The sequence below is a fragment of the Rhizobium ecuadorense genome, assembly GCF_001187535.1.
Taxonomy (GTDB): domain Bacteria; phylum Pseudomonadota; class Alphaproteobacteria; order Rhizobiales; family Rhizobiaceae; genus Rhizobium; species Rhizobium ecuadorense.
Genome location: NZ_LFIO01001790.1, coordinates 170036 through 226759, shown reverse-complemented (window position 1 = coordinate 226759; position 56724 = coordinate 170036). Strand labels below are relative to the sequence as shown.

General features: G+C 62.6%; 50 protein-coding genes (2 of these 50 only partly in view). 30 read left to right on the top strand and 20 right to left on the bottom strand.

Translation table 11 applies throughout. From position 1 onward, the window contains the following. The 3 genes from AF337_RS37110 to coxB form a co-directional block, all read right to left on the bottom strand. On the bottom strand, positions 1-948 hold the 5' portion of the coding sequence (locus AF337_RS37110) for a heme o synthase (protein WP_049736052.1). The gene continues 3 nt to the left of window position 1, outside the view; only the first 948 of its 951 coding nucleotides appear in the window; its start codon is at positions 946-948; the stop codon falls past the left edge of the window. A gap of 66 nt (positions 949-1014) precedes the next feature. After that, the gene (gene ctaD, locus AF337_RS37105) at positions 1015-2727 is read right to left on the bottom strand and encodes a cytochrome c oxidase subunit I (protein WP_049736034.1); all 1713 of its coding nucleotides are present in this window, start codon (positions 2725-2727) and stop codon (positions 1015-1017) included. Between the two features lie 17 nt (positions 2728-2744). Then, positions 2745-3629, bottom strand: a complete 885-nt coding sequence (coxB, locus tag AF337_RS37100; protein ID WP_049736033.1) for a cytochrome c oxidase subunit II — start codon at positions 3627-3629, stop codon at positions 2745-2747. A 317-nt stretch (positions 3630-3946) separates the two neighbouring features. On the opposite strand from coxB, the gene AF337_RS37095 reads away from it, so the two are divergent. The 3 genes from AF337_RS37095 (at position 3947) to AF337_RS37085 (ending at position 6857) form a co-directional block, all read left to right on the top strand. After that, positions 3947-4618 carry an invasion associated locus B family protein gene (locus AF337_RS37095; protein WP_184345065.1) on the top strand — a complete coding sequence of 224 codons (672 nt, stop codon included), beginning with the start codon at positions 3947-3949 and terminating at the stop codon, positions 4616-4618. A 314-nt stretch (positions 4619-4932) separates the two neighbouring features. Then, positions 4933-6348, top strand: a complete 1416-nt coding sequence (gene tldD / locus AF337_RS37090; RefSeq protein WP_049736031.1) for a metalloprotease TldD — start codon at positions 4933-4935, stop codon at positions 6346-6348. A 17-nt stretch (positions 6349-6365) separates the two neighbouring features. Further along, on the top strand, positions 6366-6857 hold the full coding sequence (locus AF337_RS37085; protein WP_049736030.1) for a GNAT family N-acetyltransferase: 492 nt from the start codon (positions 6366-6368) through the stop codon (positions 6855-6857). A gap of 19 nt (positions 6858-6876) precedes the next feature. Here the strand turns inward: AF337_RS37085 and AF337_RS37080 are convergent, their stop codons facing one another. Next, complete coding sequence (locus AF337_RS37080; RefSeq protein ID WP_049736029.1) at positions 6877-7194, bottom strand: nucleoside triphosphate pyrophosphohydrolase family protein; 318 nt, start codon at positions 7192-7194, stop codon at positions 6877-6879. A 128-nt stretch (positions 7195-7322) separates the two neighbouring features. Next, positions 7323-8606: a D-alanyl-D-alanine carboxypeptidase family protein gene (locus tag AF337_RS37075; RefSeq protein WP_049736028.1), complete on the bottom strand. Its 1284-nt coding sequence runs from the start codon at positions 8604-8606 to the stop codon at positions 7323-7325. A gap of 217 nt (positions 8607-8823) precedes the next feature. On the opposite strand from AF337_RS37075, the gene AF337_RS37070 reads away from it, so the two are divergent. Further along, complete coding sequence (locus AF337_RS37070; protein ID WP_049736027.1) at positions 8824-9861, top strand: polysaccharide deacetylase family protein; 1038 nt, start codon at positions 8824-8826, stop codon at positions 9859-9861. Positions 9862-9867: 6 nt separating this feature from the next. On the opposite strand, the gene pdxH is transcribed toward AF337_RS37070, so the two are convergent. Further along, a complete protein-coding gene (gene pdxH / locus AF337_RS37065) occupies positions 9868-10488 on the bottom strand; it encodes a pyridoxamine 5'-phosphate oxidase (RefSeq protein ID WP_003584693.1) in 621 nt (206 codons plus the stop codon). A 65-nt stretch (positions 10489-10553) separates the two neighbouring features. On the opposite strand from pdxH, the gene AF337_RS37060 reads away from it, so the two are divergent. The 4 genes from AF337_RS37060 (at position 10554) to AF337_RS37045 (ending at position 14045) form a co-directional block, all read left to right on the top strand. Beyond that, complete coding sequence (locus AF337_RS37060; RefSeq protein WP_049736026.1) at positions 10554-11012, top strand: RT0821/Lpp0805 family surface protein; 459 nt, start codon at positions 10554-10556, stop codon at positions 11010-11012. Positions 11013-11301: 289 nt separating this feature from the next. Continuing rightward, a complete protein-coding gene (locus tag AF337_RS37055) occupies positions 11302-12492 on the top strand; it encodes a J domain-containing protein (protein WP_049736025.1) in 1191 nt (396 codons plus the stop codon). 122 nt (positions 12493-12614) lie between these two features. After that, positions 12615-13433: an enoyl-ACP reductase FabI gene (gene fabI, locus AF337_RS37050; protein WP_049736024.1), complete on the top strand. Its 819-nt coding sequence runs from the start codon at positions 12615-12617 to the stop codon at positions 13431-13433. A gap of 21 nt (positions 13434-13454) precedes the next feature. Beyond that, the gene (locus tag AF337_RS37045) at positions 13455-14045 is read left to right on the top strand and encodes a histidine phosphatase family protein (protein ID WP_049736023.1); all 591 of its coding nucleotides are present in this window, start codon (positions 13455-13457) and stop codon (positions 14043-14045) included. A 244-nt stretch (positions 14046-14289) separates the two neighbouring features. Here AF337_RS37045 and AF337_RS37040 read toward each other — a convergent pair whose 3' ends face one another. Continuing rightward, entirely contained in the window at positions 14290-14550 is a 261-nt protein-coding gene (locus tag AF337_RS37040; RefSeq protein ID WP_049736051.1) for a DUF1344 domain-containing protein, read from the bottom strand. Between the two features lie 242 nt (positions 14551-14792). On the opposite strand from AF337_RS37040, the gene AF337_RS37035 reads away from it, so the two are divergent. From AF337_RS37035 to ribB, 3 genes are all read left to right on the top strand, one after another. Further along, a complete protein-coding gene (locus tag AF337_RS37035) occupies positions 14793-17966 on the top strand; it encodes a bifunctional diguanylate cyclase/phosphodiesterase (protein WP_049736022.1) in 3174 nt (1057 codons plus the stop codon). A gap of 151 nt (positions 17967-18117) precedes the next feature. Next, on the top strand, positions 18118-19215 hold the full coding sequence (aroC, locus tag AF337_RS37030; RefSeq protein WP_049736050.1) for a chorismate synthase: 1098 nt from the start codon (positions 18118-18120) through the stop codon (positions 19213-19215). A gap of 9 nt (positions 19216-19224) precedes the next feature. Continuing rightward, the gene (gene ribB, locus AF337_RS37025) at positions 19225-20328 is read left to right on the top strand and encodes a 3,4-dihydroxy-2-butanone-4-phosphate synthase (protein ID WP_049736021.1); all 1104 of its coding nucleotides are present in this window, start codon (positions 19225-19227) and stop codon (positions 20326-20328) included. Between the two features lie 211 nt (positions 20329-20539). Here ribB and AF337_RS37020 read toward each other — a convergent pair whose 3' ends face one another. Further along, a complete protein-coding gene (locus AF337_RS37020) occupies positions 20540-21730 on the bottom strand; it encodes a winged helix-turn-helix domain-containing protein (protein ID WP_049736020.1) in 1191 nt (396 codons plus the stop codon). A gap of 295 nt (positions 21731-22025) precedes the next feature. Between AF337_RS37020 and AF337_RS37015 the strand changes: the two genes are divergently transcribed. The 3 genes from AF337_RS37015 to AF337_RS37005 are packed head-to-tail and all read left to right on the top strand — an operon-like array spanning position 22026 to position 23896. Next, entirely contained in the window at positions 22026-22700 is a 675-nt protein-coding gene (locus tag AF337_RS37015; protein ID WP_049736019.1) for an energy-coupling factor ABC transporter ATP-binding protein, read from the top strand. Continuing rightward, positions 22700-23308 carry an energy-coupling factor transporter transmembrane component T family protein gene (locus AF337_RS37010; RefSeq protein WP_049736018.1) on the top strand — a complete coding sequence of 203 codons (609 nt, stop codon included), beginning with the start codon at positions 22700-22702 and terminating at the stop codon, positions 23306-23308. Before AF337_RS37015 ends, AF337_RS37010 begins: the two co-directional genes overlap by 1 nt. 24 nt (positions 23309-23332) lie before the next feature. Further along, positions 23333-23896, top strand: a complete 564-nt coding sequence (locus AF337_RS37005; RefSeq protein ID WP_049736017.1) for a biotin transporter BioY — start codon at positions 23333-23335, stop codon at positions 23894-23896. 585 nt (positions 23897-24481) lie between these two features. Here AF337_RS37005 and AF337_RS37000 read toward each other — a convergent pair. Further along, positions 24482-25375 (bottom strand): LysR substrate-binding domain-containing protein, encoded by an 894-nt coding sequence (locus AF337_RS37000; protein ID WP_049736016.1) that lies wholly within the window; start codon positions 25373-25375, stop codon positions 24482-24484. A gap of 216 nt (positions 25376-25591) precedes the next feature. On the opposite strand from AF337_RS37000, the gene AF337_RS36995 reads away from it, so the two are divergent. Both AF337_RS36995 and AF337_RS36990 read left to right on the top strand, forming a co-directional pair. Further along, the gene (locus AF337_RS36995) at positions 25592-25978 is read left to right on the top strand and encodes an ectoine synthase (RefSeq protein WP_049736015.1); all 387 of its coding nucleotides are present in this window, start codon (positions 25592-25594) and stop codon (positions 25976-25978) included. Between the two features lie 179 nt (positions 25979-26157). After that, positions 26158-26772, top strand: coding sequence for a 2'-5' RNA ligase family protein (locus AF337_RS36990; protein ID WP_049736014.1), 615 nt, complete (start codon positions 26158-26160; stop codon positions 26770-26772). A 41-nt stretch (positions 26773-26813) separates the two neighbouring features. Here AF337_RS36990 and AF337_RS36985 read toward each other — a convergent pair whose 3' ends face one another. Continuing rightward, on the bottom strand, positions 26814-27917 hold the full coding sequence (locus AF337_RS36985; RefSeq protein WP_049736013.1) for a helix-turn-helix transcriptional regulator: 1104 nt from the start codon (positions 27915-27917) through the stop codon (positions 26814-26816). 125 nt (positions 27918-28042) lie between these two features. Then, entirely contained in the window at positions 28043-28444 is a 402-nt protein-coding gene (locus AF337_RS36980) for an acyl-CoA thioesterase (protein ID WP_049736012.1), read from the bottom strand. 189 nt (positions 28445-28633) lie between these two features. On the opposite strand from AF337_RS36980, the gene AF337_RS36975 reads away from it, so the two are divergent. The 4 genes from AF337_RS36975 to AF337_RS36960 all read left to right on the top strand — a co-directional run bounded on the left by AF337_RS36975 (position 28634) and on the right by AF337_RS36960 (position 31681). Further along, positions 28634-29569 (top strand): histone deacetylase family protein, encoded by a 936-nt coding sequence (locus tag AF337_RS36975; protein WP_049736011.1) that lies wholly within the window; start codon positions 28634-28636, stop codon positions 29567-29569. Between the two features lie 2 nt (positions 29570-29571). After that, on the top strand, positions 29572-29823 hold the full coding sequence (locus AF337_RS36970; protein WP_047613900.1) for an exodeoxyribonuclease VII small subunit: 252 nt from the start codon (positions 29572-29574) through the stop codon (positions 29821-29823). Between the two features lie 82 nt (positions 29824-29905). Next, positions 29906-30673: an SDR family NAD(P)-dependent oxidoreductase gene (locus AF337_RS36965; protein ID WP_049736010.1), complete on the top strand. Its 768-nt coding sequence runs from the start codon at positions 29906-29908 to the stop codon at positions 30671-30673. An 84-nt stretch (positions 30674-30757) separates the two neighbouring features. Continuing rightward, positions 30758-31681 (top strand): pirin family protein, encoded by a 924-nt coding sequence (locus AF337_RS36960; protein ID WP_049736009.1) that lies wholly within the window; start codon positions 30758-30760, stop codon positions 31679-31681. 40 nt (positions 31682-31721) lie between these two features. Here AF337_RS36960 and AF337_RS36955 read toward each other — a convergent pair whose 3' ends face one another. Beyond that, the gene (locus tag AF337_RS36955) at positions 31722-33698 is read right to left on the bottom strand and encodes a phospholipase D-like domain-containing protein (RefSeq protein ID WP_049736008.1); all 1977 of its coding nucleotides are present in this window, start codon (positions 33696-33698) and stop codon (positions 31722-31724) included. Between the two features lie 288 nt (positions 33699-33986). On the opposite strand from AF337_RS36955, the gene dxs reads away from it, so the two are divergent. After that, positions 33987-35903, top strand: a complete 1917-nt coding sequence (gene dxs, locus AF337_RS36950) for a 1-deoxy-D-xylulose-5-phosphate synthase (protein ID WP_049736007.1) — start codon at positions 33987-33989, stop codon at positions 35901-35903. A 309-nt stretch (positions 35904-36212) separates the two neighbouring features. Here the strand turns inward: dxs and AF337_RS36945 are convergent, their stop codons facing one another. Both AF337_RS36945 and AF337_RS36940 read right to left on the bottom strand, forming a co-directional pair. Next, positions 36213-38159, bottom strand: a complete 1947-nt coding sequence (locus AF337_RS36945) for a methyl-accepting chemotaxis protein (protein ID WP_049736006.1) — start codon at positions 38157-38159, stop codon at positions 36213-36215. A gap of 233 nt (positions 38160-38392) precedes the next feature. Beyond that, complete coding sequence (locus tag AF337_RS36940) at positions 38393-39385, bottom strand: DUF4424 domain-containing protein (RefSeq protein WP_049736005.1); 993 nt, start codon at positions 39383-39385, stop codon at positions 38393-38395. Positions 39386-39478: 93 nt separating this feature from the next. Between AF337_RS36940 and AF337_RS36935 the strand changes: the two genes are divergently transcribed. Both AF337_RS36935 and AF337_RS36930 read left to right on the top strand, forming a co-directional pair. Continuing rightward, positions 39479-40264 carry a TlyA family RNA methyltransferase gene (locus AF337_RS36935; RefSeq protein ID WP_406550040.1) on the top strand — a complete coding sequence of 262 codons (786 nt, stop codon included), beginning with the start codon at positions 39479-39481 and terminating at the stop codon, positions 40262-40264. Further along, positions 40261-41511, top strand: a complete 1251-nt coding sequence (locus AF337_RS36930) for a class I SAM-dependent RNA methyltransferase (protein ID WP_049736004.1) — start codon at positions 40261-40263, stop codon at positions 41509-41511. The genes AF337_RS36935 and AF337_RS36930 overlap by 4 nt, the downstream gene beginning before the upstream one ends. Before the next feature lie 63 nt (positions 41512-41574). Here the strand turns inward: AF337_RS36930 and AF337_RS36925 are convergent, their stop codons facing one another. After that, the gene (locus AF337_RS36925) at positions 41575-42024 is read right to left on the bottom strand and encodes a winged helix-turn-helix transcriptional regulator (RefSeq protein ID WP_049736003.1); all 450 of its coding nucleotides are present in this window, start codon (positions 42022-42024) and stop codon (positions 41575-41577) included. Between the two features lie 84 nt (positions 42025-42108). On the opposite strand from AF337_RS36925, the gene AF337_RS36920 reads away from it, so the two are divergent. Together AF337_RS36920 and AF337_RS36915 are read left to right on the top strand one after the other, a co-directional pair. Continuing rightward, on the top strand, positions 42109-42927 hold the full coding sequence (locus AF337_RS36920) for an oxidoreductase (RefSeq protein ID WP_049736002.1): 819 nt from the start codon (positions 42109-42111) through the stop codon (positions 42925-42927). Between the two features lie 82 nt (positions 42928-43009). Next, entirely contained in the window at positions 43010-44014 is a 1005-nt protein-coding gene (locus tag AF337_RS36915) for an MBL fold metallo-hydrolase (RefSeq protein ID WP_049736001.1), read from the top strand. 28 nt (positions 44015-44042) lie between these two features. On the opposite strand, the gene AF337_RS36910 is transcribed toward AF337_RS36915, so the two are convergent. Together AF337_RS36910 and AF337_RS36905 are read right to left on the bottom strand one after the other, a co-directional pair. Then, entirely contained in the window at positions 44043-44798 is a 756-nt protein-coding gene (locus AF337_RS36910) for a crotonase/enoyl-CoA hydratase family protein (RefSeq protein WP_049736000.1), read from the bottom strand. A 29-nt stretch (positions 44799-44827) separates the two neighbouring features. Further along, entirely contained in the window at positions 44828-46606 is a 1779-nt protein-coding gene (locus AF337_RS36905) for an acyl-CoA dehydrogenase family protein (protein ID WP_049735999.1), read from the bottom strand. A 230-nt stretch (positions 46607-46836) separates the two neighbouring features. On the opposite strand from AF337_RS36905, the gene AF337_RS36900 reads away from it, so the two are divergent. Both AF337_RS36900 and AF337_RS36895 read left to right on the top strand, forming a co-directional pair. Beyond that, a complete protein-coding gene (locus tag AF337_RS36900; RefSeq protein WP_049735998.1) occupies positions 46837-47832 on the top strand; it encodes a transporter in 996 nt (331 codons plus the stop codon). A gap of 245 nt (positions 47833-48077) precedes the next feature. Further along, a complete protein-coding gene (locus AF337_RS36895) occupies positions 48078-48341 on the top strand; it encodes a DUF982 domain-containing protein (protein ID WP_049735997.1) in 264 nt (87 codons plus the stop codon). Between the two features lie 292 nt (positions 48342-48633). Here the strand turns inward: AF337_RS36895 and AF337_RS36890 are convergent, their stop codons facing one another. Then, positions 48634-49104, bottom strand: a complete 471-nt coding sequence (locus AF337_RS36890) for a BA14K family protein (protein ID WP_049735996.1) — start codon at positions 49102-49104, stop codon at positions 48634-48636. Positions 49105-49273: 169 nt separating this feature from the next. After that, a complete protein-coding gene (locus AF337_RS36885; protein ID WP_049736048.1) occupies positions 49274-50518 on the bottom strand; it encodes an aromatic ring-hydroxylating oxygenase subunit alpha in 1245 nt (414 codons plus the stop codon). Between the two features lie 409 nt (positions 50519-50927). Between AF337_RS36885 and AF337_RS36880 the strand changes: the two genes are divergently transcribed. The 3 genes from AF337_RS36880 (at position 50928) to AF337_RS36870 (ending at position 54070) form a co-directional block, all read left to right on the top strand. Beyond that, the gene (locus AF337_RS36880) at positions 50928-51536 is read left to right on the top strand and encodes a DUF6656 family protein (RefSeq protein ID WP_049735995.1); all 609 of its coding nucleotides are present in this window, start codon (positions 50928-50930) and stop codon (positions 51534-51536) included. A gap of 88 nt (positions 51537-51624) precedes the next feature. Next, positions 51625-52599, top strand: a complete 975-nt coding sequence (locus AF337_RS36875) for an L-threonylcarbamoyladenylate synthase (protein ID WP_049735994.1) — start codon at positions 51625-51627, stop codon at positions 52597-52599. Between the two features lie 34 nt (positions 52600-52633). Beyond that, entirely contained in the window at positions 52634-54070 is a 1437-nt protein-coding gene (locus tag AF337_RS36870) for an FAD-binding oxidoreductase (protein WP_049735993.1), read from the top strand. Between the two features lie 213 nt (positions 54071-54283). On the opposite strand, the gene AF337_RS36865 is transcribed toward AF337_RS36870, so the two are convergent. After that, positions 54284-56724, bottom strand: the 3' portion of a protein-coding gene (locus AF337_RS36865) for a DUF1217 domain-containing protein (RefSeq protein ID WP_049735992.1). It continues 892 nt past the right edge of the window; 2441 of the gene's 3333 nt are visible here — the last part of the coding sequence; its start codon lies beyond the right edge, outside the window; its stop codon occupies positions 54284-54286.

Here is a 56724-nt window from a genome sequence, read left to right as displayed (position 1 = left end):
GAACCAGCCTCCAGCGTGCGAAACGAAGATCGAGGCCAACCGGTCGATCATCAGGGCGGAGAACACGGCAAAGAGGTAGAAGATCGAGAAGGCGAACAGCTTCTTTGCCGGGATCATCTTCAGATCGCCGTCGGGCATGCGCCAGACGGCGATGGAACAGTAGATGAAGATCGCGCCAAGCGCAGCGGCGACGAGGCCGTAGGCGAAGCTGGCGAAGCCGAGGTAGGAGGGCAAGACCGCGCAGATCGCAGTCAGGACCGCATAGGCGACGATCTGATGCTTGGTCACCCGCTCGCCGGAAACGTTCGGCAGCATCGGCACGCCGACGGCCTCGTAGTCGCGCATCTTGAACAGCGCCAGCGCCCAGAAATGCGCCGGCGTCCAAAGGAAGATGATCAGGAAAAGCACGGTGCTTTCGATCGTCACGCTGTTGGTCACGCAGGCCCAGCCGATCATCGGCGGGAAGGCGCCGGCGGCGCCGCCGATGACGATGTTCTGCGGCGTCGAGCGCTTCAGCCACATGGTGTAGACGACGGCATAGAAGAAAATGGTGAAGGCGAGGATGCCGGCCGAGAGCCAGTTGACGGCAAGGCCGAGGATGACGACCGAGAAGCCCGACAGCACCAGGCCGAAGGCCAGCGCCTCCGACGGCGCGATGCGGCCGGCCGGGATCGGACGGTTGGCGGTGCGGCTCATGATGGCGTCGATATCGGCGTCATACCACATGTTGAGCGCGCCGGAGGCGCCGGCACCGACGGCGATACAGAGAATGGCGATCAGGCCGAGGACGGGATGGATGTGGCCCGGTGCCAGCACCAGGCCGGCAAAGGCGGTGAAGACCACGAGCGACATCACCCGCGGCTTCAGCAATTCGAAATAATCGCGCGCACTCGCTTCCGACAATTCGCCGTCCTTTGCAAGCACCCCGTGATTGTCGATAACCGTCATCATTCCGTCCCGAATGTCAGAATATCAGGACGCCGCAGTCGATACGGCGTCCTGACACCCGCGCAATTACTTGATGCGCGGAAGCTGTTCCCACTGGTGATAGGGCGGCGGCGAAGGCAGCTGCCATTCGAGCGTCGTTGCACCCTCACCCCACGGATTATCGCCGGCGACGCGCTTCTTGGCCAGGGCTTCGAAGACGCCGAAGAGGAAGATCAGCACACCGAAGGCCGAGATGTAGGAGCCGATCGAGGAAACATAGTTCCAGCCGGCAAAAGCATCAGGATAGTCGATGTAGCGGCGCGGCATGCCGGCGAGACCGAGGAAATGCTGCGGGAAGAACACCAGGTTGACGCCGATGAACATGACCCAGAAATGCAGCTTGCCGACAAACTCGTTGTACATGTAGCCGGTCATCTTCGGGAACCAGTAGTACCAGCCGGCGAAGATCGCGAAGACGGCGCCGAGCGACAGAACGTAGTGGAAGTGGGCCACGACGTAATAGGTGTCATGCAGCGAGCGGTCGAGACCGGCATTGGCGAGCTGGACGCCGGTGACGCCGCCGACCGTGAACAGGAAGATGAAGCCGATCGCCCAGAGCATCGGCGTGCGGAACGAGATCGAGCCGCCCCACATCGTCGCGATCCAGGAGAAGATCTTCACACCGGTCGGAACGGCGATGACCATCGTCGCGAAGACGAAGTAGCGCTGCGCGTCGAGCGACAGGCCGACCGTGTACATGTGGTGGGCCCAGACGACGAAGCCGACGGCACCGATCGCGACCATGGCGTAGGCCATGCCGAGATAACCGAAGATCGGCTTCTTCGAGAAGGTCGAGATGATGTGGCTGATCATGCCGAAGCCCGGCAGGATGAGGATGTAGACCTCGGGGTGACCGAAGAACCAGAACAGGTGCTGGTAGAGGATCGGGTCGCCGCCGCCTTCCGGAGAGAAGAAGGAGGTGCCGAAGTTACGGTCGGTGAGCAGCATGGTGATGCCGCCTGCCAGAACCGGCAGCGACAGCAAGAGCAGGAAGGCGGTGATCAGCACCGACCAGGCAAACAGCGGCATCTTGTGCAGCGTCATGCCGGGAGCGCGCATGTTGAGGATCGTGGTGATGAAGTTGATCGCACCGAGGATCGACGAGGCGCCGGCAATGTGCAGCGCGAAGATCGCCAGATCGACCGCCGGGCCGGGCGTGCCGCTGGTCGCCAGCGGCGGATACATCGTCCAGCCGCCGCCGGTGCCGTAGGCGCCTGCCGGGCCCTCGACGAACATCGACAGCAAGAGCAGCGCAAAGGCCGGAACGATCAGCCAGAAGGAGATGTTGTTCAGGCGCGGGAAGGCCATGTCGGGCGCGCCGATCATGATCGGCACCATCCAGTTGGCAAAACCGCCGATCATCGCCGGCATGACCATGAAGAAGATCATGATCAGCGCGTGCGCCGTGGTGAACATGTTGAACATCTGCTTGGCGCCGTCGATCGCGGCATCGCCCTCATAGCCGTAGACCATCGAGGCCAGGCCGTGGAAGATCTGGATGCCAGGCTCCTGCAGCTCCATGCGCATGGCCACCGACAGCGCGCCGCCGATGATGCCGGCAATGATCGCGAAGATCAGATAGAGCGTGCCGATGTCCTTGTGGTTGGTCGAGAACAGCCAGCGATTGACAAAGCTCGGCTTGTGCCCGTGCCCATGCCCGTGATCGTGGTCATGATCATGGGCGTGGTCATCATGGGCATGACCGTGAGAATGATCGTCGTGAGCGGAAGGTCCAGCCATTGTCCCGATCCCCTTAATTACTGTGCTTCGGCGACGTCGAGGGTCTTTGCGGGACCATCGGTTGCAGCCATGAGTGTCTTGTAGGCGCCGGGCAGGTCGCTGGCGGCTGCGGTCAGCCACTGCTTGTACTTGTCCTCGGAGACGACGCGGATGGCGATCGGCATGAACGCATGGTCCTTGCCGCAGAGCTCGGAACACTGGCCATAGAACAGGCCTTCGCGCTCGGCCTTGAACCAGGTCTCGTTCAGGCGGCCCGGCACAGCGTCGATCTTGACGCCGAAGGACGGCATGGCGAAAGCGTGGATGACGTCGGTCGGGGCGGAGGTCACGAGAACGCGGACCGTCTTGTTGACAGGCAGCACCAGTTCGTTGTCGACGGCCAGAAGCCTGGGATAGACCGACTTGTCTTCCTTGCCGGCGGCGGCGCGGTCCTGATCCTTCAAGAGATAGCTGTCGAAAGCCAGTGGGCTGTCGCCCGAACCTTCATATTCATAGTTCCACTGCCACTGGGTGGCGGTCGCCTTGATCGTCACGTCGGGGTTTTCGGGCAGCGTCAGCTGCGCCGTCAGCAGGTTGAACGAGGGAATGGCGAGAAGAAGCAGCACCAGGACCGGCCCCACGGTCCAGGCAATCTCGATCAGCGTGTTGTGGCTCGTCTTCGAGGGAACCGGGTTCGCGCTGGCGCGGAACTTGACGCAGACGACGATGAGCAGCACCAGAACGAAGAGCGTGATCGGAACGATAAACCACAGGGTATATTGTTCGAACCAGTGGATCTCCCGCATGATCGGCGTTGCCGCCGGCTGCAGCGTTGCCTGCCACGGCGTTGGCTGGTCGGCATATGTGCCGGAAGCAAAAAGCAGACAGACCAGCGTGGTCAGGGCTGCATAAGCCTTCTTCATCACCTTATTATCTCCCTCGAGCGCTTGACCTGCAGCATAGAACGCAGAATCCTTGCCATCTTCAGCGCTTCAAACCACAGTTTGGCATTTGCCGCAACAGGTCAGAGCAATTGTCTATGCGGCATTTTTGCTGAAAGCATAGGCAGGCCGGAAGGGCAAAACATCCCAAGTTTTTCATCAGCATATGAAAAATCGGCTTTCCGGCCAATCCGCGCGCCGCACATTCTTGCCGAAAGGTCCAATTTCCGCCGCAGTCCCCCGGTTTTCACGGGGTGGGGCTTTTCATTTTTGGTGGGCAGCTTCAACAATAGCCGCAAATGATTCGATATCCAGAGGTTTCCATGGGTTTCCGTTCCCTCGCGCAGTCGCTTCTCGTGACTGTCAGCATCGCGGCCGCAGCGACGACGCCTGTTTTCGCACAGCAGCAACCCACGCCGGCCCAGGCCAAGCCGCCGGCTGCCGCCCCAGCCCCTGCCCCTGCTCCCACTACGGCACCGCAGCAGCCGAGTGCGGCCAATCCCAATATCCAGGCGACACCCGGCCAGACCCAACCGCAGGCGCCGGGCACGGTGAAATCCAATCATGGCGCGTGGTCCGTCGTCTGCGACAAGCCGGCAGGTGCCTCGACCGAACAATGCGCGCTGATGCAGAACGTCATCGCCGAGGACCGGCCGGAAGTCGGGCTTTCCGTTGTCGTGTTGAAGACGGCCGACCGCAAGTCGAAGATTCTGCGCGTGCTGGCGCCGCTCGGCGTGCTCCTGCCGAACGGCCTCGGCCTCAATGTCGACGGCAAGGATATCGGCCGCGCCTATTTCGTGCGCTGCTTCGCCGATGGCTGTTATGCCGAGGTCGTGCTCGAGGACGAGCTGCTGAAGACCTTCCGCAGCGGCGCCCAGGCAACCTTCATCGTCTTCCAGACGCCGGAAGAAGGCATCGGCATCCCCGTCGACCTCAAGGGCTTCGCTGAGGGTTTTGACGCGCTGCCGTAAGGGCAGCTCGCGGCCTGTCGCGGGTCCGCCCCTCATCCGCCTGCCGGCACCTTCTCCCCGCGCGCGGGGCGAAGGGGATAGCCGCGACCTCTCCGTCCCTCGCATACCTCTCGCAGGGCACGTCCCCTCGCCCCGTTTACGGGGAGAGGGTTAGGGTGAGGGGCAGCATCCGCACGAACCGGACGGTGTCGCACGAGGCCAAGATAACCTCTCCCACAAAGAAAATTCGACAGCAGGGCTTCACTCCTTATCATTGGGAGCCCTATCTAGATGCGTAAGCGCATTCCCAAACGCATGCCCATTGGAGCAAGACCATGACCACCGATCTCCTGACGCTATTCGATGCCGACGAAGCCACGATGCGTGGTCTGGTCGCCGAGGCGCTCGCCGGCGCCGATGACGGCGAGCTGTTTATCGAGCATGCGCAGGCCGAAGCGCTGACCTTCGACAATGGCCGGCTGAAGGGCGGCAGCTTCAACACCGAGCAGGGATTCGGCTTACGCGCCGTTGCCGGCGAAGCGGTCGGTTTTGCCCATGCCGGCGATCTCTCGGTGGCGGCGCTGAAGCGGGCGGCGGATGCTGTGGGCGCAGTGACGCGCGGCTATTCCGGCTCCTATGCGGCGGCCCCGCAAGGCACCAACAAGAAATTCTACGGCGACCAGAACCCGATCGGCCAGCCGAGCTTCGAGGAAAAGGTCAAGCTCCTGCAGGACATCGACGCCTATCTCAGGGGCAAGAACGACAAGGTGCGGCAGGTGACGGCCTCGGTCGCGGCAAGCTGGCAGGTGGTCGACATCCTGCGCGCCGACGGGCATCGCGTGCGCGACATCAGGCCGATGACGCGCATCAATATCTCGGTGATGGTCGGCGAAGGCGACCGGCAGGAAAGCGGCTCCTACGGCAGCGGCGGACGGATCGGCTTCGGCGACTTCATCGCCGAGGGCAGCTGGCAATACGGCGCCGACGAGGCGCTGCGCCAGGCGCTGGTCAACCTCGAAGCGATCGATGCGCCGGCGGGCACGATGGACGTCGTTCTCGGCTCCGGCTGGCCGGGGGTGATGCTGCACGAGGCCGTCGGCCACGGACTGGAAGGCGATTTCAACCGCAAGAAGACGTCGGCTTTTTCAGGCCTTCTCGGCCAGATGGTCGCCGCCCCTGGCGTGACCGTCGTCGACGACGGCACGATCGACAACCGCCGCGGCTCGATCACCATCGATGACGAGGGCACGCCGTCGGGCTATAACGTGCTGATCGAGAACGGCAAGCTGGTCGGCTATATGCAGGACCGGCAGAACGCCCGGCTGATGGGCATGGCGCCCACCGGCAACGGCCGCCGCCAGGGTTATGCGCATGTGCCGATGCCGCGCATGACCAACACCTATATGCTCGGCGGCGACAAGACGCCCGAAGAGATCATCGCCTCGGTGAAGAAGGGCATCTATGCCGTTTCCTTCGGCGGCGGCCAGGTGGATATCACCTCCGGCAAGTTCGTCTTCGGCTGCACCGAGGCCTATCTGATCGAGAACGGCAAGGTCGGCGCGCCGATCAAGGGCGCCATGCTGATCGGCAACGGCCCGGATGCGATGAAGCGTGTATCGATGATCGGCAACGACATGAAGCTCGATACCGGCATCGGCAATTGCGGCAAGGGCGGCCAATGGGTTCCGGTCGGCGTCGGCCAGCCGCATCTGCGCATGGATCAGGTGACGGTCGGCGGTACGCAGACCTGAGGCGAAAGGAGCCTGTGATGGCGGAGGTCGAGATCAGGCGTTTTGCGGAAGGCGACGCCGATGCCGTGCTTTCGGTGATCCTGCCGATCCAGCGCGAAGAGTTCGGCATCGACATCACTGCCGATGCGCAGCCCGATCTGAGGGTCATCCCGGATTTCTACCAGTCCGGCAAGGGAGAATTCTGGGTCGCCGTCAAGGACGGCGCCATCGTTGGCACGCTTGGTTTGAAGGATATCGGCAACAATCAGGCGGCGCTGCGCAAGATGTTCGTCGCCGCGAAGGTTCGCGGCCATGAACATGGCGTGGCGGCGCTGCTGCTCGACCGCATGTTTTCCCACGCCAGGGATGCCGGCCTCACCGAAATCTTCCTCGGTACCACGGACAAGTTCGTCGCCGCCCACCGCTTCTACGAGAAGAACGGCTTTACCGAGATCGCCAAAACCACCCTGCCCCGCGCCTTCCCGCTGATGGCGGTGGACACCAAGTTTTATCGGCATAAGGTCGGCTGACGCGGGCGGCCGACATGCCTCAGCTCGTCGACACTTCCGCCGGCTCGAACCGCCACTTCCGTTCGATCGCCGCGGCAAGATCGATATCGTTGCGGCGGGCAAAGAGCAGGATGTGGCCAAGCAGGTCAGCGGTTTCGTCGGCGAGATCGCGGTGGAGTTCTTCCGGCGTTCGATCCCTGCGGCGTCCGCGGCCGGTGACCCGGTTCCAGGCCTGGGTGAGTTCACCCACCTCCTCCTGCAGCTTCAAGAGAAACCAGTCGGGGTCACGCTCGATGCCGTTGGCCGCGGCATAGGTGGCGGATGAGATTTCGAACTGGTCGGCAAGACGACGCAACATCGGTGTTCTCCTTTTGTTTATGGAAGAGACGCTGATTCCCGATGCTTGTCCAGGTCGATTGTCTTACAGCGCAGCGCGTCTTTTCAGACGCGCAAAGGACGCTGTAACACTTTGAATTGCTGCGGCGATCAGCCGTGGTCCGGCAGCAGCATGCAGTCGTAGGAGCGCTGCTTCAGCGCATCGCAGGCGGAGACGGCGGCATCCTTGCTGGCGAAGCCGACGAAGCGGGCGCGATAGATCTTGTTGGCGCCCGTGCCGACCGCCTCGGTATAGGGCGAGGCGGAGACGAGCGGCGCGCCGCCTTCCGACTTCGCCTGGGCGAGAAGCGCACGCGCGGCATCGGCGCTCGGGGCGGCCGAAATCTGGATCTGCCAGTCACCAGCGGTCTTATCAGCCGACATTTTCGGCGCCTTGCCGGCGTTCAGGATCTCGTCCATCGCGACCGGACGGTCCAGCGGCACGACGGCGTCATCGGCATAGGCCAGGCTCTTTGCGGCAAGATCGTCGGTTGGGCGTGGGGCGCTCAGCGGCACCGGAACATCGGAATCATCGGCGGCGGAGGCGACTTCGACAGGCTCCCTGGCGCCGACGCTCGCCACCAGCTTGGCGCCGCCGGAAGAGGAGGCACGGCCGAGATAGCGGTCGAGCAGACCGGCCATCTTGGCGTCGCGGCTGCGGGCGGTGCGGCCGCCGAGGACGACGCCGACGACGCGGCGGTTGCCGTCCTTGACGGCGCTGACGAGATTGAAGCCGGAGGCGTTGGTGTAACCGGTCTTGATGCCGTCCATGCCCTGGTAGCGGTACATGAGATTATTGTGGCCGCGCACGTTGCGGCCACGGAAATTGAAGCTTGCCGCCGAAAACAGCCGGTATTCGTTCGGATAATTCTTCATCAGCGCGATGGCGAGCGTCGACATATCGCGCGCCGTCGTAACCTGACGGCCGTCCGGCAGGCCGGAGGCGTTGACGAAAACGGTGCGGCTCATCCCGAGCTGGCGGGCCTTGGCGGTCATCATCCGGGCAAAACCGCTTTCCGAACCGCCGAGCGTCTCGCCCATGGCGGAGGCGGCATCATTGGCGGATTTGATGATCATGCCGTAGACCGCCTCGCGCACGGTGATCGTGCCGCCGGCCTTGACGCCGAGCTTGGTCGGCGGCCGGGAAGCGGCGTATTTCGACATCTTGATCGGCGTTTCCCAGGCGATCTTGCCGCGCTTCAGCGCCTCGAAGGTGAGATAGAGCGTCATCATCTTGGTCAGCGAGGCCGGATGGTTCAGCGTATCGGCGTTTTCGGCGGCGAGAACCTTGCCGGTGCGGGCATCGAGGATCAATGAAGCGCTGCCGGCCCAGGCCGCAAGAGGCGCCGAAACGGCCAGCGTTGCGGTCAAAACAGCCGCCAGAAGCGTTCTCATGCAGTTCCCCTTGATGCGTCGGCTCGCAATGGATCGGCCTTTGTGCCGTAATGTGACAGAAGCGGCAAGTTTGGCGCGACTTTGAGGCAACTCCTATCATTTTTCTAGTCTTTTCATCGCCTTGGTTAACAGGAAATGAAAAGACCCGTGCGAAATCGGGATTCAGCAAGGCTTAAGCCGCGCTTGCTAGTTTCCGAAAAAAAGCAACGGACGGCGCATGGCGGGACAATTCAAGCGACTGGCAAAACGCACAGCGATCGGTGCCGGGCTCGAGCTTTCCTGGCTGATCGCCGCCGCCGGGCTGATGCGCGAGGCGCGTGGGCGCGGCGTCGTCTTCACGCTGCACCATGTCCGCCCGCACGTGCCGGAGGCTTTCGAACCGAATGCGCATCTCGAAATCACCCCCGGCTTCCTCGATACGGCGCTGCGGCGGCTGCGGCGGGAGGGCTATCGCTTCGTGCCGCTCGATCAGGTGTCGGCGCTGCTGGCCGAGCCCGAAGGTGGAAGGCCGTTTGCCGCCTTCACGCTCGACGACGGCTACATCAACAATCTGGAGCACGCGCTGCCGGTGTTCGAACAGCATCGGGCGCCGTTCACAGTGTTCGTCGCCAAGGGTTTTGCCGAGGGCTCTCACAGCATCTGGTGGGAGACGCTCGCCGTGCTCCTGCGCCGATCAAGCGAACTCCGCTTCGATTTCGGCGGCGGCAGCGAGCGCCTGGCGCTCGACGATCCGCAGCAGCAATGGAATGCCTTCGACCGGTTCGCCTGGTATATCCACCGATCCGACGAGGCACGCGCCGTTGCCGCAATCGACATGCTGGCGCGGGAAAACGGCATCGAGCCGACCGATATCACCCGCGAACTGGTGATGGGGCCTAGTCAGTTGCAATGGCTTGCGACCCACCCGCTCGCCACACTCGGCGCCCATACGATCAGCCACCGGGCGCTGGCCCGCCTGCCGGAAGCCGAAGCGCGGATCGAGATGCAGGTTTCGGCCGATTACGTCGAGGCGGTGACTGGCATCCGTCCCAGGACGATCGCCTATCCCTACGGCACGCCGGAGGCGGCGACCGGGCGCGAGGCGGCGATTGCCCGCAATCTCGGCTTCGAGCTTGCGGTCACCACCCAGCCGGGCCTGCCGGTGGCTGGGAAAACCGGCTATCTCAGCCGCATTTCGCTGAACGGCTTCTACCAGAAGCGACGCTACGTCTCAGCCCTTGCCTCCGGCATTCCGCTGAAGCTGATGGGCAAATAGAGCCGCTTACGGATACATCCGGACCTTGTCCCACGCGCCTTCGGGCAAGGGCCGGCGAAACTCGATGCGGTCATGCAGGCGGAAGTTCTGGTCCTTCCAGAATTCGATCGAGGTCGGCCGGATGCGGAAGCCCGACCAGTGGGCGGGGCGCGGAATTTCGCCGATGGCATAACGGGCGGTATATTCGGCCACCGCCTTTTCAAGCGCGAATCGGCTTTCGAGCGGGCGGGATTGTTTCGATGCCCAGGCGCCGATGCGGCTGCCGCGGGCCCGCGTCTTGAAATAGGCATCGGCTTCGGCATCGGTAACGATCTCGACCGGGCCGCGCAGCCTGACCTGGCGGCGCAGGCTTTTCCAGTGGAAACACATGGCAGCTTTCTTCTGCCCCAAGATTTCGCGGCCTTTCTGGCTCTCGAAATTGGTGTAGAAGACAAAACCGTCTTCGTCGAATCCCTTCAGGAGAACCATGCGGACATTGGGAAGACCATCCTCATCGACCGTTGCCAGCGCCACGGCATTCGGGTCATTGGGTTCTGAAGCCTCCGCTTCTCCAAGCCATTCGGCAAAGAGCTTGAAGGGTTCGCCACTTTCGGTAAAGTCACCGCTTGTTAACTCGTTTGCCGACATATTGGTTCAAATGCCCCGGATTATTCAAAACTCGCCCAGCTTTTGATAACTGGACAGGATGCAGGGTGGAAGTCATAGCAAAGTCATATCGCCATACAAAGGGCCTGCGGCAACGCAGCTGCGCGTTCTTCGTCATCGGCGTTGCCATGCTTTCGCTTTCCGGCTGCCTGGCAGGCGGCATGGATTTTCTGAGTGAAGCCAAGGTCGATCGGTCGGTGGCAACCGGCACCGTGCCTCAGACGCCGCCGAGCACCGATACGCTGTCGGACGAGATGACCGTGCGCAATGCCGTGACCTCGGCCGATGTGCAAAGGCTCGAGGGCCAGCCGCTTCCCTGGGCGAACGCGTCGACGGGCAGTGCCGGCGTCATCGATACGATCGTCGAGAACAACGAATCGGGCCAGGTCTGCCGCCAGTTCCGCACGACCCGGCATTCCTATGTCGGCATCGCCAAATTCTACGGCAAGACCTGCCTGGTCGGCGGCGGCAACTGGCAGCTTTTGAGCTTCCAGCCGGAAAGTTAATTTCCAGCCGGAAAGCTGATTGGAAGCCGATCCGGCCCGACAGGTTAACGCCTGACGGCTCTCTGCCGAATGCTTAGCAAAGAGCTAACCATTCGGCGCAAAACACTCCACATCTCTCCATAGAAATAAGAAGTGATTAGCAACTCCCGCGCACGATCGGGGTTGAGAGTGGCTGTCCATGCCGTTGCGGCGGGATGGCGCGTCACGAGTTGATATTGGCTTTGATTTTGGAATTTCGGGATGCCGGGCAAGGACGTGGCTTCCCGCATCGCAACACCGGCGGTTTGACATGCGCGATCCTTATAAAATTCTGGGCGTCAAACGCGACGCGGCGGCAGACGAGATCAAGGCGGCCTGGCGCAACATGGCCAAATCGGTCCATCCCGACCACAATCAGGGCGACCCGACGGCGACGGCCCGGTTCGCCGAGATCGGCCGCGCCTATGAAACGTTGAAGGACCCGCGCAAACGCAGCCTGTTCGACAATGCCATGCGGATGGCGGAAACCAAGAAGCAGGAACAGACGATCATGCAGCAGCGCCACGCCGCGCGCGAGGCTGCCGTGCGCGCCAAGGCGGCGCAGGCCAATGCCGAGCGGGTGATGGAAGAGCTTGCGCGCGCCGCCCAGAAGGCTGCTGCGGAGAGCTCCAGACAACAGGCAGGAGCAGCCGAGCCCGCCGACGAAATGGTCGAGCGTATTTTCGGCGCCCAGGCCCGCGCTGCCGGCGGCGGCCAGGCGCAAGGTCGCGCGCAGCAGGGGCAATACCAGCAGGCCCAAAATCAACAGGCCCAGAACCAACAGGCGGGCGAGGCCGGCCGGCGCGTGGACGGCGATGCCGCCGAGGCCGACACCAGGGGCGACGAGGAGGCCGGCGAGATCGCAGGCAATGCCGGCGCCAACCTGCCGCTGCCGCTCAGCATCCTGACATCCCTGGTGCGTCGTTTCACCGGCGCCAAGGATACGGGCCTGGAAAAAGCACCGGATGAGGTGGCGACGGCGACGGTGACGATCGACGACGTGCTGAAGAGCGGCTGGATCACCGCGTCACTGCCGGAGGGCCGCGAGATCGGCTTCGCATTGCCGGCCGGCACCAGGGATGGCCACGAACTGCGGCTCAAGGGGCAAGGCTTCAAGCTGCCGGGCATGCAACGCGGCGACGCCGTCATCAATATTCGCATCGCGCCCGATCCGCGCTTCACGGTCGATGGTTTCGATCTGCACGCCGTGCTGCCGCTCAGCATCGAAAATGCCGTTCTCGGCACCGAGGCGCGCATCGAGGGACCGAGCGGGCCGCTCGCCATTACGGTCCCCGCATGGTCGGGCTCGGACAAGACAATCAAAATCCCCGGCCAGGGATTGCCCCGCGAAGACGGCGGCAGAGGCGATCTGGTCGTCGAATTGCGCATTATCCTGTGGGAAAAGCCCGACGACAAAGTCACCGATCTCATGCGGAGCATGCGCGAAGGCCTGTTCCTGTGAAATATTTATGACTTTCGCACCCTTTGTTACGATACCTAACAGTTGATGATCCAGGCCAAGCTTGAACCGATTAGCGGCCTATGCCATAGGCAGGATCGATCAGAATTCCTAGGGAGCGAAATATGGCTCAAGCATCCGGCCTCATGGCAGGCAAACGCGGCGTCATCATGGGTGTCGCCAACAATCGCTCGATTGCGTGGGGTATTGCCAAGGCCATTCATGCGCAGGGCGGAGAAGTCGCGCTCACCTACCAGGGCGATGCGCTGAAGAAGCGTGTCGAGCCGCTCGCCGCCGAAATCGGCGCGACGCTGGTCGGCCATTGCGACGTTGCCGACGAAGCCACCATCGACGAGGTTTTCGCAAACGTCGAAAAGCTCTGGGGCAAGATCGATTTCCTCGTGCATGCGATCGGCTTCTCCGACAAGGACGAGCTGACCGGCCGTTACGTCGACACCTCGGCCGACAACTTCGCCAAGACGATGCAGATCTCCGTCTATTCCTTCACCTCGGTCGCACGCCGCGCCGAGAAGCTGATGACGGATGGCGGCGCCATGCTGACGCTGACCTATTACGGCGCCGAAAAGGTGATGCCGAACTATAATGTCATGGGCGTCGCCAAGGCCGCGCTCGAAGCGAGCGTCAAGTATCTGGCCGTCGACCTCGGACCGCAGAACATCCGCGTCAACGCCGTTTCGGCCGGCCCGATCAAGACGCTCGCCGCCTCCGGCATCGGCGATTTCCGCTACATTCTGAAGTGGAACGAATATAACGCGCCGCTGCGCCGGACCGTCACCATCGAGGAAGTCGGCGATGTCGGCCTCTATCTGCTGTCGGACCTGTCGCGCTCCGTCACCGGCGAAGTGCACCATGCCGACAGCGGCTATCATGTCATCGGCATGAAAGCGGTCGACGCGCCCGACATTTCGGTCGTCAAGGACTAAAGCATTCCGGAGTCGAGACCCGTGCTTATCTACGTGATCAGACACGGTCAGACCGACTGGAATGCCGAGCGCCGCCTGCAAGGCCAGAAGGATATCCCGATGAATGCCACGGGCCTGGAACAGGCCCGGCAGAACGGGCTGGCACTTGGTGAAATTCTGGGCGACAGGGTCGGCGAATTCGATTTCGTCGCAAGCCCGCTCCAGCGCACCCGCGCGACGATGGAAATCGTCCGCGCCGCCATGGGCCTGCCGCCGCGTGCCTATCGCACCGATCCGAGACTGGTGGAGATTTCCTTCGGCGACTGGGAGGGCTCGACGCTCAAGGAGCTGAAGGCGACCCAGCGCGAGCGGGTGGCCGAACGCAACGCCGCGAAATGGGATTTCATCCCGCCCGGCGACGATGCGGAGAGCTACGAGATCCTCTCCTGGCGCACCGGCTCATGGCTGCAATCCGTCGATCGTCCGACCGTCTGCGTCACCCATGGCGGCGTCATCCGCACGCTGTTCCAGATGATCGCCGACCTGCCGAAAAGCAGTGCCGCGGAAGGCGGAATCCCACAGGACCAGATCGTCAGGATCGACACCGCCGAGCGGACGATCGTCTGGCTGTAAATAGTGCTTAATTAGCGAACGCCGCCTGCCCCTCATCCGCCTGCCGGCACCACCGGGGCGAGCCACGGGTCTCGACCCGTCCTTCGGACCCCCGCAGGCGGGGCGAAGGGGATACGTCGCAACCTCTCGGTCCTCCGCATACCTCTCGTAGGGCACGTCCCCTCGCCCCGTTTACGGGGAGAGGGTTAGGGTGAGGGGCAGCCACAGGCGCAAACCTCATCCAGCCATTCTTCTGAATCCCGCCCTACTTGACGATATCGAGATCGTTGATGACGCGCTTGCCGTCGACTTCGGTGTAGAAGACAATCACCTTCACGCCGGCCGCCAGCCCATCGAAATTGAATTCCTCGGGCGCCTGATAGGTCTTGCCGTCATCAAGCGTCAGCACCAGATTGGCGGTGTCGACCTTCTTGATCGTCGCCTCGACATCGGCGCTCTCGGCAAAACCGCTCATCGGCGACAGGAAACTTGCTGTTGCCAAAAGCGTGGCGACGACGAAACGCATGGCGACAATCCTTTTGAAACGCTGCACGAGAATATGACTGGCCACAGATAGCCTCCTGAATATGGCGAAAATTGCCCGTAAGAATGGCTTTTCCCGCCTAATTGATGAATAGGATTTTAAATATAATCAAGACAAAGCGTTAACCGCGGCTTTTCCCTCCCCATGACGTGTCGGCATCGCCTGCGGGCAATCGTAAATTAACCCCCTCGCCCTACAGTTACCCGGAATCTGAGGGTTTCATTTTGCTATCCAGGCTGAGCGACAACAAGCAGTTACGGCGCGTGTTGAAGAATACCCGCGTCTCATTTCTGGTTTCATCGCTTGTCGCCCTTGTCGTCATCATGGTCGGCTTCGGCCTCGACCGGGCCAATACTCAATCTTATGTGCGCGAACTTCATATCCGCACCGAAAGCGAGGCGAACCTCATCCGCGCCCGGGTGATGGCTGAGATCAACATGGATCTCAGCATGGTCCGCGACCTTACCAATCTGATCTCCGTCAGCGCCGCAAACGGAGAGGAGATGGAGCGGCAGATCAACTGGCTGCTGATCCAGAACCCGTCCTTCATTCAAATCGCCGTCGCACCGGATTTCATCATCGACAACGTCTATCCCAGGCTACCCGGCAATGAGCAGATCGGCCGCGACGTGCGCGCAACGCTGTTTTCACGCCAGGCGATGACGCCGGCGGCCGGCGATCAGTCGGCCCGCTTCTACGGCCCTGTCAGCATCGACGGCCGGGACGGCTTTGCCATATTCTTCCCGGTCTTCGTCAAGGAGAACGGCCAGCGGCGGCTCTGGGGGGCGGTCGAGCTCGTCATCGACCAGCAGATGTTCTACGAGGCGACCGGGCTGATGCCGGCGCGCGACCGCGAGAACCGGGAACGTTTTCCGCATCTCAACCATCTTTCGATCGCCATGCGGGATATCGGCTCACCGGCAAGGGCCGCGACAACAGCGCCCTTCTTCGGGTCGTCCGAGATCGACGACAAGGATCCGATGCGCCAGAAGATCGGCTTTGCCGGCGGCAAGTGGGAACTCTCCGTCGTCCCGAACAGCGGCTGGAACGCGATACCGGAAAACCGAACCGAGCTGCGCCTGATCGTCCTTGCCGCCGGCTGCATCATCATCATCCCGATCTTCTTCGCAACCCTGCTGCTCGGCGAGCGCAATCGCAACATCACCGAGCTGGAGACGCGCGAGACGAAACTCAAGGAACTGTCGCAGCGGCTCGATCTGGCGCTGAAATCCTCGAATATCGGCATCTGGGAACTGCAGGATCATTCGAGCAGCCTGCTCTGGGATGCGCGCGCCGCAGCCCTGCACGGCAAGCCGGCGCAGGAGGGCAGCCGGGCGCTCGACGAATGGCTGGCAGCGATCCTGCCCGAGGACCGCGACATCGCCGAAGTGCATTTCTTCAGCTGCAGCATCGCCGGCACTGCCTGCACGGCGCAATACCGCATCCTGCTTGCCGATGGCGGCATCCGGCATCTGCGCTCGGTCGGCGCCTTCTACACGGATGCCGGCGGCGTCAGCAAGACGATCGGCATCGTCTGGGACGTGACCGCCGATGCGGAAACGACCGACACGCTGCGCAAGGCGAAAGACATGAGCGAGGTCAAGAATGCCGAGTTGGAGCTGGCGCTTGAAGAGCTTTCCAGCCGCGAGGGGCAGCTCGCCGAACTGTCGAGCCGGCTCGATCTGGCGCTCAATTCCTATCAATGCGGCATCTGGGAAGCGCGGCCCGACCGCGGCGGTTCGCTCTGGAACGAGCGTATGCACGAACTCTACGGGCTGGCGCCGCGCAACGGCTTCATGACCGAGGAGACCTGGCTCGGCTGCATCCACCCCGAGGATCGGGGGCTGGCGTTGGAAAGCGCGCGCCACTTCAAGAAGAACGGCGATACCCACACCCTCGTCTGCCGGGTGATCGCCGATAACGGCGCGGTGCGTTATGTCCGCTCGGTCGGCAAGGTCCACCAGACGGGGACCGGCGAGATGAAGATCATGGGCATCGCCTTCGATGCTACCGAAGACGTGCTGATGACGATCCGGCTGAAGGCTGCCAAGGACGAGGCGGTCGCCAAGAATATCGAACTCGAGCTTGCCAAAAACAGGATCGAGCACAATTCGCTGCACGACCCACTGACCGCGCTCGCCAATCGCCGCAAGCTCGACATCGCCCTCGAAGAGCTGACGAATGACGGCCGCCGGCAGCGGCAGAAATTCTCGATCCTGCACATCGACCTCGACCGGTTCAAGGAGATCAACGACACGCTCGGCCACGCCGCCGGCGATGCCATGCTGGTGCATGCCTCGAAGGTGCTCGCCAAGAATGTCCGCGGCAGCGATCTCGTGGCGCGCATCGGCGGCGACGAATTCGTCATCCTCGCCGTCGATGTCGGCGACACGGAGATGGCGGAGCTTTCGGCGCGGATCATCGAGGAGATGCGCCAGCCGATCGATTTCCAGGGTTTTTCCTGCCGCTGCGGCGTGTCGATCGGCGTGGCGCTTGCCAACGGCATTCATGTCGATGCGCGCAAGGTGCTGATCAATGCCGATATCGCGCTCTACCGCGCCAAGAGCATGGGCCGCAACCGCTTCGAATTCTTCAACCACAATCTCCAGGCCGATATCATCAACACCAAACGCACCGCCGACGAGATCCTCGCCGGCATCGACAATGGCGAATTCACCGCCTGGTATCAGCCGCAATTCTCAGCCAGGACGATGGAACTGACGGGCGTGGAGGCGCTGGTGCGCTGGAACCATCCGGCCAAGGGGCTGTTGACCCCCGACAAATTCTTGCGCATCGCCGACGAGATCAATGTCGTGCAGATGCTCGACCGGATCGTGCTGGAAACGGCGCTGCGCGACAAGATGCGCTGGACGGCGCTGGGGATTGCGGTTCCGAAGGTCTCGGTCAATGTCTCGGCGCGGCGGCTGCATGACGGCAGCCTGCTGGAATCACTTACAGATCTGCAGATCCGCCCCGGCGAGATCTCTTTCGAACTGGTGGAATCGATCTTCCTCGACGAGAGCGAGGATGTCGCGTCGCACAATCTCGAGCGCATCAAGGCGCTCGGCATCGATATCGAGATCGACGATTTCGGCACCGGCCATACCTCGATCGTCAGCCTGTTGAAGCTGAAGCCGAAGCGGCTGAAGATCGATCGCCAGCTGGTGCAGCCGATCGTCGGCGCCACGCAGGAGCGGGCGCTGGTCCGCTCGATCATCGACATTGCCCGCTCGCTCGGCGTCGAGACGGTGGCCGAAGGCGTGGAGACGGCAGCCCATGCCGAACTGCTGCGCGATCTCGGCTGCGATATCCTGCAGGGCTATGCCTTCTCGCGGCCGCTCTCCTTCGAGGATTTCACCACCGAAGCCACCGGAACGGGATGGCGGCTGGCGTCCTGACCGTCTTCCTTTGATCTGGACGGAACAGCATTTCCGCCGCCGCCGGTTTGGCGCAAAGAAAGGCTTTTGCCTCGATGGCTTTTTGGCCTATGAGTGTCGCGCCTTTTCAAGCAATGGCGCGACCGGCTTTGGCGCGCCACCGTGGGAACACATGTCGCACAATACATTCGGTCACCTCTTCCGCGTAACCACCTGGGGCGAAAGCCATGGGCCGGCGCTCGGCTGCGTCGTCGACGGCTGCCCTCCAGGGCTGCGCTTCACGCTCGCCGATCTGCAGGTCTGGCTCGACAAGCGCAAGCCCGGACAATCCCGCTTCGTCACGCAGCGGCGCGAGGACGATCTGGTCAAGGTACTGTCCGGCGTCATGCTCGATGCCGACGGCGAGACGATGACGACAACCGGCACGCCGATCTCGATGCTGATCGAAAACACCGACCAGCGCTCCAAGGATTACGGCGAGATCGCCCGGCAATACCGCCCCGGCCATGCCGATTTTACCTATGATCTCAAATACGGCATTCGCGACTATCGCGGCGGCGGCCGCTCCTCGGCGCGCGAGACCGCAGCAAGGGTTGCCGCCGGCGGCATCGCCCGCCTGGTCGTTCCCGGTGTCACCGTGCGCGGCGCGCTGGTGCAGATCGGCAAACACAAGATCGACCGCCGCAACTGGGATTGGGATCAGGTCGGGCAGAACCCGTTCTTCTCCCCCGACGCGGCGATCGTGCCGGTCTGGGAGGAATATCTCGACGGCATCCGCAAGGCGGGCTCGTCGATCGGCGCCGTCGTCGAAGTGATCGCCGAAGGCGTGCCGGCCGGCCTCGGTGCGCCGATCTACGCCAAGCTCGACCAGGATATCGCCTCGCTGCTGATGTCGATCAACGCCGTCAAGGGTGTTGAGATCGGCAATGGCTTTGCCGCCGCCGAAACATCGGGCGAAGACAATGCCGACGAGATGCGCATGGGCAATGACGGCACGCCGATCTTCCTTTCTAACAATGCCGGCGGTATTCTTGGCGGCATCTCGACCGGACAGCCTGTTGTGGCGCGTTTCGCCGTCAAGCCGACCTCTTCGATCCTGACCGAACGCCAGTCGATCGATGCCGACGGCAAGAATGTCGACATCCGCACCAAGGGCCGGCACGACCCCTGCGTCGGCATCCGCGCCGTGCCGATCGGCGAAGCGATGGTCGCCTGCGCCGTCGCCGACCATTATCTTCGCGACCGCGGCCAGACCGGCCGTCTGAAATAGGAGCGCCCCATGTCTTATGATCAGAAGCGCGTCGTCGACGCCATCCGGGCCTTCGAGGCCGGCGAAATCGTCGTCGTCATGGACGACAATGACCGCGAAAACGAGGGCGACCTGATCGTCGCCGCCGTGCATACGACGCCTGAAAAGATGGCCTTCATCGTGCGCCACACCTCAGGCATCGTCTGCGCGCCGATGCCGAAGGAAGAGGCGAAACGCCTCAACCTCAACGCCATGGTGGCGGAAAACGATTCGGCCCATACGACGGCCTTCACCGTCTCGGTCGATTTCAAGCATGGCACGACGACCGGCATCTCAGCCGACGACCGGACGCTGACGGTGCGCAACCTGGCCAATCCGAATGTCGGCGCCGCCGATTTCGTCCGTCCCGGCCACATCTTCCCGCTGGTTTCGCGCGAAGGCGGCGTGCTGATGCGCTCCGGCCATACGGAAGCCGCCGTCGACCTCTGCAAGCTCGCCGGCCTGCCGCCGATCGGCGTCATCTCGGAACTGGTCAATGACGACGGCACCGTCACGCGCGGCCCGCAGGTGGTCGATTTCGCCGAGCAGCACGGGCTGAAGCTCGTCTCCGTCGCCGATCTCATCGCTTATCGCCAGCGCAAGGAAACGCTGGTCGAGCACGGCACCAGCTTCGACATCGACACCCCGTTCGGCAAGGCCAAGGCCCATACCTATGCCCTGCCCTGGGATCCGATGCAGCATCTCGCCGTCGTCTTCGGCGACATCCGCGACGGCGTCGACATCCCGGTGCGCCTGCATCCGGAAAATGTTGCCGAGGATCTGTTCGGCAAGAACAGCCCGGTCGATTTCTACATGCAGAAGATTTCCGAGGAAGGCCGCGGCGTCATCGTCTATCTGCGCGAGGGCTCGGTCGGCGTCGGCCATTACGACAACGGCCGCAAGGCCCGCAACCAGGGCCGCGAAGCCCATGCCGAAGCCCAGAGCCGCGACAGCGAATGGCTGGAAATCGGCCTCGGCGCCCAAATCCTCAAGGACCTCGGCGTCAGCTCGATCAAATTGCTGACCAGCCGCGAGCGCCACTATGTCGGGCTGGAAGGTTTCGGGATCAAGATCAGCAAGACGGAGATATGCTGAGGGTTTCCTCTTTCTCCCCAGCGAGAGAAAGGCCCCTCTCCAACCCCTCCCCACAAGGGGGAGGGACTAACCCGTGGCGAGCCCTGCCCCCCAAAAATACGCGACCACATGCTGCAGCATCAGGAATGAAATGCGACGGGTGCCACACGGCAGCCCCTCCCCCTTGTGGGGAGGGGTTTTCCCACAAGGCGCTACATCTCCGGCGAAGAGACTACCCTCTCCACCCCTCCATCAACACCACCTTCTCCACCCCCGCAAACCGCGCCACCCGGTCGAGTTCCGCCTCCAGCCGCTCCAGCCGTCCCGCCGAAGCCTTCACGCCGGGCTCCAGCCAGAGCCTCTTGACATCGAGCGTCGATTTCTTCCGGTCCGCCTTCATGTCGATGCGGCCGATCAGCCTGTCGCCTTCGAGCAGCGGGAAGACGTAATAGCCATATTCGCGCTTCGGCTCGGGCACGAAAATCTCGATGCGGTAGAAGAAGCCGAACAGGCGTTCGGTGCGGTTGCGGTCGCGGATCATCGGGTCGAAGGGGCTGAGCACGCGGATGCGCGGCGGTGCGCCGGGGTAGCTGTCGAGCGTCGAGAGGAAATCCGCAAAGGCCCAGGAGGGGCGCGGCTTGGCCCCGAGCGCCGGTTCGATCAGCACCTCGATCAGCTCGTCGCGATGAGCGGCGACCCAGGTTTTGGCCTCTTCAGGCGAGACGAGGCTCCAGAAGGCCGATATCTCGCCATGGGTGGCAAAGCCGAGGCGGCTAAGAGCGCTGCGGCAGGCCCAGTCGATAAATTCCTCGCGGCTCACCTCCGGCTCGCGGAACTCGGTCGGAATGACGCGCTCGGTGAGATCATAGATCTTCTGGAAGTTCGAGCGGCCGGCGATGGCGAACTTGCCGGTGTGCCAGAAATATTCGAGCGCCGTCTTGTTCGGATGCCAGTTCCACCAGCCGCCGGAAACATGGCCGTCGGCCTTGATGTCACGCGCCAGGATCGCGCCGTCGCGCTCTACGCGCTGATAGGTCTCGTCGAATGCGGCCTCGAACCCCTCGCCGCGCCATTTGCGCCAGCGCTCGACGATGACCTTCTCCTGATGGCAGAACTTGTGTTTCCAATAGACGAAAAAAGCGCTCGGCAGGATCGAGGCGTCATGCGTCCAGTGCTCGAACAGCGCGCCGTCCTTTTCGAGCAACGCGGTCAGGTGCTCGCGCCGATAGGTCTGGTTGCGGGAAAACAGGATCTGATGATGCGCCCGCTCGACCGTCTGGATGCTGTCCACCTGGACGAAACCCAGCTCACGGATGAGCTGCAGCAGGCCCTCCTTGGTCAGGGCGCGGTTCGGTGGCGTGCTCAATCCCTGCTTGGCGAGGAAGACCCGGCGGGCGTCGGCATTGGAGAGCAGATTCGTCATGGATGCATCATAACGCGGAAAATCTTCCTAGCCACCCGATATCGAGATTTGCTCTTCATCACCCTGGATTCCCCGTGTAGAAGCACGCTGTCAGGTTGGCGCCAGTGGCTGCCCCTCACCCTAACCCTCTCCCCGCTCGCGGGGAGAGGGGACGTGCCCTGCGAGACGTCGGCGCGGGACGGAGAGGTCGCGGCATATCCCTTCGCCCCGTTTTAAGGGGAGGAGGTGGCGGCAGCCGGATGAGGGGCTGGTCTTCGCAGATCTGCCCATTGAAGGCCGGATGCGAGGGATTGGTTTGGACATACAATTCGAAGGTGCCGGGGTCAGTTTCGGAGCGCGGGTGGCGCTGGAGCCGCTGACGCTCGGCATCAGCGGCAAACGCATCGGCGTCATCGGGCTGAACGGCTCGGGCAAGACCACCTTTGCGCGGCTGATCAACGGGCTGGCCAGGCCGACGGTCGGACGTGTCACCGTCAACGGCCGCGACACGGCTGACGACAAGGCTGCCGCAGTCGATGTCGGCTTCATCTTCCAGTCGCCGCAGAACCAGATCATCCTACCGATCGTCCGCGACGACATCGCCTTCGGGCTGAAGCGGTACGGCTTCACCAAGGCGGAAGTCGAGGCGAAGGTCGAGGGCGTGCTCGCCCGCTTCGGCGCCGAGGCGCTCGCCGATCGGCGGGCGCATGAGCTTTCCGGCGGCGAGTTGCAGGTGGCAGCCCTCTGCTCGGTGCTGGTGACTGGGCCAGGCATTCTCATCCTCGATGAACCCACAAACCAGCTCGACCTGAAGAACCGGGCGCTGGTCGAGCGGATTATCGCCGGGTTGCCGGAAAGCGCCATCGTCATCACCCATGATCTGGAGCTGATCGCCGATTTCGAACGGGTGCTGCTGTTTCATCAAGGACGGCTGGCCGCCGATGCGCCGGCGACGGAGGCGATCGCCCGCTACAAGGAGATCGCCGCCTGATGCAGTCGCTCTATGTCGAAGGCAACAGCCCGATGCACCGGCTTTCGCCGCGGGTCAAGCTGGTGTCGCTTGCGGTCTTCGGCATCGTGCTGTTCATCAGCCAGAACATCGCCCTGCTTTCCGGCTTGGTGGTGCTGACGGCGGCTCTCTACCGCACGACCGGCCTACCGCTCGGCGAGGGCCTTCGGCGGCTGCGGCCGGTCTTCCTGACCATTGCGGTGGTGGCGCTCTTCAATCTCCTCTTCAATCCCTGGCAGGCGGCACTCGTGCCGGTGCTGCGGCTGACGGCGCTGATGCTTCTTGCCGCCGCGGTGACGGCGACGACGTCGATCACTGCCTTCATCGACGAGGTGACGGCACTCGCCCGCCCGCTGGAGCGCACCGGCTTTGTGCAGGCCGACGATATCGGCCTGGCGCTCGGGCTCGTCCTGCGCTTCGTGCCCGACATCATCGGCCGTTATCAGGCGATCCGCGAGGCCCATAAAGCGCGCGGGCTGAAGGCCCGGCCGACGACGCTGCTGGCGCCGCTGATCATCCTGACGCTCAGGGATGCGGATAATGTCGCCGCGGCGATTGACGCGCGCCGCATTCGGCGGCATGGGAGTTAACCAGTTTTAACCACGGAGTTCATGATGAGCACCCGCGACCTCGTCCTTACCGCCCTCTTCGCCGCGATCATCGTGGCACTGGGCCTGCTGCCGCCGATCTCCCTCGGCTTCATTCCGGTGCCGATCACCGCCCAATCACTTGGCGTCATGATGGCCGGTGTCGTGCTCGGCGCCCGCCGCGGCGCGATTGCCGTGCTGATCGTGCTGCTGCTCGTCGCCATCGGCCTGCCGGTGCTTTCCGGCGGCCGCGGCGGCCTTGCCATCTTCGCCTCGCCGTCGGCCGGCTTCCTCGTCGGCTGGATCTTCGGCGCCTTCGTCACCGGCTATCTCAGCGAGCGCCTGGTCAACCACGGCCAATCCGGCCTGGTGCAGACGGTGAGCTTCTTCCTCGCCGCCATGGTCGGCGGGGTCGTCGTGCTCTATGCCTTCGGCATTGCCTATCTCGCCACCGTCGCAGGCCTCGGCTTCACCAAAGCCTTCGTCGGCTCGATGGCCTTCATTCCGGGCGACGTCATCAAGGCGTTCGTCGCAGCCCTCCTCGGCCGCGCCGTCATGGTCGGCTATCCCCTGCTGCCGGCGCGCGCATAACCGTCCCTTCGCAAATGCTCGCAATGGCCGTCTTCGTCAAAAGGCGGCCATTGTGCGTTAATGGCGCGCGCAATATCCATCGCTCGACATAGGAGGCGAGCCACACGTCTCTATAACGTGGGATAAGGGACCGTCTTCGTTGCGATCTTGGCATGACCTGGAATCCGGGCAACAAAAAACCGCCTTGAGGCGGTCGGGCATTCTATCGATTTCAGTTTGATTTAGTCTCCTCCTCCATCTCCACCTCCTCCGTCGCCACCGTCACAGCCGCCACCGTGGCAGTCGCTGCCATGTGAGACATCGCACCCAGCTCCAGCTCCATCGCCATCGCCATCACTGCCCAACTTATTGCTAGTGACGGAGATCACGGCAAACAGGATGAAGCAGGTAATGAACAAGCCATCCGAGAAAAATTTGTCCAATCAGTGTCCTTTCGTTTGCATCGGGAAATCTCGTTTCCCTATTGAAATAATAGAGTAATTTCCCGATCCCGACAATTGCTGCAATATGAAACTTTTATGACATCCGGGATCGCGTCGAAACGCCCTCTCTTCGGCAAGCAGCCCAGCCCCGGCTTGGCGGCTCTCATTCCATTACCGGCGGACCGGCGGATCGGCATTCCTTCATGAACCATTCGGTAAAACGGCGCACCGGCTTCTTCGCCCACGAGCTGGTGATCAGGTAATATCCCTGGGTCTCTGCCGTCGAGATGTCCGAAAGCACGACGAGGTCGCCGCGATCGATCTCTCGCCGAAACACTTCGACCGGGCACAATGCCACGCCATGCCCGGCGATCACCGCCGTGGCAAGAATATTGAAGTCCTGAAATATCGGCCCCCGGACCGGCTCGGGCGGCTTTGCATCGGACTTTCGGAACCATTCTTTCCAGCCGTCCACGGATTCGTCGTGCAGCAGGTCGGCCGCGGCAAAGGAAACGTTGTCGACCGTCCAATTCCGCTTTGCCAGATAGTGAAGGCTGGCCACCGGCTGGTTGCGGCGGGAGAACAGCAGGCGGCTCTCGCGTCCCCCCGACGGGTCTTCTCCCATGGTAATCAGAGCATCCAGGCTTTCATCGTCGAAGCGCTCTTCCGCTTTTGCATAGACGATCCTGACGTCGAGCTCGGGATCGCTCTCGCGGAAGGACGGAAGTGCGGGAACCAGCCAGCGCGACGCGATCGAAGGAATGCATCCGACGGTTATCGAACGCATATTGTGGTCTCGGCGCATATTGCCCGTGGCGTGGGCGATGGCTGCCAAGGAGCCCGAGATCGCCAGATAATATTCGCTGCCTGCCGGGGTCAGCGCAACGCCGCGCCCGGATTTTTGCAGCAGCTTGCGTCCCAGCCATGCCTCCAGATGTTTCAGCTGATGGCTGATCGCTGCATGGGTCACATGCAGTTCGTCTCCGGCCTTTGAGAGACTCATGAGCCGGGCGGTCGCTTCGAAGGCTCTCAAGGCGTTCAATGGCGGCAGCTGCATATGTTCGAATTCCTCACATGACCGGCAGAATTTATTATCCGGCAGAAATGTCAAATTTATTCAGATCTATCCCAGGATAGCGCAACGCATTCAAACACTATATGTAAATTATTCTAACAGTTTTCGCAATTTTGATCATTTGAAGCATCCGGCGATTTCGATGCCTAATGGATCATGGAGATCGGAAACATTTCCATCATTCACAGGAGAAAGAACATGTTTGTGAGAAGCCTGAAAGACGTGGAGCAGACCGAGCGCTTCGTCGATTGGGGCAATGGCACCAGCCATCGCCTGCTGACGAATGATGACGGGATGGGATTTACGGTCTGCCACACCGTCGTTCGCGCCAACACGCAAGCCCTGCTGCAATATCGCAACCACCTGGAGGCCTGCTATTGCATCCAGGGAGAAGGCGAGGTCGAGGATATGGACGGGAACGTCTTTCCCATCCGCGTCGGCGACATCTACGTCCTCGACCAACATGATCGACACTATCTGCGGGGCGGCAAGGACAAGGACCTCATTCTCGTCAGCGTCTTCAATCCGCCGTTGAAAGGGACGGAACGTCACGATCTGAACAACAGAAGCGGTTCGGAATACTGAGCCCTGGCGACGCGGCGGGGGCGCTAGAATTTCTTGAGCGGCTTCAAGACCTTCACCATCACTGCCGTATTGCTCAGCTGCCGACTATCCTTGGTGAACGGTGTGGCGATGTGATAGCAAGGGGTGGGAATTGCGCGCTCCGCTGCGGCGCGCCCACATTGGATGGAAGGCCTGCTGCCGTGATCCGCACGAAGATCGATACGCTGTGGTTCAAGCGGTGCTGCGCGTTTCACCTGCAGTTTCTTCCCGATCGCGATACGCTGTCAAAGCTCTGCGTCTTGCAAGACAGTATCGAGCGGGACAGCGCCGCCCCGCTCTCACGCGTCCCGGCGACCAGCCTGCACATGACGGTCGTCACCCTGATCAACGCGGCAGCCCAATTCAGCATTCCAAACGACGAGGTCTGGAAGCGCAACGGGGAAAGATGGAAGGAGATCGTCGCGAGACTGATCGAAGAGACCCCATCGTTTGATCTTCATTTTGATGAGGTGGCGGTTTCGGCAGCCGCTGTCTTCGTCAAAGCGGAAGAACCGGCGGAATTGCGCCAGCTTCGTTCGGCCATTTCACAGGCCATCGGCTTCGAAGAGTGGTATCCAAGCCCGCCTGATATAGCGCATATGACACTGTTCCGGTTTTTTGGCGAAGAGCCGGTGCCGACGGTCAGCTTCGACGCCGGTTGTTTGCCCATAGGCGTGCGGGCTGGATCCCTCACCTTGCTGGAAGAGCGCGTTTATCCAAATGTCGACACCAATATACTCAGCTCACCGCTCCTTTGCGGCAAAAGCGCGGAATAACAACTTCGGCCGGCCGAACCGCTCTGCTGGCTGATGCCGTTTCAGCGCATCAGCAGCGACACCAGGCCAGCCTGGGAGTTGACCCCGAGCTTGGAATAGATGTTTCTGAGGTGGGTTCTGACCGTCTCGTAGCTGATGTCGTCGGCGACGGCCACTTCCCTGGCGGAATGGCCCGATGCGATGCTCGATGCGATCCGGACTTCGGTTGCGGTCAGTCTGTAGAGCTGCATCAGCAGATCGCGCCGCTCAGCGAGGGGGCTCGCCATCATCGGCTCGGCAATCACGGCCACGGTCGGCCCCTCCAGGAACTCCGTGAACGCATCGGACTGAAGCCGGACGAGTGTGAGGCGGTAGTTATCCTGGTTCCGGCCCTTGACGATCGCCGTGTGCGGTTTTGTCTGCGCACCGTTTCGGGAGGTCAGGAATTCGAGAACGGCGGCGGACTTCTGGCATTGAAGTCCAAGCTTGCCATCAGCGGTGATCCGCACCGGCAAGCCGGCTTCCATCAAGGCGGCCGCGCTTTTATTGCAGCGACGAACTTTCCCTTGCTCCGAAACATAGATCAAGCCGACCCCGATGCTGTCGAACAGGGTCTGGGATGCGTGTTCGTGCGGCGCGAACAGATCGCGCTTGCGAATGAAATCGAACGCCCTCTTCAGATGCGGCGCCAGGATCGTGTACCGCGCGGCCGCCTCTCTGTTGAGATCGGGGTCCGCCGAAGACGTCGAGGTCGACAGGATGAAGGTGCGGCTTTCCTCCCGAATGATGGAAACACCGACACTCGTCTCGCATCCGGCCTGCGACTTCAGCCAGTCATTGTAAAATTCCGATTTGAGCAGCTCTTCCCGCGGAAAGATCTCGTCCCCGCACAGGCCCTGGCCGACGGGCACCAGGCTCAATCTCGGAATCCACGGATTGACCGCGGCAAAGTGGCTGCTGAACTGGTCGACCTCGGCCTGCGAGAAGCCCGACATGAAGGGAACATGGGCAACGGACGCGCTCAGATCGTGGTAATGCAGTGCGGCCTTGCCGCCCGGCGACGTCTGTGCAACCCGATCCAGGAAATCCTGCCAGCTGCACTCGCCGAAGAGGCTCCCGTAAATCAAATCCGTCAAATGAGATGAGACGTCAGTCGAGTGAACCATGATCGATTTTCAACATCGGCGAATAAAAGCATCTTCGAATAATCAATAGGGTTGAATTCGGAAATGCAATGGAATTCACACGTCGATTTCGGATGAAACTGCCGCACGCGTCCTGATGACAGGCTTTAATCCAGAAACCCATAGAGCCAGTCCCGCGTCTCCTCCGGCAAAGACACCGGCTGCTGATCCTCGCGAGCGCGGGCCTGCCAGATGATCTCCACCTCGGCGGCGCGTTCCTCTCCCGTATCGATCGAGACGATGAAGCCGATGGAGCGCACGCCGATCTTGTCGACGGCCGCGGTAAAAAGGGCCGGCTCGTCGTAATGCAGCGGGCGGTGGAGAACGCAGGTAATCTTGCTGGCGCTGTAGACGGGTTCGTCCTCGACCTCGGGCCGCGACGACCAGAAGCTTGCAATGACGGATTCGGCATAAGAAATATAGGAGGCCAGGAACATCCGGCCGGTCATATCGACATCGCGAAACGGCACATGTATTTCCGTCACACCCGGGCGTTTAGACTGACTCATCAACAACTCTGCCTACAAAATTCCCCGTCCATGAGAGTAGCACGGGGTTTTTCGAAGTAAACGGCTGAGATGACAGGAATTTATAATGACGCCGGCGGCGAGATGGTGCGGCAGGCGCGCTTGTTGAAATCGTCAGGCGATGCCCCATCTGCTGTGGAACATGACATAAGCGACCGATAGAGTGTCTCCATGAGCACCCGTCTTTATGAACATCCGATCTTCCTGGAACATGTGACGCCCGCCGGCCATCCGGAGCGATCGGACAGGATCCGCGCCATCAATGTCGCGCTCGAACATCCGAATTTCGAGCGGCTGGAGCGCCGGCAGGCGCCTGAGGCAAGCGAGGATGCGGTGCTGCTTGCGCATCCGGAAGAACATCTCAAAGCCGTCATGCGTGAGATCCCCGACGAGGAGGATCGGATCAACCAGCTCGAAGCGGATACCTATGCCAGCGTCAAAAGCCTGCAGGCGGCGCTGACCGGCATCGGCGGAGCGATGGCGGCGGTGGACGACGTCTTTTCCGGTGCCGCCGACAATGTCTTCGTCGCCGCCCGCCCACCGGGGCACCATGCCGAGAAGATGACGGCGATGGGCTTCTGCTTCTTCAACAATGCGGCGATCGCCGCCCGCCACGCGCAGAAAAGACATGGCGCCGAGCGCGTCGCCATCATCGACTGGGACGTGCACCACGGCAACGGCACCCAGGATATCTTCTGGGACGACCCCTCGGTGCTGTTCTGTTCGACGCATCAGATGCCGCTTTATCCCGGCAGCGGCGCCAAGGACGAGAAGGGCAAACACAATACCATCGTCAATGCGCCGCTATCGCCGAATGTCGGCAGCGACCATTTCCGCGAGGCGTTCAAATCGCGCGTGCTGCCGGCCGTTGCCGATTTCCGGCCGGATCTCGTCATCATCTCCGCCGGCTTCGACGCCCATCACCGCGATCCGCTGGCGCAGATCAACCTGACGGGCGAGGATTTCGACTGGGCGACCGGGCGGGTCCTGGAGCTCGCCGATCGGTACGCGAAGAACCGGGTCGTCAGCCTGCTCGAAGGCGGTTATGATCTCGAAGGCCTCGCCGAATCGGCAGGCATGCATATTCTGCGAATGATGAAGGGTTGAGAATGACTGACAGCGCCAAGCCTGAGGTATCGGGCCTTTCCTTCGAAAAGGCGGTGGCCGAACTCGAAAGCATTGTTGCCCGGCTGGAACGCGGCGACGTGGCGCTAGATGAATCGATCGAGATCTATGAGCGCGGCGAAGCGCTGAAGAAACATTGCGAGACGCTGCTTTCGGCCGCCGAGAACCGCATCGAGAAGATCCGACTCGACCGCGCCGGCAAGCCGCAGGCCGTCGAACCGCTCGACGGCGCCTGAGGCGAAACCGCTGCCGGGGCGCTTGGCGATCGGCTTGCGACCGATCTATGATCCCCTTCCAGAATCTTGAGGGGACTCACCAATGACGGACAGATTGAAGGGCAAGGTCGCTATCATCTCGGGCGGCGCGACCGGCATGGGCGGGGCCGCCTCGAAGCTTTTTGCGGCGGAAGGCGCGCGCGTCGCGATCATCGACCGCAATGGAGAGGCGGCAGCCGAGACCGTCAAACAGATCCGTGATGCCGGCGGCGAGGCCGATTATTGGACGGCCGATGTCTCCGAGGAGGCCGCCGTCAATGCCGCCGTCGCGGGCGTCGAGGAACGCTACGGCGCGGTGACCGTGCTCTTCAACCATGCCGGCACCATCGTCATCAAACCCTTCCTGGAAACGACGCTGCAGGAGTGGGACTGGCTGCATGCGGTCAATGTGCGCTCGATGTTCCTGATGACCAGGGCGGTGCTGCCGAAGATGATTGCGGCCGGCGGCGGATCGATCGTCTGCACCTCGTCGATCTCGGCGGTCGCCGCCACGCCGATGGAAGTGCTTTACGACACGACCAAGGGCGCCGTGCATATGTTTGCCCGGGCGATCGCGGTGGAATTCCGCGACCGCAACATCCGCTGCAACGCCGTCTGCCCCGGCTTCATCCGCACGCCGCACGGGTTGCGCGAGGTCGCCGACCTGCAGGCGCTCGGCGTCGATGTCTCGGATGCCGCCATCGCCGCGCAGCAGGGGCGGATCGGCGAGCCCGAAGACGTGGCCCGGGCCGCGCTTTACCTCGCCAGCGACGAATCGAACTTCGTCAACGGCGCCCATCTCTTCGTCGACAATGGTTTTACGGCGATCTGAGATAGAGCGGGCTCAGCGCCCGATTGGACGCGCGGCGCTTCAGGCACTATCTCTAGCCCACACCCTAGCGATCGGAGAGCCGCCATGTCCTTTTTTCCCGGTAAAGATCCCCTGCCCGGCGATGCTTTCGCCTGTGATGCGATCGAGAATCTGATCATTCCGCGCACCAGCGATATCGGCGGGTTTCAGGTGCGGCGAGCGCTGCCGACGCGGCAGCGGCGCCTCGTCGGGCCGTTCATCTTCTTCGACCGCATGGGGCCGGCGATCCTGAAGCCCAACGAGGCGCTCGATGTGAAGCCGCATCCGCATATCGGGCTGTCGACGGTCACCTATCTCTTCGACGGCGAGATCCGCCATCGCGACAGCCTCGGCACCGAAAAGGTCATCCGTCCCGGCGATATCAACCTGATGACGGCAGGCCGCGGCATCGTGCATTCGGAACGCACGCCCGACAATCTGCGCGGCCATCCGCTGCTGATGTCGGGGCTGCAGACCTGGCTGGCGCTGCCCGACGACAAGGAGGAGATCGATCCCTCCTTCGCCCATACGGAAAAGTCCGACATGCCGCTGATCGAGACGCCAGGCGTGCGCGGGCGCGTCGTCATCGGCTCGTTCGAAGGCATGACATCGCCGGTCGGGGTTTTCTCCGACACGCTCTATGTCGATCTGAGCCTGCAGACGGGCGCAAAGTTTCCCTTCGGCGCGGCGCATGAAGAACGCGCCGTCTACGTACTGTCAGGCGAGGTCGTCATCTCGGGCGACCGTTTCGCCGCCGACCAGCTGCTGGTCTTCCGGCCGGGCGATCCGATCACGCTGGAAGCCGGGACCGACGGCTGTCACCTGATGCTGTTCGGCGGCGCGGCGCTGAATTCGAAACGCTATATCTGGTGGAATTTCGTTTCCTCCTCGAAGGAGCGGATCGAAAAGGCCAAGGAGGAATGGCGCAGCGGCCGTTTCGATATCGTTCCCGGCGACGAAGAGGAATTCGTGCCTTTGCCGGAAGGGTGACGGCGGCGGCGATGCGCCGCCGACGACTGGCTGCGGATTCTCAACCCGCGAAATACCGCGTCAGCGCGCCCTTGGTGCGGTTCACGTAGCCGTCCTGCCAGCTGTCGTCGACGTTGAGAAAGCCCGACCAGCCCTTCTTGCCCTGGCGCTTCAATTCCGCCTCGACGGCGCGGAAGCGATAGTGGTCATAGACGTCGAGGATATGGACGGAATAGGCCTCGGCAAGCGCACGGTCGCCTTTGACGATCAGCATGTTTTCGTCATTGGCGTAGGAGGCCTTGAAGCCGAGATTGTGGCTGCCGAGGACGACGACGCATTCGTCCGACAGGGGATCGATCACCAGCACCTTGTCGTGAATGATGGCGCCGACCTTCTTGGCCGTCAGTTCTTCGGCGCCGAAATCCGCCAGCAGCTGGCGGTCGTCAATGCGCGAGGCCCGGACGATCGAGACATTGGCCTCGTCGAACGTATGGGGCGAGATAGCGTCGGTATCGTCGTCCTCATCGTCGGGATCGTTCTCCTTGCCGGCGACGTAGTTGGGCATGGCCTGGGCGCTTGAAACGGCGCCGGTGATGATCAGCTTCTGATCCTTGAGGCCGATATCGATCGCCTCGCCGACAATGCAATCCCTGCCCGACTGGCCGGGATAGAAGGCCAGAAACAGCACCGCGTGCTCGGCACGGCGCATCAGGCGGTAGACTTCACGAAGATCGGGCGGAATTGCCTTGCCTTTTCTGCGGCTCTGCATGTTCGGCGAGAACCAGGCTTCGAGTGAAGCGCCGTTGCCGGCCGAGACGATGGAAGGTGTCTCGTTCGAGCGCCGGAATTTCTTGCTCTGCTGGTTGTCGGGCATGCCGTCATCGAATTCGACGGGCGCCTCCAGCGTCGCATTGTCTTCCAGCATCCGCTCCCAATAGGCGACATAGGCCGCGGCAACCGCATCGTTGCGGACAATCAAGGCGTTGTTGGACTGGCCGGCCAGTCCGGTCGCCGTCCAGTTGGTGCTGCCGGTGAAGACGCTGCGCGGAGCGCCATCCGGCGGTATGTGCACGACGAATTTGTTGTGGCCGATCTGGCTCGAATTGTTGAACATCCGGTGGTGAATCTCGACGCCGGCATCGATCAGCGCCTGGCGTGCATGCTCATTGCGCACATCCCAATCGTCCCCGACCTTTCCGGTATTGGCAAGGATGATGCGCAGCTTCTCCTTGTTGGCAATCAGCAGCGCCAGCAGCTCCTCGTCCTCCAGTTCGTAGAGGGCGACAAGGAAGCGGCCTGGCGCATTCATGAATTCCCTGAGCATCGGAATGACATCGCCGGCCAGATATTTGCGGATGCCGTTTTCAGGATTGGAAATCATGTCGATCAGCTCGTTCGGCTGTTTCACGCCGTCCTCGAGCAGGACGTTGCGCAGCCACTGCGCGGCGAGAATGCCGTTGGTGAAGGTCGACTCGAACTGGCCGCGCTTGCGCGTCACATGGACCGGGTTGGTGGAGACGGCCGGCCCGAGATAACCGAGCGGCCGCGGGGCGCCCTCATAGGCCTTGACCGCAACCTTCTCGTAGCTGCCGTCGGCCTTCCTGATCGGCTTGCCGTTGTGATCCCGCTTGTTGATCTCGACCAGCGCAGGCGTCGGATCGGGGGCTGCCTGCATGCCCGGCTTCAGATCGCCGAGCGGACGGATCTCGTAACGCACGCGGACCTCGTCCGGCCGCCGTTTCATTTCATTGCGCCGCTTGCGCAGCGTCAGGTCGCGCCAGGAAAGCTTCTGCACCGGCCAGAGCGACGTCGTCTGCGGCAGCCAGTGAGGGTTGCGCTGGCCCTTGAAGGCGACCCAGGCGGCGCAGGTCACGCGGTCCTCGCTGCCATCGGGTCTTTTCGACACGTTTCCCTGCTCGTCGAGATAGACGCGGACGACTTCAAAGCCGAGGCATCCGTCGATCTTGGCGTCGATGTCCCAGGCCACGAAGGCGACCTCGTTGTTCACATAGGCATGCGCTGCAACAATCGTTCCCATGGCCCGCCCCCAAGTCAGTGCGAGCCAACATTGCTACCATTCCGTGTCATATTCAAGCGGCTCGCCGGCGCTTGGCGCTTCGATCGGCGGGGTGGAAAACCAGGGCGGAAGCAGGCCAAGATCAGGTGAATGCAACTCACAGAAATAGAATGTGATATGCCCCGAAACCGCTCACACATTTTTCCGCCATGCTCTAAGGTGAAAACCTTCGGTTCCTGAAACCACTTGTTTTGCCTCGTTCTAATCGAATAAAGCGGTACAAGGAAAAGTAAGAAAGAGCGCCCGCCCGTGACACAACTGCCGAAGACCCCCCTGCTCGACCAGGTCATTTACCCCGCCGACCTGCGCAAGCTCGAGGATCGCGAGCTGCCGCAGCTTGCCCGCGAAGTCCGGGACGAAATGATCGATGCGGTGTCGCGCACCGGCGGCCATCTTGGCGCCGGTCTCGGCGTGGTCGAGCTGACGATCGCCATTCATAACGTTTTCAACACGCCCGACGATCGGCTGATCTTCGATGTCGGCCATCAATGTTATCCGCACAAGATCCTCACCGGCCGGCGCGACCGGATCCGCACGCTGCGCCAGGAAGACGGGCTGTCCGGTTTCACCCGCCGGGCCGAGAGCGAATATGATCCCTTCGGGGCGGCGCATTCCTCGACCTCGATCTCGGCCGGCCTCGGCATGGCGATCGCCGCCGATCTCGACAAGACCGACCGACGCGTCATCGCCGTCATCGGCGACGGGGCGATGTCGGCCGGCATGGCCTATGAGGCGCTGAACAATGCCGGCGCGCTCGACGCGCGGCTCATCGTCATCCTCAACGACAACGACATGTCGATCGCGCCGCCGACAGGGGCGATGAGCGCCTATCTCGCCCGCCTTGCCTCCGGTCGCACCTATATGGGCTTCCGCGACTTCGGCAAGAAGCTGACCGCCTATCTCGGCAAGAACATCGACCGGGCGATCACCCGCGCCGTTGAGCATGCGCGCGGCTACGTCACCGGCGGCACCATGTTCGAGGAGATGGGCTTCTATCATATCGGGCCGATCGACGGGCATTCCTTCGACCATTTGCTGCCGGTGCTGCGCAACGTACGCGATAATGGCCGCGGACCGGTGCTGATCCATGTCGTCACCCAGAAGGGCAAGGGCTATCCGCCGGCGGAAGCCGCGGCTGACAAATATCACGGCGTCAACAAGTTCGACGTCATCACCGGCGCCCAGGCCAGGGTCAAGCCGAATGCGCCGAGCTATACCAGCGTCTTTGCCGAAGCGCTGGTGCAGGAAGCCGCCCTCGACGACAAGATCGTCGGCATCACCGCCGCCATGCCGAACGGAACCGGCCTCGACAAGCTCGCCGACGCCTTTCCGTCGCGCTGTTTCGATGTCGGCATTGCCGAGCAGCATGCCGTGACCTTCGCCGCCGGCCTTGCGGCGGAAGGCTACAAGCCGTTTGCGGCGCTCTATTCCACCTTCCTGCAGCGCGCCTACGACCAGGTCGTGCACGACGTGGCGATCCAGGGACTGCCGGTGCGTTTTCCGATCGACCGCGCCGGCTTCGTCGGCGCCGACGGACCGACCCATGCCGGCTCCTTCGACACCGCCTTCCTGACCACCCTGCCCGGCTTCGTGGTGATGGCGGCGGCCGACGAGGCCGAACTCAAGCACATGGTGCGCACGGCTGTCGCCTATGACGCCGGGCCGATCTCCTTCCGTTATCCGCGCGGCGAAGGGGTCGGCGTCGACATGCCGGCGCGCGGCGAAATCCTGCAGATCGGCAAGGGCCGCATCGTCAAGGAAGGCACCAAGGTGGCGCTGCTCTCCTTCGGCAGCCGGCTTGCCGATTGCCTGCTTGCCGCCGAAGACCTCGATGCCGCCGGGCTTTCGACGACGGTCGCCGATGCGCGCTTCGCCAAGCCGCTCGACCACGATCTGATCCGCCAGCTCGCCCGCCACCACGAGATGGTGATCACCGTCGAAGAAGGCTCCGTCGGCGGCTTCGGCAGCCAGGTGATGCAATATCTCTCAAGCGAGGGCCTGCTTGACAACGGCCTGAAGATCCGCTCGCTTGTCATGCCCGATATCTGGATGGAACAAGCCAAACCCGAAGCGATGATCGCCCATGCCGGCCTCGACCGCGCCGGGATTGTTTCGACCGTGTTCAGGGCGCTGGGGCGCGGGGTTGCAGTTGGGGTTGCGGGGTAGGTGAATTTGTGAGGGTGTGCCGTGTGAAGGCCCCTCATCCGCCTGCCGGCACCTTCTCCCCGTAAACGGGGCGAAGGGGATATGCCGTAACCTTTCCGTCCCTCGCCAACGTCTCGCAGGGCACGTCCCCTCGCCCCGTTTTTACGGGGAGAGGGTTAGGGTGAGGGGCAGGCTCTTGCTCCCGCCTATGCCGTTCGACCGTGAAAAAGGGCGCGCGTCGGCTGCTCATCGCTATACTTGCTCCAGCAGCCACCCCACCCTCCGTCATGCTCGGCCTCGAGCAACATCCGCTTCCTAAGAAAAGCGTCTTCAGAACTCCGTCCAGTCTTCCTGAACCGCAACCGCAGCGCTCGCCTGCCTGCCGCCAAACGCCTTGGCGACGGTGCGGGTCAGGGCGCGGGCCGGCGAGGCGACCGGGCGGGCGTTGGGGGCGGCGACGGTGGCGCGCGGTGCTGCGGCGTCCGGCCTGGTCTGGCCGAGTTTGAACTGGCGCAGCAGCTCGTCCAGCGCGCTTGCCTCGCTGGCGAGCGCATGGCTTGCCGCGGTCTGTTCCTCGACCATGGCGGCATTCTGCTGGGTGCCCTGGTCCATGTTGTTGACGGCGGTGTTGATCTCCTGCAGGCCGATCGATTGTTCGCGGGTGGCGGTGACGATCGCGCCGACGTGGTGGTTGATCTCCTGCACCTCGGCGACGATGGCCTCCAGCGCCTTGCCGGTCTCGCCGACGAGGGAGACGCCGGCAACGACCTGTTCGCCCGATGTGGTGATCAGCGCCTTGATTTCTTTCGCCGCCTTGGCCGAGCGCTGGGCAAGCTCGCGCACTTCCTGGGCGACGACGGCAAAACCCTTGCCGGCTTCGCCGGCGCGCGCAGCTTCGACGCCGGCATTCAGCGCCAAGAGATTGGTCTGGAAGGCGATGTCGTCGATGACGCCGATGATGTTGGAGATCTCGCCCGAGGATTTTTCGATCTGCTGCATGGCGGAGACCGCCTTGCGGACGACTTCGCCGGATTTTTCGGCGCCGAGGCGGGTGCGCTCGACGAGATTGCCGGCATCCTCGGCGCGCTTGGCGCTGTCGCGGACGGTGGTCGTCACCTGCTCGAGCGCTGCGGCGGTCTCCTCGACGGCGGCAGCCTGCTGTTCGGTGCGGTGGGCAAGATCGTCGGCGGCTGAGCGGATTTCGCCGGCGCCGGCATTGATCGCCGAAGCGTTGCGGCCGACCGACTGCAGGGCTGCCTGCAGCTTTTCGACGGCATGGTTGAAGTCATTGCGCAGGCTGTCATATTGCGGCGCGAACGGCGTCTGGATACGGCCGGCCATATCGCCATTGGCAAGCTCGGCAAGGCCGCCGGCCAGGGCATCGATGGCGTGGCGGATCTCGCCTTCCTCGCGGGCCTTCTGCTCGTCGGTTGCCCGGCGCTGGCGCTCGGCGTCATCACGCATGCGGTCGGTTTCGCCGGCAAGCCGCAGCTTCTCGATCGCCGCCTGCTTGAAGACCAGCACCGACTGGGCCATGCGACCGACTTCGTCGCCGCGGTCGGTCGCCGGGACCTCGATATCGTTCTCACCGCCGGCGAGGCGATCCATGGCCCCGGTCATGCCGACGATCGGGCGGACGATGGTGCGCGACATCAGCCAGGCGAGCCCGGCGGCGGCAAGCGAGGCGACAATACCGCCGGCCAGCAGCGTCGTCTTCAGATCGCTGTTGGCATCGGCGCGGATTTCAGCAAGCGCTTCGGACTTCTCGCGGGCGCTGGCCTTGATTTTGGCCGAGGCCTGGCGGAAGCCGTCGAGCTGGCCCTTGGTGGCGTTGACGCCGATCTTGACGACCTCTTCGATCGGCATGTCGGTCTCCTTGCGCGCCTTGGTCTGCGGCTCGGCCAGTTCATGGAAGTAGAGGTCGGCGGCCTTCTGCATGCCGTCGATCATCTCGACCAGTTGCGGCTCGGCCGCGGCCGTCTGCCTGGCGGCGGCAATCGCCTTCAGCATGCGCTCGCGGTTGGCGAAGACATCGCCATAGGTGCTGTCGCTGCGGAACAGGATGAAGCCGCGCAGGTTGACGGCCTGTTCGAGCATCGCCTGCAGCGCATCGTCGATCTGGTTGACGAGCAGCTCCGACTTTTCCTGCTCGGCCGACGCGGCCGCCGACGCCGTCGCCTTGGAATAGACGAAGGCGGAAACGGCGACGAAAATAAGAATGAGGGCTGCGAACGTGGCCGCGAGCTTCCCGTTCAAGGATATGTTTTTAGCGGACATCGGTGAATTTCTCCTGACGACAGTCGACGCGGCGAAAGTGGGTCGCGCGTGAGGCGCAACCGCAAGACCTTCTGAATTGAGACCATGATCGGCGTTGAAACGCTTGCGCCGTCATGGCGCCGAGCGGTCCGGACGAACCGCTGCAATCGAAGCGAAGCTATGCGGGCGAGCTTTAGATTTGCTTAAATTAGCCGCCGTCGAAGCGGCGCGGACCATGATTAAAGTTGCTTAAATCAAGGCTGCTTCGGTTCCGCTTCCGGCGGATTGAGGATGAGAATGTCGAAATCCTTTGCCGGATCGAAATCCTCTGATGTCATCCGGAAGGTCGTCGGGCCGATCTTTTCGACATTGCTTCCGCAGAAGCTGATGAGACTGCCGGGCTTGCCCTTGTCGACCGTCAGCTGGAAGCGCCGGATCGGTCCCGCCCAGTTGGCGCCGGTCGACAGCACATAGGAGATCCAGCTTTCGGTATAGTTGGCGCCGCCCGCCTCGGCTTCGCCGGCACGCTGCTGAGCGACCCTGACGAAGTCCGCATCCAGGCAGTATTTGCGAGAATATTCCTCGAAGCGCTCGCCCTTCGGCTGGCCGTTATCGAGAAAGCTGATGGCGACGGTGCCGCCGACCGCCGGCTGATAGCTGTGTTCGACGCTGACCTTCTTCTTGGCCGGAAAGGTGGTGCGCCACCAATAGGTCGAGCGCAGCGTCCAGAGCGGTACGAGATCGGCGTCGGTCATGGGATAGATCAGCCCGCGGGCGATCCAGTCCTTGCGGACGGTGTCGGGGAGCTTGGCGAGCGCATCGCGGGTCTTCTGGCTGTAAGGCAGGACGGGAATCTTGTTTTTGGCTAACTCGTCGGTGACGTCGATACCGAGCGAGACGACACGCTGCTGCAGCTTGGCGGTGATCGGCCTGCCATCCTGCACGGTGGAGAAATGCAGGAAATTGTCGCTGTCATAGTCTGAAATGGCGGAGTTGCTGTCAACCTGACCTGAGATATCGGGCATCGGGAAGGCGACCAGGCTTTCGACATCCTTGTCTGATGTGTTCTCGAACACGTAATCGACACGCACCTGCGAAGCGGAGATGAAGAGATCCTCCTGCACCATGCTGACATCGTCGGACTGGGCAAAGATCAGCCCACCGGTCTTGACCTCGGCCATGGTGTCGTTCGCCAGCGCCGGCGATGCGATCCCCGCGGCGACAAGAAGAGTGAAGAGCTTCAGCATAAAACACCCCCGTGTCCGCGGCCCGCCCCGTCATCGCCGCCGCAGGATTATCGCCGAAAGCTTTAGAGGGTCAATGACGCTGTCTGGAACAAAATGCTTGCAACCGGCGGCTTTGCCGGTCATTCACAGCCGATGTCCGATCAAAACAGCCAACGCCTCGACCAACTTCTTGTCTCCCGCGGTCTCTTCGCCAGCCGCTCGCGAGCCCGCGACGCCGTGCAGCGCGGCACCGTCAGGATCGCCGGCCTGGTGGTGACGAAGGCCGGCGCGCTCGTCGTCGACGACGCTGCCATCGAGATCGACGATCCGGCGCAGGACTATGTCTCGCGTGCGGCGCTGAAGCTTGCTAGCGCCCTCGAGCATTTCCGGCTCGATCCGGCCGGCCATCACTGTCTCGATATCGGCGCGTCCACCGGCGGCTTCACCGAGGTGCTGCTGCAGCGCGGCGCTCGGCATGTGACGGCGATCGATGTCGGCCATGGGCAGATGCATCCGCGCATTGCAGCCGATCCGCGGGTGACCAACAAGGAAGGCCTCAACGCCCGCAACCTGACGGCAGACGATATCGGCGAGCCCGCCACATTCATCGTCTCCGACGTCTCCTTCATCTCGCTGAAGCTGGCGCTGGCGCCGGCTCTCGACATCGCCGAAGCGGGTGCGGTCGCCGTGCTCCTGGTCAAACCGCAGTTCGAGGCGGGGCGCGAGGCGATCGGCAAGGGCGGGCTGCTGAAGGATCCCTCGTCTGCGCCCGCCGTCGCTGCGCAACTCGCGCGCTGGTTCACCGAGGACATGGGCTGGAACAGCCTCGGCCTCATCCCCTCCCCGATTGCCGGCGGCGACGGCAATCAGGAATATCTTCTGGCAGGATTGAAACCGTGAGCACCGAAACCGTCACGATCGAAAAACTCGGCGCCCAGGGCGACGGCATTGCCGGCAGCGCCGGCGGGCCTGTCTATGTGCCCTTCTCGCTGCCGGGGGAAACCGTCGCCATCGCCCGCGTCAAAAGCCAGGGCACGATCATGTCGATCACGACAGCCTCGCCCGACCGGCAGGAGCCGCCCTGCCGGCATTTCGGCCCGGATGGCGTCAACGGCACCTGCGGCGGCTGCACGCTGCAGCATATGGCCGATAGCCCTTATCGCGCCTTCAAGCGCCAGCTGGTCATCGATGCGCTGCGATCGAAGGGGCTGACGCCTGAGGTCGGCGAGATCGTGCCGGCCCGGCCGGGCGAGCGCCGGCGCGTGGTATTTGCGGCGCGCAAGACCGAGAAGGACATGCTGATCGGTTTCAACCAGGCCGAAAGCCATCATATCGTCGCGATCGAGGAATGTCCGATCTCGTCGGCGGGGATCGTCGCCCGGCTGCCGGCGATACGGGCGATTGCCGCGGCACTCGCGACCAACGCCGAACCCTTCCGCGTTTCCGTGCTGGAAACGCTGTCCGGCCTCGATATCGCGGTCGACGAGGTGAAAAAACTCTCCGATGCGCAGCGGCGCAAGGCGGTGGAGATCGTGCTCAGCCTGCGCGGCATTGCCCGTGTTTCTTTGAACGGCGAAATCCTCATCGAGCCGTCGAAGCCGCTGATCGATTTCGGCGGCGTCCAGGTCTCGCCTCCGCCGGGCGGCTTTGCCCAGGCGACAAAGCCGGCGGAAGAGGCGATGGCCGAGCTGGTGCTTGCCCATGCCGGCAAGGCCAAACGGATCGCCGATCTTTTTGCCGGCGCCGGCACATTTTCGCTGCGGCTGGCGCGGATCGGCCGCGTGCATGCTGTCGAAGCCGAGGCAAAGGCGCTTGCCGCCCTCGACCACGCCGCCCGCAACACGCAGGGGCTGAAGCCGGTCAGCATCGAAAAGCGCGATCTCTTCCGCCGCCCCTTGATGACGCAGGAGTTCAAGCCCTATGATGCCGTCGTCTTCGATCCGCCGCGCGCCGGTGCGGAGTTCCAGTGCAAGGAGCTTGCCCGCTCCGCGGTGAAGAAGATCGCCGCCGTCAGCTGCAATCCGCTGACGCTGGCGCGCGACCTCGCAATCCTCGTCGAGGGCGGTTACCGGATCACCGGCGTGACGCCGATCGACCAGTTCCTCTGGACCTCGCATGTCGAGGTGGTGGCGACGCTGGAGAAATAGTCGGCCGCCCGCCGACTCACCCCGTCCATATCAATGCCGAGGGCGCGATGCCCTCAAGCATCCTTATTGCGTGCCGGATTCGCGCTCCGCACCCACATTCAGCCGAATTGCCCGCGTTCCAAGTTTCGCACCGCTGACGCCATCGATGGCGATCGGCTCGATCTCCAAGCCCGTTTCGACATCGACATAGCGGGCGAGTTCGCCATCGCAATGGCGGTGCGCCCACGCCCCGATCATCATCAGCACCGGCAGGAAATCCCGGCCTGCTTCCGTCAGCACGTACTCCTCGCGGGGCGGCCGCTCGGAATAGAGGCGCTTTTCCAGCAGGCCGTCATCCGTCAGCGCCTTGAGGCGCTTGGTGAGCATGGTCGGCACGATGCCGAGGCTCTTCCTGAACTGGTCGAAGCGGGTAAGGCCGGTATGGGCGTCGCGCAAGACCAGAATGCTCCAGGCATCGCCGACGGATTGAAGGCCGCGGGCGACCGGGCACTGCGGAATCGGATTTTTTTTCATTAGGTATCTTTTCGATAGTGACACGATATCGAAAAGATAGTAACAGATCGGCCAACAATGATCCACCCTTTGAAAGCGGACAGTATGATCGACAAAAGCAGAAACGTTGCGCTGGTCACCGGTGCGTCCTCCGGCATTGGCCTTGTCACGGCCCAATCGCTGGTGAAGGCCGGCTATCGCGTCTATGGAACAAGCCGCAAACCAGTCGCCAACAGGCCCGGGATAACGATGCTGATCTGCGACGTGACGGATCAAGCATCGGTGGAGGCTGCCATTGCCGAGATCCTGCAACAGGCCGGCCGGATCGATCTTGTCGTCAACAATGCCGGGATCGGCCTGCTCGGCGGCGCCGAAGAATCATCGATCGACCAGGCCCAGCGGCTTTTCGACGTCAACCTTTTCGGTGTCGCCCGCGTCGTCAATGCCGTGCTGCCGGTCATGCGCAAGCAGAAGAGCGGCCGGATCGTCAACATGAGCTCAATCCTGGGACTTATCCCATCCCCCTACAACGCCTTCTATGCCGCAACCAAACATGCGCTCGAGGGCTATTCGGAATCGCTCGATCACGAAGTGCGCAACTTCGGCATTCGTGTCATTCTCGTCCAACCCGGCGTCACCAGAACATCTTTCGAGGAAAACCTGACACGCGCAGACCAACCTCTTCCGGTCTATGCGTCGGAGCGGACCCGTAGCGAAGCGCTGATGCGCAAATGGGTGGAAACGGGCGACGCGCCGCAGGTCGTCGCCGACATGGTCGTCAAAGCCGCAACAGCCAAGAAGCCGAAGCTGCGCTATTCCGCCGGCAAGCAGTCACGCCAGGTCCGCTCGCTTCGTCGCTACCTGCCGGAGCGGCTGGTCGACAGCCTCTTGCGCAAGGTCAACGAGTTTCCGGCCTCGGCTTGAGTCTTTAATCGAGGACAGGATTCAGATTTCGAGCCGACACGCTTAAAGTCACCCTGTTCTCGGCCAAGGAAACCGATTCTGAATGCGCAAGACCAAAAGACGAAATCCCTACTATACCGGCCCGGTGTCCGATCACTTCGACGGCACATACTTCTTCAATCCAGACGGTATTGAGCCCCTTGGTTTCCGCGATTTGCTGCGATGGCAATTCGATGGTGGCCGTGAGCGTTGGCCACGGTCGGTCCCAAGCCCATATCCGGCGGTCAAGCCGGATCCACGTGTCGACGGTGGCGATCTGCGGGTGACCATGGTTGGGCATGCGACCATGCTGGTGCAGGTCGCCGGGCTCAATATCCTCACCGACCCGGTGTGGTCGGAGCGCGTCAGTCCCTTCACCTTTGCCGGGCCGAAACGCGTCGTCCGACCGGGCATCGCATTCGATGATCTGCCGTCGATCGATCTCGTGCTGATCTCGCACAATCATTATGATCATCTCGATATCGCAACGCTCAGGCGGCTGCATGCGAAGCATCGGCCGCGTGTGGTGACGCCGCTCGGCAATGACACGATCATCCGCCGCGCCGTGCCCGATCTACAGACAACAGTGATGGACTGGGGCGAGTGCATTGCGCACGCCGGAATCAGCATCGATGCGGAACCTGCGCATCATTGGTCCGCCCGCGGCGGCACCGACCGCCGCATGGCGCTCTGGGCCTCGTTCGTTCTGTCGACTCCGGCCGGAAAGATCTATCACGTCGGCGATACAGGCTTTCACCACGGCATCAATTACAAAGCCGCACAGCAGAAGCATGGCGGCTTTCGCCTGGCCATTCTACCCTTCGGCGCCTATGAGCCGCGATGGTTCATGCAAGGCCAGCACCAGAATCCGCGGGAGGCGGTGATCGGGATGACGCTGGCAAACGCGGCCTATGTGGCGGGGCATCACTTCGCGACGTTCCAACTGACGAATGAAGCGGTCGATGCGCCGACGAGGGCATTGCAAGATGCAATGCGCGAGCATGATATTCCCCCGGAGCGGTTCCGGCCGCTGAGGGCCGGCGAGGTCTTCGATGTGCCGGCGGTTTAAAGCAGTTCCAGCAAAAATGTGAAGCGCTTCAGCGGCGCATGAAGGCTTCGAAGGCGGCCCGGGCTTCGGCGCTTTTCAGACGGGCGGAGAAATGGCCGGCCTCCTCGTCGATGCGGGCGATGATCTCGTCCCTGTCGCCACGGACGAGATCGCGGGCGATACGCAGCGCCTGCGGCGGCTTGGCGGCAAGGCGAGCGGCGGTCGTCAGCGTCATAGCATCGACTTCACCGGGTTCGACCACCTTCCAGATGAGACCGGCCTCCTTTGCCTCCGCTGCGGAAAAGGCCTCTCCGGCCGCGAGCATGGCGAAGGCGCGCTGGTGGCCCATCAGGCGCGGCGCAACCAGACTGGAGCCAGCCTCCGGCACCAGCGCCAGATCGACAAAGGGGGTACGGAACTGGCTGCGGCTCGAGGCGATCGTCAGGTCACAATGGAGATGGATGGTCGAGCCGATGCCGATCGCCAGACCGTCAACGCCGGAGACCACCGGTTTTTCGGCCTTCACCAGCGCATAGAGGAAATCGAGGATTTCCTGCTCCAGGCCGCCGCCGCCGACCGCGGCGGCAAGGAAGTCGTTCAGATCATTGCCTGAGGAAAAGCAGCCCTCGGTGCCGAGAAAGGCTATGGCGCGGATGGCGGGATCGGCATCGGCCGCCTTCAGCGCATCGGCCATTGTCCGGTACATGGCACGGGTGATGGCGTTCTTCTTCTCCGGCCGGTTGAAGCGGATGAGCTGGACGCCGGGATGGGCGGAAGGCTGCTCGACGATGATGTGATCGGTCATGGAATCTCCTCAGAGGTCTTGGGGTCGCCTCAGGCGAGCAGGATGCGGGCGGCGGCAAGGCTTGCCGCGCCATTGACCACGCGGTCGCCAAGGGCTGCGGTCTCGGCCAGCAGGTTTTCGGCGGCGAAGCGGCAGAGCGCGACGCGGCCCTCGCCCCTGCCGTCGCCGCTTTCGGCAAGAGCGCCCTTGGCGAGATAGCAGCCGGTGAGCACGAGGCCGAACAGGCGCTGATAGGGTGTCGCACCCGAGAGCGCCTCGGCCGCCTTGCCATCGGCCAGCATCTTCGTCAGCCAGGCGGTCGCCGCTTCGAGATCAGAAATCGCTGCGTCGAGCCTGGCGGCGGTCTCGCCGAAGCCATCGAGATTGGCGCGGCGGACGCTGTCGGCGATCTCCTTCAATTCAGCGATGAAGCCCGTCACCTGATCGCCGCCGGAGAGCGGCAGCTTGCGGGTGACGAGGTCGATCGCCTGGATGCCGTTGGTGCCCTCGTAGATCGGCGCGATCCGGGCGTCGCGGAGATAACGCGCCGCACCGGTCTCCTCGATGAAGCCCATGCCGCCATGCACCTGAATGCCGAGCGAGGCGACGTCGACGCCGGCGTCGGTGGAAAAGGACTTGGCGATCGGCGTCAGCAGCGCGGCGCGTTCCTGCCAGTGGCGGCTCGTATCGCCTGCCCGGTGGGACATGTCGATCGCATGGGCGCAGGCATAGGAGATGGCGCGCGACCCTTGGGTCAGCGCCTTCATCGTCAGCAGCATCCTGATGACATCGGGATGTTCGACGATCTGGCTCATGCCGGGCCCGCTCCAGCCGGGCGCCTTGCCCTGGGTGCGCTCCCTGGCATAGGCGAGCGCCTTCTGGGTGGCGGCCTCGGCGATCGCCACGCCCTGCATGCCGACGGCGAGACGGGCATTGTTCATCATCGTGAACATGCAGGCGAGCCCCTTGTTCTCCTCGCCGACCAGCCATCCGACAGCACCTTTTTCGTCGCCGAACCGGCCGTCGCCATAGATCATCGTGCAGGTCGGCGAGCCGTGGATGCCGAGCTTGTGCTCGAGCGAGTGGCAGAACAGATCGTTGCGGGGGCCAAGCGAGCTGTCGTCGTTCACCAGGAATTTCGGCACCAGAAAGAGCGAAATGCCGCGGGTGCCGGCCGGCGCATCCGGCAGGCGGGCCAGCACCAGATGAATGATATTGTCGGCCGCGTCATGCTCGCCCCAGGTGATGAAGATCTTCTGGCCGAAGATGCGGTAGCTGCCGTCGGCGCGGCGCTCGGCGCGGGCTTTCAGTACACCGAGATCGGAGCCGGCATGCGGCTCGGTCAGGTTCATGGTGCCGGTCCATTCGCCGGACACCATCCTTGCCAGATATGTCTCCTTCAGCGCAGCGCTGCCATGGGCGCTGACCGCCTCGATGGCGCCCATCGTCAGCGTCGGGGCGAGCGCAAAGGCCATGGAACCGGAATTCCACATTTCCAGTGCGGCGACATTCAGCATATGCGGCAGAGCCTGGCCGCCGAAAGCTGCGGGCGCCGTCAGGCCGTTCCAGCCGCCGGCGATCCAATTGCGATAGAGATCGCGCCAGCCGTCCGGCAGCCTGACCTCGTCCCCTTCCAGACGGGCGCCCTGGCGGTCGCCGATGTCGGCGAGCGGCGCCACCTCCTCTGTGGCAAAACGTCCCGCTTCGGAGAGGATCGCGTCGATCAGATCTTCGCCGAGATCGCCGAGATGCCCTTGGGAAACCGCCTCGCCCATGCCGGCTACGTGCTTCAACGTGAACGCGATTTCCTCGACGGGCGCCTTGTACATTGTCTTCCTCCGCGGGACCGGCCTGCATTGTCTGCCCTTGGGCAAAGCCTTCCGTGGCAAAGGGCTAATTGATTTTTACGTAAACGTCAATTTCGATTTCCCGGCCTGCCATGTGATAATTCACCGGAAACAGCGCTTGGCCCTTGCACCCTCGCACAAATGGACGTCATGAAGTTTCTCTAGGGGAAATCTCCGAAAACGACATCGCCTTCGCAAAGGATCGGCGACCAATGGATACATTGCCCGCCAACATACCCGGCTTCGTCTGGGCCTACCGCTTTTCGCCGGGTGAAAAGACGGCGGTGCGGCTGAATAACAGTGCGACGGTAGCGGATCTGACCGCCGACGATTGTTTCTACTGGCTGCACCTCAACCTTGTCGACGCCCGCGTGCCGGCATTGCTCGAAACCCTTACCGGGCTGACGGAGGATGCGAAATCGGCGCTGACGACGCGTGACACGCATGCAACCATCACCGTCGACGAGCAGATGCTCTACGGCACGCTCGTCGACTGCCAGCGCGATTTCGCTGAGGACACCAGCAATCTCGGCTGGCTGCATTTCGCCATGTCCGACCGCTTCATCATCACCACCAGGCTGCAGCCGCTGCGCAGCGTCGAGCGGGCGCGGGCGCTGATCGAGAAGAATCCGGGCAAATTCTCACGGCCGGTCGATCTGTTCGAACTGCTGGTGATCGAGTTTCAGCGCACGCTGATCGCCATCGTCATCGAGCTCACCGATGAACTGAACCTGATCGAGGATTTCGTCTACGACAACGCGCCGCGCGACGAACGCCGACGGCTGGCGCCGGTGCGGCGCACCGTGGTCAGGCTGCACCGGCATCTGCGCACGGTGCTGGCGCTGATGCGCCGCGCGGCGGCCGCCGACGACGACGAAATGCCCTTCGGCTTCGACGATGTGGCGCGGCGGCTGACGAGCCGGCTGGAAACGGTCGACCACGACATCTATGCGCTGCAGGACCGGGCGCGCCTGCTGCACGAAGAAATCGACTCGAAGCAATCCTCCGAGACCAACCGCCACCTCTATCTGCTGTCGATCATGACGGCCTTCCTGCTGCCGCCGACCCTGGTGACCGGTTTCTTCGGCATGAACACCGCCAACCTGCCCTTCGCCGTCGGCGACTACGGCACCGAATACGCCGTCGCCCTCATCGTCGCCTCGATCGCCTTTGCCTGGTGGCTGCTGCGGCGGGTGGATATTCTTTGAATTGAGACGTGCGGTGGGTGTTGGCAATTCCGCTGCTATTCAGCAAACGTCACCGTTCTAGCCGCAGAGATTGCCCCACGCTCCGTCCTCCTCGGGTTTGACCCGAGGAGGACGGAGGGTGGGGTTACGTTCGGCGAAACTCACGGTCGGCACAACGCAATTGCGCGACGCTGCGCGTACCCCACCTCACCCGGAACGGTTCTTGCACGGTTACTAATACATTTACCGTGGGGAGGCCAATTGTCATGGAATGGTGCATATCCGAAGAGTTCGTCCCTCTGATGCTCGTTGTGAGTGGGCCGGAAAAATACAAGCTTGTTGCAAGCCTTGTGCAGGCTGCCGAGATGCTGACGGTTGGCTGGCCGATCGACGATGGAGACGAATATCTCATTGCGATTAGGGCATGCCGGGATGCGATTCGTGGGGAAATTCCGGCTGACGACGCGCGAGCAGCGCTGATCCGTGCCGCCGACGAAGCTGGCATGTCGGTGATAACAGCCGTTCACTGAGTTTTTCGCAGCCGACGATGAAATGGTTCACCGGCTTTCATGCCAGCGCCCTCTCGTTGCGCCGCATGCGCAGGTCCATGAGCGGTTGCTGACGGAAGCCCGTCCAACAAAGTCGCGGCGCATCGTATCTCGGACCACGGGCGCTTCTGACCCGGATATCCCACGGAATTAGGGGCAGAGCTTCCCCCACCCTCCGTCATCTCGACTCAAGCCCGAGGAGGAAGGAGGGTGGGTGATGTTTCGGCCAATTCCTCCGCCGAAGCAACTCGCGTCGCGCTTGCCTCACCTCACCTCAATACGGCGAATAGCACTGCTGGCGGGGGCCGTTATAGGGCTGGAACGTGTTGTCGTAGGCGCGATAGGAGCGGTAGCGGTTGGCGCACCAGGCGACGTGGCTTGAACCCATGCGGGGCGCGGGCTCGACATAACGCGGCTGGGCGACAATGGCGCCGCCGATGACCGCGCCGGCGCCGAAGGCGGCGAGCGGGTACCAGTAGCCGTTATAGTGACGATAGCCCGGGCGGTAGTAGGAATATCCGCGATAGCCGCCGTAATAGCCGGGACGGTAATAGGCGCCGGGGCGATAGCCGGGACGGTAATAATCACGGCGATAGTAGCGGCGGTATTGGACATTCTCGACGGCGGAGGATTTTTCCACCTGCGGGGCGGTCGGCATCTGGATTGCCTGCGACGGCACGAACCCTGTCAGAACGACGGCGGCAGCCAGAACTGCGGTCGCGATCTTGTTACTCAAACCGAACATTCTTCTCTCCCATTCAACAGCGGTAACCGCCTGCTCAGCAACGCTTTCGTGCCGGAATGGTTCCGAAAGCGGCCGGGGGGCCGGCTGCTTTCGTATTTTTAAAGAAATCGATCTGAACCGGGCATTAACCGGGACGGAGCCCGTTCAATCCATCTCTTCCGAAGTGTGGTTAGGCAACGGCAGAGATCTTGGCCTTATCACCCTGCAGACGGTTGACCATGAAGTTCGAATACCATTCGAGGAACTGCATGACGCCCCCCTCGTGCAGGGAAGAATAGGGGCCGGGTTCATAGGCCGGAGAGTGAATGCCGAAGGCGTTCTCCTCGACGATGCGGCGGTCCTGGTCGTTGGTCTCGGTCCAGACGTGGGTCAGTTCCTCGAGATTGTAATCCACGCCTTCGACGGCGTCCTTGTGGACGAGCCACTTGGTCGTCACCGCCGTCTCGTTGGCGCTGAGCGGCAGCACCCGGAAGGAGATGGCATGGTCACCAAGCAGGTGGTTCCACGTCGTCGGATAGTGGAAGAGCAGCATGGTGCCGATACGGTCAATCGCGATATCGTCGGCAATCCGGCGCTTGACGGCCGGCTTGCCCGACATGGTGTAGCTCTCGGCATCCTCGATCAGCGGCATGCGGGCGGTGCGGAACTGGCCGTCCGGCGAAATCTGGAACTTGCTCGGCAGGCCGGCGGCCTCGCAGCGCGCCCAATGGCCGGCAATTTCCGGATCGTCGGCGCCGCCATCCGTGCCGGTGACGCTCGGGGCTTCGGGATAGGTGCGGCAGAGTTCGGGGTGATTGGCGGCGCAGTGATAGCACTCGCGGTTGTTTTCCCAGACGAGCTTCCAGTTGCCCTTCTCGATGATCGTGCTCTGGAAGGCGACCTTGCTCTCGCTGATCCGGTGCGGCGCGACATAGGGCTCGATCTTGTCGCGCACCGGCTGGAAGTCCGGAGCAGTGTCGGCAAGGCAGATGAAGACATAGCCTGCGACGATTTCGCAATGGACGGGCTTCAGGTTGAAGCCGGTCTTGTCGAAATCATCGCCCATGTGGCGGGCGAAGGCGAGCTTGCCTTCGAGATCGTAGGTCCACTGGTGATAGGGGCAGACCAGACGCACGGAGGAGCCGTGCTCCTTGGTGCAGACGCGCGAGCCGCGATGGCGACAGCTGTTGTGGAAGGCGCGGATGACATTGTCGCGGCCGCGGACGACGACGACGGGGTAGCTGCCGATCTGGACGGTGAAATAGGCGCCCGGCTTCGGCAGCTCGCAATCATGGCCGATGAACAGCCAGTCGCGATAATAGATCATCTCCATGTCGAGCTGGAAATAATCCTCGTCGATGTAGAATGGCCGCTCGAGGCTGAAGCCCTCACGGCGGTTCTTGAGCTGACGCAAAACGTTGTTGCGAATATCCATCTTCATGTCCTCGTGCACCCGGCGGAAGCGCGCCCGCTTCCTTCTCCTTCGGGAGAATTGTTCATGGCGCCCATTTAATCACCTGGACCCATTTAATCACCTGGCATCTCTGCCGCTCGGTTGTAATGCGACATCGGCTTCGAAATTGACGACAGGATGCGGCAGGGCTTAAATTCGCTGACCCGGTCGATCGCCTCGGCCGACTCTGCCGGCAATTATCGTCAATTGCGACATGGCGTAAAGACCCGATCCACAAAGAGGCCCGCGGCCCGATAGAGACCGCCATCGCATTTGCGACATGGGCCGATATCTGCCTGCCACGCGGGCGGCAACCCGCACCATTTTAACACCGCCTTAAGCATACGGTCCTATCCTCATCATGATCCGAGACCGACGAAGCACGCGAACCATGGCCAAACTCCGTTATTTCGACGCTAGAGATGCAAGCAGATCGCAGGAGCGGCAGCCGATTGCCGCGCATTCCGAATTTCTGCGCACCGGCCGCATCCCCCGCGAGCGGCGGCACTGGCTAGCCGAGGAAAAGCGCTATTTCACCCATGACGAAGTCGCTGCAAAGACCGGCCGCAAGCTGCAGGTGGCCGGCGAGAAGACGCATCAGCACATCAACGGCTTTCACCACTCGATCCAGTTTCCGAAGATGATCTTTCACCGGACGCTGGAGGACAGCCCGCATCTCGGCTATTGCCACGTCACCGCAGCACGGACGAAGTTCGCCCATTACGAAGAGGTCAGCTGGGCCTTCTACATCGCCAATTTCTATTCCGACATCGGCGAGAACGACAATTTCTTCGAACGCATCGATGTCGGCTATTCCCGTATGTATTTCGCCGTCGCCATCAAGGCGGGCGAGAACTCCCAGGAAAAGATGAGCATCGACCGGTCGGTGCGCGGCAACGGCCTGCTCTTCCGCACCCACGATCCGCAGGCGGCGATCCGCAACATCCTGCTGCTCGGCGCCCGCAACGAACAGCTGCGCGAAATCATCCGCCAGCTGTGACGCGTACGCATGGGTGAGACCAACAACGCGATTGATCGCAAGCAGCGGAAAGCCTAATGACTGCCGGGACCAAAGCATCGGGCAGCACATGGCACGCATCATCGACATAGAGGCAGACAGGCGGGCAGCACTCGAGGCGGCCTCAGCCGCTCTTGCCGACGGCTTTGCCATCGCCATCCCGACCGAGACCGTCTACGGCCTTGCCGCCGACGCCACCAATCCGGCGGCGATCACCCGCATCTACGAGACCAAGGGACGGCCGCGCTTCAATCCGCTGATCTGCCATATGGCCGATCTTCAAATGGCCGAGGAGCACGCCGAATTCGACCCCGTCTCGCGGGCGCTCGCCACGGCCTTCTGGCCGGGGCCATTGACCCTGGTGCTGCCGCTGAAACCGCAAAGCCCGATCCATTCGCTGGCGACCGCCGGTCTCGACAGCGTCGGCGTGCGCGTGCCGAAAGGTTTTGCGGGCGCCCTGATCGGCGCCTTCGGGCGGCCGCTCGCCGCCCCCAGTGCCAATACGTCGGGCGCCGTCAGCGCGACGAGTGCGGCCCATGTCGAGGCCGATCTTGGGGCGAAGGTCCCGTTGATTCTCGATGCGGGCCCCAGCACCGTCGGTGTCGAATCGACCATCGTCAAGGTGGAGGGTGACCGGGTGAGGCTGCTACGCCCTGGCGGCCTGGCGGCGCGCGAGATCGAGCGGGTCGCAGGCCGGCCGCTGCTCCGGGCGAAGACGGCATCGGCGGCGATCGAAGCGCCGGGCATGCTGGCCTCGCATTACGCGCCGGGCGCTTCGGTGCGCCTCAATGCGACGACGGTCGAACCCGGCGAAGCGCTGATCGCCTTTGGCGGCGCGGCCGTCTCCGGCACAAACAGTGCCCGGATCGTCCTCGATCTCAGCCCGCGCGGCGACTTGGCGGAGGCGGCGGCCAATCTTTTCGACTATATGAAGCGGGCCGATGCCAGCGGCGCGTCGAGCATCGCCTTCTCAGCCATTCCCGAGGAGGGGCTCGGCGAAGCGATCAACGATCGCCTGCAGCGGGCGGCGGCTCCGCGCGACTGACAGACCTGATCAAATCGACGAAGGACCGACCCCGATGAGCAGCACCGGCATTTCCACCGAACTTCTCGACCGCTTCGCAGCCATCGTCGGCGACAAATACGCGCTTCGGGGCGAGGCCGATCTTGCACCGCATCTGATCGAGAACCGCGGGCTCTATCACGGCGCCTCCCCTCTCCTGCTGAGGCCCGGCTCGGTCGAGGAAGTCTCCGATATCATGAAGCTGGCGACCGAGACCGGGACGGCGATCGTGCCGCAGACCGGCAATACCGGTCTCGTCGGCGGCCAGACGCCACGCGCCGGCAAATGCGATATCATCCTGTCGCTCGAGCGCATGAACCGGATCCGCGATGTCGATCCGGTGGCGAACGTGCTGGTGGCCGACGGCGGCGCCATTCTGGCCGAGGTGCAGAAGGCGGCCGAGGCGCATGGGCGGCTGTTTCCGCTGTCGCTCGGCTCGGAGGGCTCCTGCCGCATCGGCGGCAACCTCTCCACCAATGCCGGCGGCACGGCGGTGCTGGCCTACGGCAATATGCGCCAGCTCTGCCTCGGCCTTGAAGTGGTGCTGCCGACCGGCGAGATCTGGGATGGCCTGCGCCGCCTGAAGAAGGACAATACCGGCTACGACCTGCGCGACCTTTTCATCGGCGCCGAAGGCACGCTCGGCATCATTACCGGCGCGGTGCTGAAGCTGTTTCCCCAGCCGCTCGGCCATCAGGTGGCATTCGCCGGGCTGAATTCGGTGGCGGATGCGCTTGGTCTCTTCAACCTTGCCTCCAGCCTCTGCGGCGCCTCGCTCACCGGATTCGAGCTGATGCCGCGTTTCGGCGTGGAAATCACCGCCCGCCACATCGACGGCGTGCGCGATCCGCTGGAGGCGGCCTACCCCTGGTACGTGCTGATCGACATTTCGACATCGGACTCGGCCGAAACGGCGGAGCGGATGATGAACGGCGTGCTCGAACAGGGTTTTGAGGCCGGGCTGGTGCTCGATGCGGCGATTGCCGCATCGGTGGCGCAGCAGAAGGCCATCTGGCACATGCGCGAAAGCATGTCGGATGCCCAGAAGCCGGAAGGCGGCTCGATCAAGCACGATGTTTCCGTGCCGGTGTCGCGGATCCCGCATTTCATGGCCGAGGCCGAAGAAGCCGTCATGGCGGCGATGCCCGGAGCCCGCATCTGCGCCTTCGGCCATATGGGCGACGGCAATATACATTACAATATTTCCCAGCCGGTCGGCGCCGACAAGGCCGCCTTCATCGCCCGCTGGCGCGAAATGAACCACATCGTGCATGAGCTGGTGCTCGCCCATGGCGGCTCGATCTCGGCCGAGCACGGCATCGGCCAGCTGAAGCGCGACGAATTGGCGGCGATCCGCCCGGCCATCGAAATCGAGCTGATGCGCCGCATCAAGCGCGCCTTCGATCCGGCCGATATCATGAACCCGGGAAAGGTGGTCAGCCTCGAGGTGTGAGGGTGGCGGTCACGGGGTCGCCCCTCATCCGCCTGCCGGCACCGACCGGGGTCGAGCCACGGGTCTCGACCCGTCCTTCGGACCCCCGCTTGCGGGGCGAAGGGCATATGCAGCGATCTCTCCGTCCCTCGCCCACCTCTCGCAGGGCACGTCCCCTCGCCCCGTTTTTTACGAGGAGAGGATGAGGGGCAAACTATTGAAACTGAAGGGTAATTATGACTGCGTACCGCCGCCGGTCAGGATCTGCAGGGCCGGCGATTGCTGGGTGGCGTTCTGGACGTCGTACATCGCGGTGAAGCGGCGCAGCAGCTTGTCGACCTTCTTCGGATCCTGGAGATCCTCGAGCTTGACGAAGCGATTGATAAGGTCGGCCTGCTTGGCAACGTCCATGCCCGATATCTGCGAGGGCAGGCTGTAGGCTGTCGTGATCACCTGATACAGCGCCTTGTCGCCGAGGATCGAATAGATCGAAGTGATGCTCGGGGCCTTGCGGCTGAAATAGAGCGCCAGGCGCACACCATCGTTGCTTTCGCCCTGCTGGGCTTCCAGCGTCTGCTGGACGAAAAGCTTCTGGGTGTGATCCTCGGCCGCCTTGTTCTGGATGGTGCCTATCTTGGCGCGGGTCAGATTGCCGTCCTTGTCGAAGTTGAAGGCGGCGACGATATCCTGGAAGCGGGCATCGGCCTTGGCGTTCAGGTAGCTCTTCTTGTCGTCGGGATCTGACGTGAAGATCTTCTTCAGCGTCGCCTTGTCGTAATCCTTCGGGTCGAGGTTATTGGCCTTCAGCACCAGACCGGTCAGACGGCTGTCGTCGAGGAAATCGTCGAGCGACTTCACCTTCGCCATGCCCTTGGCGAAATAATCCACCTCGGCCGTCGCGTCCTTCGATGCCTTGTCCTTTACCGGGCCGGCCTTCAGCAGCATGGTCATATGCGCCTTGTAGTCGGTGGCGTATTTGGCCATGGTCGCGTCGGGCAGCGCCTGGAAGGGTGACGCCGCCTTGCCGTCGGGGCCGAAGTTGAAGGCCCGGGCAAGGTTGGTGATGCGCTCGTCCTTCAAGGAGGCGATATAGCCGTCCGGATCATAGGCATCGCTCGTCAGGATCTTGCGCATCATCGAGCGCGGCACCTCCTGGTCGGTCAGACCGAAGGCCTGCAGCGCCACATGATAGGGATCCGGCAGTTTGTCGTTGCTCTTCTTGAAATCGGCCGCGGAATTGGTGCGCAGGAAATCGTTGACGGACTTGATCTCGGCAGTATCGAGCAGGCTGGTGCTGTCGGCCATCATGCTCGAATAGTTGGACACAACCTCGTCGATCGCCTCGTCGCGCTCGTCGTCATAGCGCGCCATATAATTGTCATTGGTGGTCTGCGCCTGATCGGCCGTCTGGACCGAGCTTACGACCGGCAGCGAGCCATCGGCGGCGAAGTTGAAATCGGCGTTGAGATCGGCATATCCGGCGGCCGAGGCGGCGGTCGCATCGGTCAGGAAGCTCTTCAGATCGGCGTCCGAAATATTGGACGGCAGATTGTAGGTGCTCTTCAGGAAATTGGTTATGGCGGGATCGGCGATGAGATCGTCGACATTGGCGATCGTCGCCATCCGGGCGGAATAGTCGTCGGTGCGGGCTCCGGCAGCAATTTTCGTGTTGGTGATCTGTGCCGCCGTCTGCGCCTGCATGCCATCCTCGAGCGTGCCGTCCGCCTTGAAATTGAAGGCGGCGGCGACGTCGGCATAGGTGCCGGTGCCGCTCTGATCGGTCAGGATGGCGCGAAGAGCGACGTCGGTCACGGTGGACGGGATGCCGAAGGCGTTGCGGACGAAATTGTTGAGCTTCTGGTCAGCCAGCAGCTGATCGACGTTCGAGATCCCGGCGATGGTCGACTGGTAATAGACCGCCGCGCTGTCGGCCTTGCTTGATGTGCTTGCGCTTTGCGTAGCCGTCTGCGAGGCGTAGAGGGTGGCGACCGAACCGTCCGTCTTGAAATTGAAGAGATCGTGGACGTCGCTATAGCCCTGGGCGCTGGCGGCGGCGGGATCGACGAGGAAGGTCCTCAACGTCGCATCGGAGACGCTGTCGGCGATCTGCATGCTGGTTCTGAGATAGCTGACCGCGACGGGATCGGACATGATGTCGTCGACATTGGTGACATTGTCGATCATGGCGTTGAAGTGGGCCGCGTTCGCCGCCGATTTGTCGGTGGTCGACTTGCGCTGCGTGTCCGTCTGGATCACCGCACCGTTGATCGAGCCGTCGGCATTGAAGTTGAAGTCGGCATTGATGCCGGCCTTCCCCTGGGCGGTGGCATAGGCCGGGTCGGTCAGGATGTTCTTCAGCTCGGCATTGCTGAAATCCGTCCCGAGACCATAGGCGTCCTTGATATAGCGCGCCATGTTTCCATCGGCGAGCAGGTCGTCGACATTGGTGATGCCGCTCGATTGCGAGGTCACCTTATAGTAGTTGGCGGTCTGCGACGCCGCCGACGACAGCTTGTTCGCCTGGTCGAGCGTGCGGACGCGCGCCGTGTTCGAGGTCGAACCGTCCGACTTGAAGTTGAAAGCGTTATAGACATTGGTAAAGCCCATCAGCTGGGCATAGCCGGGATCGGTCAGGACCGTGCGGAGCGCCGCCGCAGTGAAATCGGCGCCCATGC

What these genes read in the sequence shown, in the direction of transcription:
- ribB (WP_049736021.1), top strand. Translation starts at nt 19,225, where the DNA reads ATGTCTTATGATCAGAAGCGCGTCGTCGACGCCATCCGGGCCTTCGAG.
- AF337_RS36980 (WP_049736012.1), bottom strand. Translation starts at nt 28,444, where the DNA reads ATGAGTCAGTCTAAACGCCCGGGTGTGACGGAAATACATGTGCCGTTT.
- AF337_RS36965 (WP_049736010.1), top strand. Translation starts at nt 29,906, where the DNA reads ATGACGGACAGATTGAAGGGCAAGGTCGCTATCATCTCGGGCGGCGCG.
- pdxH (WP_003584693.1), bottom strand. Translation starts at nt 10,488, where the DNA reads ATGTCGGCAAACGAGTTAACAAGCGGTGACTTTACCGAAAGTGGCGAA.
- AF337_RS36945 (WP_049736006.1), bottom strand. Translation starts at nt 38,159, where the DNA reads ATGTCCGCTAAAAACATATCCTTGAACGGGAAGCTCGCGGCCACGTTC.
- AF337_RS36895 (WP_049735997.1), top strand. Translation starts at nt 48,078, where the DNA reads ATGGAATGGTGCATATCCGAAGAGTTCGTCCCTCTGATGCTCGTTGTG.
- AF337_RS36880 (WP_049735995.1), top strand. Translation starts at nt 50,928, where the DNA reads ATGGCCAAACTCCGTTATTTCGACGCTAGAGATGCAAGCAGATCGCAG.
- AF337_RS37040 (WP_049736051.1), bottom strand. Translation starts at nt 14,550, where the DNA reads ATGCGTTTCGTCGTCGCCACGCTTTTGGCAACAGCAAGTTTCCTGTCG.
- ctaD (WP_049736034.1), bottom strand. Translation starts at nt 2,727, where the DNA reads ATGGCTGGACCTTCCGCTCACGACGATCATTCTCACGGTCATGCCCAT.
- fabI (WP_049736024.1), top strand. Translation starts at nt 12,615, where the DNA reads ATGGCTCAAGCATCCGGCCTCATGGCAGGCAAACGCGGCGTCATCATG.
- AF337_RS36935 (WP_406550040.1), top strand. Translation starts at nt 39,479, where the DNA reads ATGCTTGCAACCGGCGGCTTTGCCGGTCATTCACAGCCGATGTCCGAT.
- AF337_RS37080 (WP_049736029.1), bottom strand. Translation starts at nt 7,194, where the DNA reads ATGTTGCGTCGTCTTGCCGACCAGTTCGAAATCTCATCCGCCACCTAT.
- AF337_RS36875 (WP_049735994.1), top strand. Translation starts at nt 51,625, where the DNA reads ATGGCACGCATCATCGACATAGAGGCAGACAGGCGGGCAGCACTCGAG.
- AF337_RS36985 (WP_049736013.1), bottom strand. Translation starts at nt 27,917, where the DNA reads ATGGTTCACTCGACTGACGTCTCATCTCATTTGACGGATTTGATTTAC.
- AF337_RS36920 (WP_049736002.1), top strand. Translation starts at nt 42,109, where the DNA reads ATGATCGACAAAAGCAGAAACGTTGCGCTGGTCACCGGTGCGTCCTCC.
- AF337_RS36905 (WP_049735999.1), bottom strand. Translation starts at nt 46,606, where the DNA reads ATGTACAAGGCGCCCGTCGAGGAAATCGCGTTCACGTTGAAGCACGTA.
- AF337_RS36890 (WP_049735996.1), bottom strand. Translation starts at nt 49,104, where the DNA reads ATGTTCGGTTTGAGTAACAAGATCGCGACCGCAGTTCTGGCTGCCGCC.
- AF337_RS36955 (WP_049736008.1), bottom strand. Translation starts at nt 33,698, where the DNA reads ATGGGAACGATTGTTGCAGCGCATGCCTATGTGAACAACGAGGTCGCC.
- AF337_RS36900 (WP_049735998.1), top strand. Translation starts at nt 46,837, where the DNA reads ATGGATACATTGCCCGCCAACATACCCGGCTTCGTCTGGGCCTACCGC.
- AF337_RS36915 (WP_049736001.1), top strand. Translation starts at nt 43,010, where the DNA reads ATGCGCAAGACCAAAAGACGAAATCCCTACTATACCGGCCCGGTGTCC.
- AF337_RS36925 (WP_049736003.1), bottom strand. Translation starts at nt 42,024, where the DNA reads ATGAAAAAAAATCCGATTCCGCAGTGCCCGGTCGCCCGCGGCCTTCAA.
- AF337_RS36910 (WP_049736000.1), bottom strand. Translation starts at nt 44,798, where the DNA reads ATGACCGATCACATCATCGTCGAGCAGCCTTCCGCCCATCCCGGCGTC.
- AF337_RS37000 (WP_049736016.1), bottom strand. Translation starts at nt 25,375, where the DNA reads ATGCAGCTGCCGCCATTGAACGCCTTGAGAGCCTTCGAAGCGACCGCC.
- coxB (WP_049736033.1), bottom strand. Translation starts at nt 3,629, where the DNA reads ATGAAGAAGGCTTATGCAGCCCTGACCACGCTGGTCTGTCTGCTTTTT.
- tldD (WP_049736031.1), top strand. Translation starts at nt 4,933, where the DNA reads ATGACCACCGATCTCCTGACGCTATTCGATGCCGACGAAGCCACGATG.
- AF337_RS36885 (WP_049736048.1), bottom strand. Translation starts at nt 50,518, where the DNA reads ATGGATATTCGCAACAACGTTTTGCGTCAGCTCAAGAACCGCCGTGAG.
- AF337_RS37095 (WP_184345065.1), top strand. Translation starts at nt 3,947, where the DNA reads ATGATTCGATATCCAGAGGTTTCCATGGGTTTCCGTTCCCTCGCGCAG.
- AF337_RS36960 (WP_049736009.1), top strand. Translation starts at nt 30,758, where the DNA reads ATGTCCTTTTTTCCCGGTAAAGATCCCCTGCCCGGCGATGCTTTCGCC.
- AF337_RS36870 (WP_049735993.1), top strand. Translation starts at nt 52,634, where the DNA reads ATGAGCAGCACCGGCATTTCCACCGAACTTCTCGACCGCTTCGCAGCC.
- AF337_RS37075 (WP_049736028.1), bottom strand. Translation starts at nt 8,606, where the DNA reads ATGAGAACGCTTCTGGCGGCTGTTTTGACCGCAACGCTGGCCGTTTCG.
- AF337_RS36995 (WP_049736015.1), top strand. Translation starts at nt 25,592, where the DNA reads ATGTTTGTGAGAAGCCTGAAAGACGTGGAGCAGACCGAGCGCTTCGTC.
- AF337_RS37055 (WP_049736025.1), top strand. Translation starts at nt 11,302, where the DNA reads ATGCGCGATCCTTATAAAATTCTGGGCGTCAAACGCGACGCGGCGGCA.
- AF337_RS37005 (WP_049736017.1), top strand. Translation starts at nt 23,333, where the DNA reads ATGAGCACCCGCGACCTCGTCCTTACCGCCCTCTTCGCCGCGATCATC.
- AF337_RS37010 (WP_049736018.1), top strand. Translation starts at nt 22,700, where the DNA reads ATGCAGTCGCTCTATGTCGAAGGCAACAGCCCGATGCACCGGCTTTCG.
- AF337_RS37085 (WP_049736030.1), top strand. Translation starts at nt 6,366, where the DNA reads ATGGCGGAGGTCGAGATCAGGCGTTTTGCGGAAGGCGACGCCGATGCC.
- aroC (WP_049736050.1), top strand. Translation starts at nt 18,118, where the DNA reads ATGTCGCACAATACATTCGGTCACCTCTTCCGCGTAACCACCTGGGGC.
- AF337_RS36970 (WP_047613900.1), top strand. Translation starts at nt 29,572, where the DNA reads ATGACTGACAGCGCCAAGCCTGAGGTATCGGGCCTTTCCTTCGAAAAG.
- AF337_RS37020 (WP_049736020.1), bottom strand. Translation starts at nt 21,730, where the DNA reads ATGACGAATCTGCTCTCCAATGCCGACGCCCGCCGGGTCTTCCTCGCC.
- AF337_RS37070 (WP_049736027.1), top strand. Translation starts at nt 8,824, where the DNA reads ATGGCGGGACAATTCAAGCGACTGGCAAAACGCACAGCGATCGGTGCC.
- AF337_RS36940 (WP_049736005.1), bottom strand. Translation starts at nt 39,385, where the DNA reads ATGCTGAAGCTCTTCACTCTTCTTGTCGCCGCGGGGATCGCATCGCCG.
- AF337_RS36975 (WP_049736011.1), top strand. Translation starts at nt 28,634, where the DNA reads ATGAGCACCCGTCTTTATGAACATCCGATCTTCCTGGAACATGTGACG.